Raw genomic sequence first — 55832 nt, forward strand, 5'->3', positions numbered from 1 at the left:
GCGTCCGGCCGTCTCTCCAGCCCGTCCCACCGTCTCTCCAGTGTGTCACAAGCGCCTCAGCAGCGCCGGTGAAGGGGGTTCTAAGCATTACAAACATACACCGCAAGCAGAAAATCACGCCCTGAGCAACTTTTTTGCACTTTCTTATTTTACTCAATAAATTCTGATAATTAAGGTGATAAATTCGACCGATGCACCCAGGAAAGCCCATTATCACGCCTAAGGTATCCACACTGCTTTCCGTACGAGCTATGCCCGATATCAACATATTGTTGAGCTCCCCACGTCTACTACAAGACTCGTATGAGTCGCCCGGTATGAAACACACCCGCACCGAGTCGGAATTTGCCTGCACGCGGTCTGAAACGGGGATGCACCGGCAAATACTTTGCACCCTCTCTTGCGAAACGCTCTGGATTGCGTTCAGGTCACCTGACTAGTTACATACTGGCACGCAGCGAGATGACACGAACACACGCCGCCATCTTCCCACGCATATGCACCGTCGGCTTTGACGGCCTGCTGGTCTCTTTCGCCGAAACCATGGCCGAGCCATCGAACCGGGCAGCATTGGCGTTTCGAGCTGCGGTGGATTCTGAACGGTGGGAAGGTGTCATTGAAACCTCTGCGACGCTGGCGTCGACTTATATCCGATTTGAACCATCCCAGTTTGCCCACGCAAACCTTCGCGACCGGGTCGAGCAGCTGTTGCGGCGGCAGGATTGGTACAAAGCGCCCCTCCCCCAGGGGCGCAGGTTATGGAGTGTCCCCACGGTTTATGGCGGCGCGCTTGCCCCTCAATTAGATGAGGCTGCGGCTGCGGCCAGGCTGTCCCCCGATGAAGCCGTTCATCGATTGAGCGCCACAACCGTCCGCGTCCTGACGATCGGATTTGCTCCCGGTCAGCCATATCTTGGCCCGCTCGGCCCTGAGTTCAACATACCGCGCCTCAAGAAGTTGACCCCGATGGTGCCCGAGGGCGCTTTGGTATTGGCGATTTCGCAATTTGTCCTTTTCTCGGGACCCACACCAACCGGGTGGCGACATATTGGCCAAACCGCTTTTCGCTGTTTTCGTCCTGAAGCACAGAACAGCTTTGCCCTGAAACCCGGCGACGAAATGCAGTTCGTGTCAGTCACGCGTGAGGAATTAGAGGCGATACGCGCCAATGACGTTGATGGATCAGGCGGCGCGACCTGTCAGGAGATCGCGGTTTGAGCCTGTCTGTCCTGCGCATAGGGCCTGCTTGTACAATACAGGACCAAGGCCGCCACGGATATCTGGATCAAGGGCTTTCCCGATCTGGCGCAGCAGATTTACTGGCCCTGCACGAAGGCGCCGCATTGTTGAGGCAAAGTCCTAAACTTGCCGCGCTTGAAATGGCCGGAATGGGCGGTGAGTTTGAGGCCACTCATCCCATACAGATTGCACTGACGGGCGCACCGATGCAGGCCAGTATTGATGGCGCTGCCATTTCGTGGAATGCCTCTTACCGCCTTGAGACCGGACAGCGGGTGATAGTCGGGGCCGCCACACGGGGAACCTATGGATATTTGCACCTGGGCGGCGGTATTGAGGTGCAGGAGTTTCTGGGATCCCGCTCAACTCACCTTACTGCCAAAATCGGGCGCGCCCTACAGGCCGGAGACAGCTTATCCGCCGGGGCAGCGTCACAGCAGGCAGGACAGAAGTTGCGCGCTGAAGATCGGTTCTCGGGCGGTTCGCTGCGGGTTGTGGCCAGTTTTCAGACCGAACTGTTCGACCGGCAAACGCTGGACCGCTTTTTGCGCACGACATTCACTCGCGGGTCCCGCGCAAATCGCATGGGAATGCAGCTGGAAGGCGACGGAGAGGGTTTCGCCGCAAAGGGGCAGCTGAACATATTGTCCGAGGTCATCGCCCCCGGCGACATTCAGATGACCGGCACTGGCAATCCCTTTATTCTGCTGCCCGAGTGTCAGACAACCGGCGGGTATCCCAGAATTGCGACCGTCCTTCCCTGTGACCTGCCGCGGGCTGCGCAAACCCCGGCGGGCGTACAGCTTCAGTTCAGGCTGGTCGAAATGGACGAGGCCATTTCCCTGCAGGCGGCTTTTCAAAAAGAACTGGCCAACTTGCCATCCAAGGTCGAACCGCTGATCCGTGATCCTCATGACATTGCTGACCTGCTATCTTATCAACTGGTCAGCGGAATGATCTCTGCCACAGACTAAGGAGTTTGCCGATGCCCAGCGTAGATCTTAATGCCGATATGGGGGAAAGCTTTGGCCCCTGGAGCATGGGCGATGACAAAAGCCTGTTGCGGATTATCACTTCGGCCAACATTGCCTGTGGCGTTCACGCGGGCGATCCGGACGTCATGGCGCAAACGATGACCCTGGCTGCGGAAAACGGTGTCGGCATTGGCGCGCATCCCGGCTTTCCTGACCTACAGGGATTTGGCCGCCGCAATATGAAAATACCCCACGATAGCCTGCGAAATCTTGTTCGGTATCAGTTGGGATCGGCGATCGGTATGGCAAACGCCGTTGGAACGCAGGTCCGGCATCTGAAGCTGCACGGTGCATTGTCCAACATGTGTTCGGTCGATATCGACATGGCGCGGGCCTGTTATCAGGGCGCGCTGGACGTGAACCCAGATATCATCATCATGGTGCTGGCCGTCACCAAGCAGGAAGAAGCCGTTCGGGAATTGGGCTGCAAGTGGGTCGGCGAGATCTTTGCCGACCGCGCCTATAACGACGATGGCACTCTGGTCGACCGAAGCTTGCCCGGCGCCGTCATCCACGACCCCGAAATTGCAGGGCCTCGAATTCTGGAAATGGTCAGCGAAGGGGCCATCATTACCGAAACCGGCAAAAGGCTTAATACCGCGATCGACACGATCTGCCTGCACGGGGATGGACCAACCGCCGTTCAGATTGCGCATTCGGTCCGCGAAAACCTGATCGCGGGCGGTGTCGAGGTGACAAAGTTCCTGCGGTAATCCCGCGGGTGCAATGCGTCCGCCCGTACTCAGACTGTTGCCGAGGCTGAATTCCCTCCCTAGCATGTCAGCAAGCATATGTTCTGAATACCACAATCCCGGCAACGAACCGCACCTGGTTTGCCTAGTCTGGGCAAGGAGTAACTTTATGTCTTTTGATTTAGCGTCTTACGAACCACGCGGCGACAAGAAGAATTCGGACTTCTTCAACGAGTATTTGCCAAAAATTTACGAACGCCGTGCCAGCTCTGGTGTCGCCCAGCAGGTTGGGCCCATGCGCGCTGTCGTGCTTCAGGTCGAAACTGACGTTCTTTTCGACACTCTGGTCGAGCTATATGTGATGTCGCCATACCGTCACACGGCCAGCTATCTTGGACGGACGCATAAATACTCGGTCCTGCATTCACACCTGAACTACCCGGCGCTCATCGTGATGGCTCCGCTTAGCCCGACATTCGAAGACTTCATCCCGCGCATCAACCGCATGTACCCGTTGGCACGAAACACGCCGCAAACGCGCTATGTTGGCGAAGTGTTTGGCGCCACTGACCTGAACACGCTGACCAAAACGCTGGAGGATCAGAATATCCGGTTCGAATATTCCGGCGACACCGAGAACCCGTTTTACACGCTAAAGGGCCTTCGGTTCACCACCCCTTCTGATTTCACCTGCAACCGGGTCGGTTATTCAACGCTGGATTTCAACGATACCGACAGTTTGGGTCTGGGCGACAGGGTATTGCTCAGCAGCGCAGAACAAGCGCGACTGGATGAGGCTGCTGCCTTTGGTGCCGATAGCAATATCTCTTCACTGATGTTGGGCATCGACCATCTGGCGACACGCGTTCTGGCTGGTGAGCGCGAGGATGCGATCCTCGAATTTCTGACGATGGTGCCCTACTATTTCTGGGGGGCGTATAACATTTTCGACATGAATTCGTCGACCAATGTGAACCGCAATGCCAGTGTGAATGATGACAAGAAATCCCCGGCTAAGGTATTTACAGCCAATAATACGCCTTCGTTTGTAAACTCTTTTGCCAAACGGCCCATGCCAACCGAGGATTTCGTCCGCAATTTCGGACGTCGGCTGCATCACATGGCGATCGAGATTCTGGACGGCGATCACGGTGCGGGCGAAAAGAATGTGGATTTCGTTGTGAACACTCTGAAAGACCAGGGGGTGCCATTCCTGGCCCATGTGGTTGGAGAGTGCAAAGACGATCCGAACCTCAAGCAGATTTTCTCAAAACATTCGAAGAACACTCTGCTGATCACCGAGTATATAGAGCGCTGTCATAAGTATGATGGGTTCTTTACCAAAGATAACGTCGCGGCCCTGACTGCGGCCGCCGGTCAGGATGAGCAATATCAGCACGGCCACGTATTCGACTGACCTGACCCCTGCCACCTACTACGGCACGCTCGCTCAGAAAAAAAGGGCCACGGAATTCCGTGGCCAGACCCATCCAGGAGAGTATATGTCGGGTCTTATGACGGCCCGATCATGAAACAGGTGACATTGCGGGCCTGAAGTCTGCGGCAGGCCAGATCGGCTTGCTCTCGGGTCATGCCCTGGAACGTCGCGTCGAACCCGCGTGAGTTTTGATTGACCTTGCGCAGCGTGCCTTCCAATGTAGTCATTTCCGACAGGGCCGTTTTCAGTAGAACCTTTTCAGCCTCGTACCGGGTCGTATAGCGCCCCACATTCACGCCCCACAAATGACCGCCAGAGGTCGACAAGCGTGTGACGATTTCCTGCTCTGGCTCGGGCTGTTCTGCCGAGGCCAGCACTAGATCATCCGTGCGGACCGTCGGGCGCGTCGTTCCTTCGGTCGGCGTCTCTACACCGGCCGAGGCGATGGCTGCGGCGATACCGTCCTGAATCCGCGCGTCGTTCTTGGCTGCGGTTGCGGCGACATTGTTCGCCACTAGAACGGTACTCCCCCGCTGGGGTCGAAGAACCGGTCGCAGGCTTCTGGTGGGCGCGCCGCTTACGCTGGCGACTTTCGCATTCAAACCTGCATTACCGGCATAGGCCGGCCGGGCTGGTTTGCGGATCGGCGCGCGCGACGGGGCGCGGCGGAAACCCATGTCCAACAGCTCGGCTACTTTGGCATTGCGCGATGCGCCGGATTTGCCACCAAAGACAGTCGCGATGATCCGTTCGTCCTTGCGCTTGGCCGAGGCAACCAGATTGAACCCAGCTGCACGGGTATAGCCCGTCTTGATCCCATCCGCACCGCGATAGGCCGCTAGCAGGCGACGGTTCGTATTGGGAACGGTTTTGATCCCCGCATTCGTGGATTGGCGCGAAAACAGGTTGTAATATTGCGGGTAATCATACAGCAGATGCCGTCCCAGCGTGGTCATGTCCCGTGCGGTCGACAGATGTCCGGCCTCGGTCAGACCATGTGCGTTCTTAAAGGTTGTACGGCTCATTCCCATCGCCTTGGCGGTACGTGTCATGCGGCGCGCAAAGGCAGCCTCGGACCCGCTGAGGGCGACACCAATGGCAGTGGCAGCGTCATTGGCCGACTTCACCGCCGCAGCACGGATCAAATAGCGGAAAGCAATTTTCTGCCCCGAACGTAAACCCAGCTTTGAAGGCGGTTCAGAGGAAGCCTTTTTGGTGATGGTCACCTGCGTATCGAGAGTGATTTCGCCGTTCCGAACCGCTTCAAATGCGATGTACAGTGTCATCATTTTGGTTAACGAGGCCGGATGGAGGCGTGTATCGGCGTTTCGGGAATGCAGCACTTCGCCCGTTCGCGCGTCGATCACCATCGCCGCATATGGGGCAGCAATGCCCTGCGCCGGAGCGAAGGAAAACAACAACAGGAATGCTGCAAGGAATACGCCCATAGGGGCCGGAACTGTCCGCCGTACCTGCACGATTTTTGCCTCTGTCTACCTCAGGCCGCCGGGTTTTCCCGGTCAGCTACTATTTATTTTATTACCCATCAGCGTAGCACAGCACCCCCGCGAAAGAAACCGAAAGCTCATAACTTTAGCGCTTTCAGCGTATGTCAAAGACCCACTAGATGTGGCGGTGCGAACGGCGGCGCACCGCTAAACCTGCCATTTCGTCAAGACTGTGTCGTCGGCCGGCCCCTATTTTCGGAAACTGCGACCAAATGGCAACATCAACTCAAAGAGCGAACAAGCGCCGTCAATCCACCAAGATCGGGCAATTCGTGGTATCTGGAACTGTCGGCCGGCACGTCGGCCTGCTCGATCTCCCAGACCAGCCCATGCGGCACGTATACGCCCCAGCATCCGGCCTGAATCGGAGCAACCACATCGGACCGCATCGAATTTCCGACCATCATAGCCGCAGCGGGCCCCTCGCCATGCTGCGCGAAGATTTGGCGATAGATTTCCGGGGTCTTTTCAGACACGATCTCGACCCCGTCGAACAGATCGCCCAAACCGGACTGCGCAAGTTTGCGTTCCTGGTCTATCAGATCGCCCTTGGTGATAAGAATTACGCGGTGGGTGTCGGCAGCGCTTTCGATGGCCTGCCGGGCATAGGGCAACAGCTCGATCGGATGGGCCAACATCTCTTGCCCCGCTTCGATCAGTTGGCGAATGACCCCTGCAGGAACACGGTCTTCGGTCACTTCGATCGCCGTTTCGATCATGGAGAGGGTGAAGCCTTTGATTCCATACCCATAATGCCGGATATTGCGTTTTTCGGCAGCCAGCAATCGGTCCTTCAGGTGATCCGATTCGGCATGATCTGATAGCAGGTCGACAAAATGTGCCTGCGTCAGCTGAAAGAACCGTTCGTTGTGCCACAGCGTGTCATCGGCATCGAACCCGATTGTGGTTAGTTTTTCGCCCATTTGGATAACGTCCTGCTGGCTCTTTTATCTGACGCATTGGACGTTATATAAGCGCACAGATAAACCGAAGCCTGAATCGGACGTTTGCGCCTAATGTTTGAGAACCAATGGATGATGTCTGACAAACCGGACGACGATGCAGATTCGTCGATCCTGGTACAGACGCGCCCCAAGACCAAACGCCCGCCGCTGTACAAAGTGCTGCTTTTGAATGACGACTACACCCCGATGGAGTTTGTCGTTCACGTATTGGAACGTTTTTTCGGCATGACCCACGCAGAGGCGTTCGAGATCATGCTAACCGTCCACAAGAAGGGCGTCGCCGTTGTTGGTGTCTTCAGTCATGAGATTGCCGAAACCAAGGTCGGGCAAGTCATGGATTTTGCTCGCCGCCATCAACACCCCCTGCAGTGCACTATGGAACGCGAAGAGTAAGGCGACGCCTGACCTCTTTTCGGAATTGCCAATGTCCCCTCGCCTAGACCTTGCCTTGCAAAGCGGCCTTGAAATCGCGCAACCCCTGTCCGTGATTGGGCCAACGCCCGAGGAAGACCTCTCTGGGCTGGCCTCAGAGACGCAAGTGGTTCAGCCCTTCAAGCCGTTTCACGACCATTTTGCAGACCATGGGTTCACGGCCACGCCCGAGGCTGATGACCCGTGCCAGGATGCAATCGTGTTCCTGCCCCGCGCCAAGGCCTTGGCCCGCAGCCTTGTGCATCAGGCCTGCCAGCGCGCGGACGGGTTGGTTGTGATTGATGGCGCCAAGACAAATGGCGTCGACAGCCTGTTGAAGGATATTCGCAAACGCGTAACCGTGCAGGGGCCCATCGCAAAAGCACATGGCAAGATCTTTTGGTTCCAGTCCGACGTAAACGCGTTCGAGGACTGGGCCGCACCCGCCACCCAATCCGCCGACGGATTTCAGACAGCGCCCGGAGTATTTTCTGCAGACGGGGTCGACCCGGCCTCAGTAATGCTGCTTGCCGCCCTGCCTGAAAAACTGGGCGGTCGGATCGCCGATCTGGGGGCTGGCTGGGGATACCTATCCACAGGGCTAATGGGTGCAAAGGGGCTGCAGGAATTGCATCTGGTCGAGGCCGATCACATCGCCCTGCAATGTGCTCGTGCAAATGTAAAAGACGACCGTGCACAGTTCCACTGGGCCGACGCGGTCACCTGGCGCGCGCCTGAGCCGCTGGATACGGTCATTATGAACCCGCCGTTTCACACATCGCGCAGTGCTGATCCCACGTTGGGTCAGGGATTCATCAAATCTGCTGCGCGCAGTCTGACACGGGGCGGTTCCCTTTGGATGGTCGCCAATCGACACCTACCCTATGAAATTACGCTGAACGAGGCCTTCGCGCAGATGAAGGAAGTGACCGGGGACAATCGTTTCAAAGTCTTCCACGCCTCTCGCCCTCGGCGGTGATACCCGCTAACCTGCACCGCACATCAGGAGAACACGCATGTCCTTTTCCATAGCCGGCAAGACCGCGATCGTCACAGGTGGTGCAAATGGTGTCGGATTGGCCATCGGACGTCACTTCGCGGATGCCGGGGCCAATGTCATGTTCGCCGACATGGATGAAAAACGACTGGCCAATGAACTGGGCGAGCAGGCAGATGACAGCAACATCCGTTTCTTCGCCGGGGATCTGCGTGAAAAGCTGACGATTGCGAACCTGCTTTCGGCCACGATTGACGCTTTCGAACAGGTCGACATCCTGATAAATGGCTCGCGCCAGGTTATTCCGTCTGATCCATTGGACATGGAAGACGACTCGGTCCGCACCTTGTTGAACCAGAACCTGATGCCGGCCTTGCGACTGAGCCAACTAGTTGCCAAACGGATGATCAAGCAATCCGGTGATGATGAAAACGAAAACCCTGCGGGATCCATCATCAACTTATCTTCGATTGCTGCCCGTCGCACCCATCCCGATCTGATGGCCTATTCGGTGTCTACAGCAGCGCTTGATCAGTTGACCCGATCCCTGGCCGTTGCCCTTGCCCCAAACCGCATCCGCGTGAACTCGATCGCGCTGGGATCGGTGATGAGCGCTTCGCTGCAATCCACGCTCAAGGAAAATCGCACATTTCGGGATGATATCGAAAAGCACACACCCCTTTCCCGGATTGCCGCGCCAAACGAACTGGCCGAAACCGCACAGTACCTTGCCTCGGACGCCGCAGGTTTCATCACTGGACAAATCCTAACCATTGACGGTGGACGCACTTTGCTGGACCCCGTCGCAGCCCCGGCCCATTAAACAGATGTTCGATACTGAAAAAGCCACCGCCGCAGCCTGGTTTCGTGACTTGCGCAATGAAATCGTAAACGCTTTTGAGCAGCTTGAGGATTCCCACGACACCGGACCTTTTTCCGATGCTCAACCCGGTCGCTTCGAAGTCAAAGAGACCAAACGGCATTCGGATGACGGGGCGGACGCCGGTGGCGGTTTGATGTCCGTGATGCGCGGCGGCCGCGTGTTCGAGAAAGTCGGCGTCAATGTCTCGACAGTATTCGGCCAGCTCGGGGAACGGGCGCAACAGGCAATGGCTGCCCGAAAAGGCATTCCCGGAATGACCGAGGACCCGCGGTTCTGGGCCTCGGGTATCAGCCTGGTTGCCCATATGCAGAACCCGCACGCTCCCGCTGTTCACATGAATACGCGCATGTTCTGGACACCTCACGCCTGGTGGTTCGGCGGCGGATCAGACCTGAACCCCTGTATCGAATATGACGAAGACACTGCCCATTTCCACGCAACCCAGAAGGCCCATCTGGATCCCCACGGACCGGGCCACTATCCGCGTTTGAAAGAGTGGGCCGACGAGTATTTCTTTATCCCGCACCGCAAGCGCGCCCGCGGTGTCGGCGGTATCTTTCTGGATGACTATTGCACCGGAGACTGGTCATCGGACTTTGCCCTGACACAGGATATCGGGCGGGCCTTCTTGCCAGCCTTTCTGCCTTTGGTTGAAAAGCGCAGGCAACAGAGCTTTGACGCCGCCGATAAGGATACCCAACTGATTCATCGCGGGCTCTATGCCGAATACAACCTTGTCTATGACCGCGGAACCAAATTCGGGCTAGAGACCGGGCACGACCCGGACGCAGTGCTTATGAGCCTGCCGCCCTTGGCCAAATGGGTCTAACGCCTGACCTGCCCCTGCGGTGCTTTTTACTTCCGGGGTTTCAGAACCCGAAATCCATGAAATTGTCAGAGCAATAGCGCTGCGCCGATGCCGCTGACATGTTCTCGCCAACGCGTTTGACAGTAACCGAATAGCCCGGCGTCGTATCAACCCCTTCGGGCGCAGTCAGCGAGAATTGCACCGTCCGTGTCTGTTTGTCATAGGCACGGGTTATGTAAATACGCTGGTTCGATTTGGTTCTAAGCGTGCGTATCGCAAAATCCCCGATCCCGCACCAATAGGCCACAGGCGCAGAGCTGCCGCTGGTTGCGACCTCGTAAACGCCATTGTCACGTGGTGTCACTGTCGTTCGGAATGCGGGGTTTATACCGACCCCGAACCCAACAGCCTGGGCCATGGCAGGCACCATCATCAGCGTTAGAGCACATGTTGATATTAAGTATTTCATGATGCTTGACCCCGGGCAAAAAAGATTTCCTTGGGAAATCATAGAACAGATACTCTTTCCGTAAAGCGCAGTTTCAATTCTCAAAGTGCAGCCGCCCACCGACATCCTGCGGCGCAAGCGCCACGGTTTTTATCACCGCAAAGCAAGGTTTACCCGCAGCAAGCCCAAGGGCTTCAACCGAACGTCGGGTGATCCGAGCCAGAATAGTCCCTGCAGGTGTAATGACAGAGACGATCGCACCGGGGCCTTCCCCGGCTCGGATCGTATCAACCCTGCCCTCCAGTACATTCAGCGCTGACAGGCCCTCGGGCCGCTTACTGGCAAGGATCACCTCTTGTGCGGGGATGCGAATACGCAGGCTTTCACCGACCCTATGGGGAATACGCGGCAGAAATAGGCGCGCCTCTTCGGCTGCCAACTCGGTCAACCCATCTGCATGGTGAGCTGATACCTGCACCTGAAGCACCGCACCAACGGCTCTGACACCGAGCGGGGCCACAGAAGGATCAGCCATCACTTCGGAAGCCGGGCCTTGCCGAACCACCTTGCCGTCCTGCAGGGCAACGACAGAAGTTGCCAGCCGGGCAACTTCGGCTGCCGAGTGGGTCACATAAAGGATCGGCACCGAAATCTCATCCCGAAGCCGTTCGAAATAGGGCAGTATCTCGGCCTTCCGTGCATCATCCAATGCGGCCAGAGGCTCATCCGCGAGGATCAGACGCGGGCTGGCCAATAAGGCGCGGCCTATGGCAACACGCTGCTTCTCGCCACCTGACAAGCTCAGTGGACGACGGTCCAGAAGATGCCCGATCCCCAACATCTCAATTACCTTATCGAGGTCTTCGCGCGGCACGCTTTTGGGCGCAAACCAGCGTCCATAGGACAGGTTCTGGCGCACTGTCAGATGCGGGAACAGCCGTCCTTCCTGAAAAATATACCCCAAGCGGCGTTTATGCGGAGGCAGCCAAAGGCGCTTTTCCGTATCGAACAACGTCCACCCGTCCACGGATACGCGACCAGCTTTGGGCTCCAGCAATCCCGCAACAGCGTTAACGATTGTCGTCTTACCGGCGCCGGACCTTCCATACAGAACCGTCACCCCGGCAGGCGCATCAAATTTGGCATCCAACTGAATACCTGGCAGATCATGTTGCAGATTGACGGAAAGGCTCATGTCCCCGACACCCTTGCCGCGGCGCGACGACCGACAAACTCTGACAACAGCAGCGCCCCCATCGCGATGATGACCGATATCACCACTAGCCGCATCGCCGCCGCCTCACCACCCGGAACCTGCAGAAACGCATAAACGGCCGATGGCAACGTCTGTGTCTGTCCAGGTATGTTCGAAACAAAGGTGATCGTCGCGCCGAACTCACCCATGGCTTTTGCAAAGGCAAGGATGGTCCCGGCGATCACCCCCGGCAGAATCATCGGCAAGGTTACGGTGACAAAAACCCACAGACGCGAGGCACCCAGCGTGGCTCCGGCCTGTTCGAGCTTAGGGTCGACGGCTTCGATCGAAAGGCGAATAGCACGGACCATCAGCGGAAACGCCATGATCCCGGCGGCCAGCGCCGCGCCGGTCCAGCGAAACGCAAAGACAATTCCAAGCCCCGCCAGAGGTCCACCAATCGGGCCCTGAATACCAAAGGTCAATAGCAGCAGATATCCCGTAACAACCGGCGGCAGGATCAATGGCAAATGCACCAACCCATTCAACACTTGTCGTCCGGGAAAGCGCCAGCGCGCCAGTGCATAGGCAACGAATATACCAAAGGGCAAAGTAACCAGCGTTGCCCAGAAAGAGACACGCAGCGACAATTTCAGCGCCTCAAGTTCTTCCGGTCCCAGCCAACCCATCGGCTAGTCGCCCGGCAGGGCAAATCCCTGCTCTGCAAAGACTGCCATCGCTGCATCGGTCTGTAGGTAGCTTAGGAAAGCATATGCCTCGGCTGAGGCTTGCGTTGTTACAGCGGCCGGGTAGACAATTTCCGGGTGAAGATTTGCAGGGAAAGAGGCCACAACCCGCACCCGATCCTCGGCCTGGGCATCCGATCGGTAGACAACACCCAAGGGGGCAGCCCCCGCGGCAACCAAAGCCAGAGCCGCGCGTACATTGTCGGTCTGTGCCACCTGCTGCTGAACACTATCCCAAAGACCTAGGTTTTGCAGCGCCGCTTTGCCGTAAATTCCCGCAGGCACGGCATCGACCAGGGCCATCGCAAGATGCCCACCTGACAAAGCGGCTGAGATGTCCGTCTGCGGGGAAAGCCCCTCAATTTCAACGGCCGTCGGCCCACCGATCAGGACAAGCCCATTTCCCAAAAGGTTAACCCGCGATCCAGCATCAATCAGCCGATTCTCCTGAAGGACATCCATCCAGTCACTGTTGGCTGAAATATACACATCCGCCGGGGCGCCCTGTTGAATTTGACGTGCCAGTATAGAAGACGCCGCATACGATATGACAACCTCCTGACCGCTTTGCCGTTCAAAACCCGGTACAAGTGAATCCAGAGCATTTTTCAGACTGGCAGCAGCAAAAACCAAAACATCGTCGGCCTCTGCACGCTGCGGAGTCGATATCAAACTACCCAAAACAATAGCAGCAGCCAGAAAACGGCTTGCGGATGACAGGGTCATATTGTTCCCGTCTCGTAGGTTAAGGTTCCATCAGGGGATATCTGAGGCGGCGGGGGGCGCGCAAGCATCGATAGGACGCATCGTGAATAAGAACCTTTGAAACGGGCAATTCATAGCCGCTACAACACCCAAGATATTTTGGAGGTGCCTGATCCGAAACGACCGGTTCAGATTTCGTGATCCCTCAAAAAGTCTGATAAATCAGAGCCCGGTTGGCGGAGATATCACCCCAGATGCCCGCCTTGTCTAAATTCAGTGAAAGAAATTGTGCCAGACCCTCTTGCGCCCGCGCGCCGGCTTGGCTAAATGCAGCCTCACGGGTGATTAGCTCAGTTGGTAGAGCGCTTCGTTTACACCGAAGATGTCGGGAGTTCGAGTCTCTCATCACCCACCATTCTTTCCCTACAATGTATCAAGGTCTTACGCGGCTAGCACCTTTTGCTGTGCTGCGCATGAAACTGTGTCCGCTGCGCCTCCGCTGCACTTAAACGGAGATGATGTCTCCAACACAGGAGATAAGCCACATGGGTTTCGCACGTATTCAGAAGAGGTCAAACTTGAGCCTGGGACTTATGGCATCGAAGTCCGATATGTCGAGAACCACGGCCATGTGGGGCTGAAGCTGGAATGGGACGGTCCGGATACCCATGGCCGTGAGGTGATGCAGGCCGATCCCGGTTTGTCGGTTCCCAAGGACGACGCGATCCAAGTTGGCATCCAGGTGTCGCATGCGTCTGATCAGGCGAGTGTTACACTGGAGGGGTTACCGGCAAATACCCTGATAATCAGTGGTGAGCATTCGGTGATCACCAATGGTGATCCGGTGGATTTGTCGGGTTGTAACCTGAACCACCTGGAGCTTTCCCCGCCAGTAGGTTTCGAGGGCGTAATTCATGGTCAGATCGTTGTGTCAGACATAGACAGCGCCGGCACTCTCATCACTTCGGAAAACCCATTTGCCCTGACCGTCGGTGACGACCCTGTCAGCCCAGGGATTTCTTTGGACGAAGAACTGGCTTACGAAGCGCTGCACTCGAGTACTCCTGGAACCCTGCCTTGGGATGCTATCCATTCGACCGACAATGCCCCAGAGGTGGATGTTCTGGACGAGCCGATCTCAACCCTCGGAGATGCAAATATTACTTGTATTGAAACAGATACTTATGAGAGATTTGATTGGTAGTGAATGCAATGCTCAGTTGAGCCGACCTGCATTCTGTTCTGGGATGCGATCTTTGCCACAGGCTTCTTGCCGAGACGCTAGAATCTTGATTTTGCAGACGGTCCAACACCTATATTTTCTTTGGTTGTGCCCAAGGCACAGTCTGGCCAGAATTTCAGCAAATTTATGACAGAAATCACACCTAGCTGCGGCGTTCGAAACGAATCTGCTCTAGGTGAGATCAAATGAAAAAGTTGGCCATTCTTCTTATATCTATGCCCTTCACGGCGCTTGCAGAAGAGCGGGTGTTTGAATGTCAGTCGCCAGACGAACAGCATCCCGAAATGGCTGCGAAACTGATCAAATATGAAGATCAAAATAAAGGTCGTATCAAGATCGGTGACATCGACAAAGAGGTCGATGTTTTCCCGGGGCTCGATACCTTGACCTACCTGTATATCGGCGAGGATCACACGCTGAGTTATAACGTCCACCCCCAGAAAGGCACGTTCGATTTCTCTGCCTCTGGTAGTAGAACCGGTTGGGGCAAAGGAACTTGCACGGAAATCACAGGGCAATAACCCGCATCTCCTCCTAACAATGCACCGGCCTGTTCCATGGGCGTGTGCTTGCGGCAAACAGTGGCTGCACCCGCAGTAGCGCCACATATCTATCGGCGGACCAACCAGCACAGTCCCTTTTTCAAATATACGCATCGCGCCGTTTCCGTCCCGAAACGGCGCGATGACATTTCAGTTAATGCGCGCCACTGCGCTTGGCGTTGACGACCGTCTGCTCCAGAGGGTTATAGCCTTCTGGAACAGGCACAAGATTTACCCTTTTTGCATAGTCCTCAAAATAGGCCTGCATCGCTGCGACACGCTCGGGCATCTGGTCCGCCAGATTGTGTAATTCCGACGGATCAGCTTCGATATCAAACAGTTCCCATTCGCCTGTGCCTTTAGGGGCCAGATTCTGCATCAGTTTATATTTGCCCTGGAATACTGCCGAGGACCCTGCAAGCTCATATCCGACCGGGTTGTTATCGTCGCGCACGGTTTCCGTCTCACCCTTCAGGACCGGCATCATACTGATACCGTCTGGCGTATAGATTTCGCGACCGTCATAGACCGGTCCGGGAACGTCTACGCCGGCAACTTCAAGAAGTGTTGGAACGATATCGCGAACAAAGGCAAATTTATCGACTTGCGATCCGGGCTCGACAACACCCGGGAATTTCACGATCAAAGGGACACGCAAACCACCCTCGGTCGAGAATGTCTTAAAGTAGCTGCCCGGAACCGCTGCGGCTGCCGCCCAGCCAGGGCCGTAATCAGCATAGACACCCTGCTGCCCCATATCCGAATAATCGCCGTCAAAATCCTCGATATAGACCTTGTCGTAATGGGCTTTGTACCAATCACGATAGGCTTCAGACAGCGGCAACTGGTTCGGATCCGGGCCGTTATCCGCAAGGAAAATGACGATGGTGTTGTCCGCAATACCTTTTTCATCCAGATAGCTCAGGATCCTGCCGATATTGACATCCATATTGTCCAGCATTCCGGCATAGGTCTGCATCCGTCGCGCGTTAAATGCTTTTTCTTCGTCGTTAAGCTTTTCCCAATCCGGCATCTGCCACGGTTCATAAGAGGTTTTCGCAAACTCCGGGTCCAATTCCACATTCGGAGAGATCAGCCCAAGTTCCTTCTGCTTTTCCAGACGCGAAACCCGCAGGGCCTCGAACCCTTCGTCATAAACGCCGTCATATTTGTCGATGAATTCTTTTGGCGCCTGATGAGGGTAATGGACGGCCTGATACCCGACCCAGGCCAAAAATGGTTTACCGTCATCCAGGTTGCTGTCGATGTAATCGATCATCGTTTGGGTATAAAAATCCGACGAGAAGTAGTCGTCCGTTGGCAGGCTGACAAGCTTGTCGTCCTCGTAATAGTGCACCCGCGTATAGAACGGGGCATAGGGCTGCTCGACCCAGTTATCCGCACCGCTTTCGCCCAGCATAAAGGATTTCTCAAATCCGCGGTCATAAGCGATCGTGCCAGGCTCATGACCTAGGTGCCATTTGCCGGTCATATAGGTGTGGTATCCTGCGTCGCGCAACAGACGCGGCAACGCAACAACCTTGTCGTTCAAATGACCTTCATAGCCAGGCTTGCCGAATTGGTTATCGGCCTGAATCTCTAACATATTGCCGAGGCCTGCGAGATGGTTGTCGACACCGCTGATCAGCATAGTCCGAGTGGGCGAGCAAGACGCTCCGACGTGGAAATTGGTGAACAGCATACCGTCATCTGCCAGTTGGTCGATCGAGGGCGTTTCGATTTCACTGCCAAATGCGCCAACATCGGAAAACCCCATGTCATCTGCGATTAGAATAAGAACGTTTGGGCGTGTATCCTCAGAATCGGCAAGTGCTGCAGTCGTTGATAACGCCGAAGCGCCAAGCACAGCTAATATATTCCTTAAAGGAACCATTGAATCCTCCGTTATGTGGGAAGTCCGGGGCGTCGTGCCACGGTCGACAATAATGTCGCAGGAAACGACATTTCCGGCTACAGAAAGAGACGGTCATTCCATCATTTGGTATGAGCGTTCTGAATATTGGAACGAGGGTGCAAATGATTGATTCCAAAGCCATAGATGCGGTGCGCTCATTGGCCAGACACGGCAACTTTCGCGTGGCAGCGGATGCAATCGGAACCTCTCCGGCAAGTTTCTCACGCTATATCGGCCAGGCAGAAACTTATGCCGGTCAGGCGCTATTCGAACGGACAGGCCGCGGCGCAACCATCAGACCGGCGGGGAAACGCTTTCTGCAACTTCTGGACGCGCTGCACAATGCGACCAGCCAGTTTGAAGCAGGAGTCAAACGGCTGCGTTCGGTCGGCCCGGAGGTGCTGAATATCGGCTGCGGCCCCCTGACGACCCGGACGATCATCACGCCGCTTCTGGCAGAGCTGCTTGATAACTGGCCAGATCTTCGCGTCCGCGTTGATGTGCGGGCCACCATGGAACCCCTCGAAGCATTGCGGATAGGGCGCCTGGACGTGGCGGTTTGCGATCTGACGCACACGCCCAACCTAAGCGATCTGGACATTCAGGTCGTTCGAAAGGAACCCGTTTTCTTCTGCGCTCGCCCCGACCATCCCATTCATCAGGCAACTCCGGTCTCAATCGCTGAGGTGTTTCGGCATCCGTTTATAACCGCGCATATGCATCGCCACTGGCGCTCTGCCATTGCCGCCACTCTGGGGAATGACGAGAAAGCCTGGCATATTGTTGACCGATTGCCCCAGATCGAAAGTGACGATTTCTCTTTAGTTGCCGATATGGCCTGCAGAGCAGACCTGATTGCCGGAGGAATGAAGGAAGATTTTGATCAGCACCTGAAATTGGGGATGTTGAAAGAGATACGAACCACGCAACCTCTGACCTGGAACATATGCGCTGCCCGTCGCAAGGGCGTTAAATTTGCCGCGCTTGATATGTTCTGGAATCGATTGTGCCACCGGTACGGGGCGGAATAAGCCCGCCGCATGACCGGAATGCCCGGCGGTTAGTCTACATCGCGGACAACGCGAAATCCGACATGATTGCTGCCCAACGACATCTCAACCGGCTGCCGCGCTGCAGGTCGGTAACGCAGACAGAAATTCGGCGCGCAAAGCCATGAGCCCCCTTTGACCAACCGCATTGCACCCATCGATGCGCTACCGAACTGGGCGGCAAAGGCCTTTTCCGGGCCGGTAGGATCAATTTGGTCGCCAGGAATGTGCCCCGGCACCCACCAGTCGGCCACGTGCTCCCAGACATTGCCCGCCATGTCATACAGGCCGTAGCCATTGGCCACATATGAAGCTACGGGTGCGGTTCCGACATGGCCATCGTCAGCCAGGTTTTCGCTTGGGAACTGTCCTTGCCAGGTGTTTGCCTTCCACCCATTGCTGGGATCATAGCTGTCACCCCAGGTGTAGTCGGCGCCTTCGATCCCGCCGCGAGCTGCAAATTCCCATTCGGCCTCGGTCGGCAGACGACCTCCGATCCACTCTGCAAATTCTGCGGCATCCTCGGGTGACACATGCACCACCGGATGGTCGCCCAGTTCCGCAATCGAACTGCCCGGTCCTGCCGGGTGTTGCCAGCATGCACCTTTGACATAGCGCCACCATGCGTTGGGATTATTCAGCGACACCGCTTCCTTAGGCTGGGCGAAGACCATCGACCCAGGCTCAAGCAAATCTGCAGGCAGACCCGGGAAATCCTCCGCCGACAAGCCACGCTCTGCCGTTGTCTGATACCCGGTTTCTTCGACAAATTTCGCAAATTGGTCGTTTGTAATTTCTGTCCGCGTAATGTCAAAGGACCTGACATTCACTGGATGGACCGGAGTCTCTTCCGCTTGAAAGTTTTGCGAACCCATCAGGAATTCTCCACCATCCAGCCGGACAAACTCAGGACCTGGTTTGGAACCGATACTGGTATACCAAACGGCAAAGCATACAATCGCAACCACGGGAACCGAGCCATAGGCTAGCAATCTTTTTGAAAGGGGCATGTAGAATTAACCTGTTGGATCTATCAGGGGTGAATGTAGTGATTTGGTACGGTTTTCAATCCCCTACTGTGAATGGGCAGCATTTCCACCCTTCGACCTGAGCTTCAACGAAAGGAGCGCGCCTGCCTGCTGCGAGGCAAATTCACCTACACTTGTAAATTCATGTCAAATTGGGACCGCTGTTCAATTCAAACGATCCACAGCCGCCAAAGCACCCGACAGAGCGACCTTGATCTCTAAGGGCATGCCTCTGCCCTGTTTATATTGATTGGCCGCGATCCAACCTGCCTTGTGCCCCCGCGCACCGATCGCCTTCATCCGTGCATCAGCCGCAGAATCCGGCATTTTTTCAATCAGGTTTCTCGAATACTCGATCTCATCGCGGGACAAAATCATACCAACCGCACTGTATACATCCATGCCTACTTGCATCGTCAAATGATCCAGCCGATGCGTTGCCCCAGACAACATGCGCGTGCAAAAGGCCGCTAGAAAATACCAGCGAAAGATCGCAAGTATGCGCTTCTGAGTATCAGTGACTGTATCCACCTCAAATAATGCCGTGGCGGATATCTTTTCAAATGCTGCACTGGCCGCCTGTGAGGCCTGAATAATCTGATCCTCGCGCACGTCTACGGGTATGACTGGCGGGACAGGTGTCACGACCGGCTGGTAAGTTTCGAAATTCATGCATGGCCTCCGGCTTTGGTTGCTGAAGGGAACATGGGGGTTCGAAAATGCATCCCGATGTGAATCTCTGCCATAGTTTGTAAGTATACCCGGTATTTTGGCTAAACTTAAAAGTCATTTTTCATATGTAACGCAAACTCAAGGACAAACTTGGCTAATTGAGTTATTAATTGTGTGGGATTTGGGCCGCATTTTTTGCTGAAATCTGGGCCTTTATGTCGCCCTAAACTCCCTTACATCTGACACGATCTTGCAGAATTTGTGCCCTTTTTACCAAATACAAACAGTCAATCCTGCTGATCAGTTTACGAGTTTGAATTTAACGAGGGGGTACAAGCGGGACTAGGGGGTGAGCGCCTGCCGGGCCGGGCTCGCCCTAGGGCAGAGCAGCTCCCCCCGCCGCCTTCCGTCAGTCGATTTTGCTTTTTTGCGAATGCGGTGTGACACCAAAACTGGATCGATAAACCCGCGAGAAATGACCGGGATTTTCAAAGCCACAAGCCAAGGCGACCTCGGTGACGGATGCTTCGGTCTGAAGCAAAAGCTTTTGCGCGCGTTCCAGGCGCAATTCCATAAAGTATTTTTTGGGCGAAGTGTTGAGATACTTACCAAATAACCGCTCTAACTGGCGCGTGGATATGCCAAGATCATCCGCGATCTTTGACGGAGAAACCGGTGCTTCAAGGCATTCGCGCATGGTATGGATAGCCCGAGCCAGATGTGCGTTACGCATCCCGTTGCGCGATTGCAATGATACCCTTTGTTTGGCCGTTGCGTTGCGGGCAGCATTATACACCATCTGGTCTGCAACCGCGATCGCCAGCTCCTCGCCGTGGTCGCGTCCGATCAGATGCAGCATAAGATCGGCAGTTGCCGTCCCACCCGATGCTGTGATGTGTTTCGCGTCTGCCACGAAGACACTGCGCACAAGGTTCACCTCTGGGAACGCTTCCATAAACGCATCGTGATATTCCCAGTGGATCGCAGCCTGAGAGCCATCCAGAAATCCGGCCTCTGCTAGAAGCCAAGCACCAGAACACAATGCCCCGATCGGCGTGCCCCGCGCACGTTCGCGTCGCAACGTCGCCAGAAGGTCACGTGAGACATGGTTGCGCATGTGGATGCCCGACAAGACAAACAGCTGATCAGTCTTTGGAATATCGCCCAACCCGCCATGCACAAGTGTCACCACCTTATTGGAACACACTGCACGATCTGCGTCCTCCGATATCAGCGTCCAATCATATAGCGTTTTCTCACTGACCAGATTGGCGATCCGCAGTGGTTCGACGGCACAGGAAAAGGCGAGATGCGAGAACTCCTCGATCAGAACAATGGTGATGTGCCGCATCTGAGTCATAGGGTTTTCCACTTTGTTCGGCCGGATTGGCTGAGTCTTTGTCGTTGGATTATGCTGCACGAAATTTCTATGTATACAATATGTATTTTATTCGGATACAAAAAGGAGGCAATCGAACCCAATCGATTCTTGCTGACTGGGCTGGAGGATCCGGATGAAGGACGTCGCAAAAACCCGCAAAACGCAGCTGGCCGAGCACTTGAAGGTCTCGATCCTGACTTTGCGCCTGCAACCTGGCACCGATCTGGACGAGGTGCATCTGTCCGATGCGTTTGGCCTGTCGAGAACGCCTTTACGCGAAGTCTTCCGACAACTCGCCGGAGAAGGATATCTGGACCTGCGAACAAACCGCAGCGCGCGCGTGTCCGAAATGTCGTATACCACCTTGCGCGATTTCTTTCTGGCCGCTCCGATGATCTATGGTGCAATCCTGCGACTGGCAGCGGCGAATGCAAAGCCTGTGCAGATTGAAGCCCTGAAAACCGCACAGCAGGCATTCAAGGCCGCGCTGCGGGATGGGGCAGCCGAAGAGCGCGCCCTGGCCAATAACCGCTTTCACGAAGTGACCGGCGAAATGTCGGGCAATGTCTATCTATTGCCCTCTTTCAACCGTTTGCTGATTGACCATGCCCGTATCGGCATGACCTTCTACCGGCCACAGTCGGGCAGGATGGTCGAAAACCTGTCCGAGGCAAGCCAGCAACACGACGCCATCATCGACGCCATAGAGACACGCGATGAAACGGCTGCTGCGCAGCTGGCCGAAGATCACTGGAACCTGTCACGCGATCAGATCGAACTGTTCGTGATGCCCGATGCGCTGGATGTCCCAATGGGCCTCCCACCGCTTTCGAAACCTGCATGAGGACGGAATGAATCCAATTTTCCAATTTGAGGGGGTCTATACCCCGGTGGTCACGCCCTATCAGGCCGATGACAGCGTCAACTGGGACGCGCTGGCGCAGGTGATCGAGCTTCTGATCAAGAATGGCGTGCATGGTCTGATCTCGGGCGGGTCGACCGGTGAGAATTATGCGCAGACCGTGGAGGAACGGCTGGAATTGGCGCGGTTCACCCATGTGCGTCTGAAAGGCCGTTTGCCTCTGGTTGTTGGCACGGGCGCGATGTTGACGTCGGACTCGGTTGCGCTGGCGTCGGGTGCAAAGGAAATCGGGGCAGATGCGATCCTGTTGGCCAGCCCGCCCTATTCGGTGCCCACCGACCGCGAAAATGCGCTGAATGCGCTGGCCATCGACAAGGCCGCCGACCTGCCGGTAATGCTGTACAATTATCCTCACCGCACAGGCACGATGATGGGCGAGGAATTCCTGGACCGCGTCGGACGCAGCAGGAATTTCTGCGGCATCAAGGAAAGTTCGGGCGATATCAACCGGGTTCATCTTCTGGCGCGGGACTATCCGCATATCCAACTGGGATGCGGTATGGACGATCAGGCGCTGGAGTTCTTTGCCTGGGGCGCGCCGTTCTGGGTCTGTGGCGGCTCGAACTTTCTGCCTGCCGAGCATGTGGCGCTATACCAGGCCTGTGTAATCGAGGGCAATTATGCCAAGGGCCGCCGGATCATGTCGGCGCTGATGCCCTTGATGCGGGTATTGGAACAGGGTGGAAAATTCATCCAGACCATCAAGCATGGTGTCACAATGAATGGGATTGACGCGGGCACCGTTCGACCGCCGCTGAAATCTTTGAACAAAGATGACAAACGCGCGCTAGAGCAAGTGACGCGCGTGCTGAAACAGAAAATCGCTGACATCATGGCAGAGGGGTAAGGTATGACATTGCTGACGCAGGACGAATACGACTCCATCGCCGCGGGTCTGACCTTGCCAACCGGCGCCTTTATTGATGGCGCGTACCGCCCGGCGATTTCAGGGCAGTCCTTCACAACGGTTAACCCGGCGACCAACAAGAAATTGGCCAACATTGCCGCCTGTGGTGTAGCGGACGTGGATTTTGCCGTCGAGAAGGCGCGCGAAGCGTTCGAAGATGGCCGCTGGTCGAGGCTGCACCCATCCGAGCGCAAAAATGTGCTGATCCGGTTGACCAAACTAATCACACGCAATGCACGTGAACTGGCGGTGATGGAAAGTATCGACAGTGGCAAGACCATCTTTGACTGCGAGACCGTCGACCTGCCCGAGACCATTCATTGCCTGAAATGGCACGCTGAGGCGATCGACAAGATCTATGATCAGGTCTCGCCCGCCAGTGACGACCACATCGCTTTGGTCGTGCGCGAGCCGATTGGCGTTGTCGGGTTAGTCCTGCCCTGGAATTTCCCATTGCTGATGCTGGCATGGAAAATCGGGCCCGCTCTGGCTGCGGGCTGCTCGGTGGTGGTGAAACCGGCCGAGGAAACTTCACTGACGGCATTGCGGCTGGCCGAACTGGCGATGGAGGCCGGTCTGCCACGCGGCGTCCTGAACATCGTCCCCGGCGCAGGTGCCGAGGTGGGCGAACCTATTGGACGGCACATGGATATAGATATGGTGTCCTTCACCGGCTCAACCGTGACTGGCAAACGGTTCCTGAGCTATTCGGCGGAAAGCAACGCCAAAGAGGTGGTGCTTGAAATGGGCGGCAAGAATCCGGCCATTGTGATGGAAGATGCAGAAAATCTGGACCGCGTGGCGGCACATATCGTCAACGGTGCGTTCTGGAATATGGGTGAGAACTGCTCGGCCACGTCCCGCCTGATTGTCCACAAGGACATAAAGGCCGAGTTGCTCGACCGCATCGCCCATCATGTAAAGCAATGGAATATCGGCGAGCCTCTGAACCCGGAAACACGATTGGGCGCAATGGTCAGCGAAGCTCATTTCGATAAGGTCTGCGGATATCTGGATCAGGCCGAAAACGTAGTGATCGGAGGCAAAGCGGACAATGGCTTTGTCGAGGCCACCGTAGTCGAACTCCCTGGCAATGACGCCATCCTGGCACGTGACGAGATCTTTGGTCCCATTCTTTCGGTGATCACGGTTTCCAGCTTTGATGAGGCCATCAAGATCGCCAACGATACCGAGTATGGTTTGTGTGCGTCGATCTTCACAGCCAATGCGAAACGCGCCATTCGCGGGGCGCGGATGATCCGGGCGGGAACGGTGACTGTAAACAGTTTTGGAGAGGGCGATATCACCACGCCCTTTGGCGGTTATAAACAGTCTGGCTTTGGTGGGCGCGACAACTCGATCCATGCGCATGACCAGTATACCCAGCTAAAAACCATCTGGGTCGACCTGTCCGACGATGCGGATGAGGCCGTGGATTGAGCAGCTATGCCGCCCGAACCCTGCCAGTCCATCGCGGACCTGCGGCCTGGAGCGTCATATTAGGCGATCCACCCCCAGCCCAAGAACTGGATGGTGATCTGACGGCGGATGTCGTGATTGTTGGTGCCGGTTTCGCAGGCCTGTCAGCGGCACAGCGTTTGAGGCAGCTGCAAAGCGACGCAAAGATCATCGTGCTTGAGGCTGGCCGCGTGGCCGAAGGGGCTGCTGGGCGCAATACGGGTTTTATGATCGATCTGCCACATGACCTGGCCTCGGACAATTATTCCGGGCCGGGGGATGATCGCACCATGATCACACTAAACCGACTTGCAATTGATTTTGCCCGATCGGCGGTCGAGCAATATCAGATCGACCCGAATTTCTTTGATCCGGCTGGCAAGGTTAACGGAGCGGTGAGCGCGGCGGGACATGCACATAATATCAGCTATGCGCATCATCTCAGCACTTTGGGTGAGACCAGTGAAATGCTCGACCAACAGCAGATGCACGCCCTGACAGGGTCGCGCCACTATCGGTCGGGGCTATACACGCCCGGCACGGTTATGTTGCAACCAGCAGGCTATATTCGTGGTCTGGCTGCGGGACTGATCAAGGATGGCATTGCATTGTACGAGAGCTCTGGCGTGACCGGGTTTGAGAAGCAAGGCGGTGCGTGGCTGGTAAAAACCGCGCGCGGTACCGTCAGCACTGGTACAGTCATCCTCACGGTGAACGGGCATCTGGAAAGCTTTGGGATCGAGCGTGACCGCCTGATGCAGCTGTTCCTGTTTGCGGCAATGACCCCGGAGCTGGACGCCGAAGTACTGTCGCGGCTGGGGGGGCAACCCCGCTGGAGTGTCACACCATCTGATCCGTTGGGTACAACGTTGCGGCGCATTGATACGGCACAGGGCGGCAATCGGATCATAACTCGTACCTGCGCGGCCTTGCGCCCGGGCATGACCTCGACTGCTGGTGATCTGGCGCGCGCCTCGCGGGTGATGCAGCGCAAATTCGACCAGCGATTTCCGCAGTTGGCGGGGCTGGACATGCAATATCGCTGGGCCGGTCATCTCTGCCTCAGCCTGAACGGCGTCGCCGTCGCACGAGAGGTCGAACAGGGCGTAATTTCTGGCTGTGTCCAGAACGGGCTGGGCACGGCGCGCGGCACCCTGACCGGTATCGCGGCGGCAGAACGCGCCTGCGGCCACAGCTCGAATATCACCCGGTATTTCGACGCCCAGGGTCAACCCAAACGCCTACCCCCAAAGCCATTCCGCGAGATCGGTGCCAATGCGGTGCTGCGCTGGAAAGAATGGCGCGCGCGGGACGAGTGATCAGGGCAGGCTCAGCTTGGCCATGCGGCCTCCGTCTACTGTGTAGACCTGCCCGGTGATAAAGCTGGCATCACCCGACGCCAGGAAGGCGACGAGCGCCGCAACCTCTTGTGGGCTTCCGGTTCGGGCAACGGGGTGTATGCGCTTGATATCCTCGTGAAATGTCTCCGGGTCCGGCATTGAGGCGATGAAATCCACGTTCAACTCGGTGTCGATCCAGCCAGGGGCCACGGCGTTGCAACGAATGCCCTCTGCCCCATGATCCACGGCCACCGCTCGTGTCAGACCATGCAACCCGGCTTTGGATGCGCAATAGGCGGCATGGCCGGGATTGCTGCCCAGCCCCTCAATCGAGCCGATATTGACAATCGCCCCGCCGGCCCGTCGTAAATGGGGCAGCGCCGCCTTGATCAGCAGGAACGGGGCCGTGAGGTTGACTGTCAGCGTGCGCTGCCAGTCCGCAATGCTCATCTGCTCGACGCCGGCTTCCTGCATCATGCCTGCATTATTGACCAGAATGTCCAATCGCCCGGCCTGATCAACGACCTGATTGACCACCGTTTGCGGGCTGAGGGGATCTCTGAAATCGGCCTCGAACCCTTCGAATTCCGGATCGCTCCCACGTTGCGCGGTAAAGACCCGTGCACCTTCGTGTTGCAAACGTTCCGCGATGGCGCGTCCGATACCGCTGCGCCCGCCCGTGACCAGCGCGGTTTTGCCGGTAAATCGCGTCATGAAACCGGTTTTCCTCCGTTCACTTCCAGCAATGCCCCGCACACATAGCGCGCGGCGTCCGAGGCAAGAAACATCACCACATCAGCAATATCCTCGGGCTCGGCGATACGCCCCAAGGGCACCGTCCGGCCCAGCTCGGCCACGGCAGTATCCGGATCAAAGCCGCGTTTTTCAAACCCCGACCGCAGCATCGGCGTGTTTACTTCATTCGGGCATACGGCGTTAATGCGGATGCCCTGATGCGCGTGGTCCATACCCATGCATTGTGTCAACGACGCAATGGCTGCCTTGGTCATGCAATAGACCGCGTGGTTCGGCCCAGGGCGCAGGCCCCAGCATGACGCGGTGTTCACGATGGCGCCACCACCACGCGCCGCCATGATCGGGATTGCGGCGCGACAGATGCGAAAGGGCGCCTCGACATTCACGCCCAGCGACAATGCCCAGTCGGTATCCGAGGTCTCGGTCACCGCTCCGCGGGTGATTACCCCCGCATTGTTGACAACGATATTCAGCCCGCCCAGCGCATCCGCCGCATGTTGCGGCAATGCATCTGCATAAGCGCTCTCGCGCAAATCGCCGGGCAAATGGGCGTCGGCTTCGATACCCTCAACCGAAACGTCCGCAACCGCAACTCGTGCCCCTGCCTGCCGCATCCGCTGTGCAATAGCAGATCCGATGCCGCCCGCAGCCCCTGTGATGAGCGCTGTTTTGCCCGTCAGCTCCATTTTCCCTCCGAGTGCTAAATAGAAACCCACCCGACAATGCAGTCGGGATAGGTCCAAGGCGAAATCTTTAATAGGTTTGGTTCAGCTCGTCAGCGGCGGGAATTTCCCGTTCTCGCCGGGCAATATAGTCCAGCAGGGCCTCGTTTTTGGCCACGTCCAGTGTCGGTTCCTGGTATTCGGCCAGCAGCTTGCGCGCGTGCTTCAACACGCGCTCAGTGATCTCAAACCCGCCTTCTGCCACCCATTGCTCAATCGAGTTATTGTCGAACATCTCGGGCATGAAAAACGCCGTTTGAAAATTGTCCTGCGTGTGCGGATGACCCAGATAGTGCCCGCCTGGACCGACCTCTGGAATGGCGGCAAGAGCTTGGTCGAAATCATCCCATTGCGGGCCTTCTGCCATGCGATAAGCCATCGCACATTGTTCAGCATCGACAATGAACTTGGCGGTGGAACAATGCATCCCAGCCTCATTCCAGCCAGCCGAATGCCAAATATAGTTCGCACCGGAATGAAGAACCGCCTGCAGCGTCGTGGCGGATTCGTACCCGGCCTGCGCATCAAATGTCTTGGCCCCACCCAGCGTGTTCGAGGTGCGCCATGGAACGTCGTAGAACCGGGCCATCTGCCCGATCATAAAGTTCATCAGGCTGATCTCGGGCGTGCCGGCCATCGGGGCACCTGATTTCATCGACACCGTCGACAGGTAGTGCCCGTAAATCGCCGGAGCACCTTTGCGAATGACTTGGGTATAGGCCAGCGCGCTCAGTGCTTCGGCGTTCAATTGCGCCACGGTGGCGGGAACCGATGCGGGCGTATTGGCCCCGCCCAAAACAAAGGGCGAGCACAACACAGGCTGATTGCGGCGAGAAAAGGCCCGCATCGCGCCCAGCATCGTTTCGTCCCAGACCAGCGGAGAGTTTCCGTTGCAGTTGCCCGTGGTGACCGGATGATCTTCAATGAAATCTTCCCCGAACAGGATCGCACACATCTCAATGACGTCTTCGGCGTTTCTGGGCGAGGTGGTCATACCCATGAACGTCTTGTCCGAATGTTTCATCGACGAATAGGTAATCCGCAGATGTCGCTGACTGATCGGGTGGTCGTAAGGTTCGACAATGTGATGCGCCGAGGAATGCATCGCCGGCAGCATGTGGCTTAGTTTGTGGAACATTGCCAGATCATCGAGCGTCGGATTGCGCCTCACGTCATCGAGATCGCGCAGAAAGGGCGCGCCGGTCATCGGCACAAAGATCGAGTGCCGTCCGCCCAGTCGCACGTTCTTGTTCGGATCGCGAGCATGATAAGTGAAGGTGCTGGGAATGGTGGCGATCAGCTCTCGGACCAGGCCCCGGTCCAGATAGACCAGTTCGCCCTCGACCTTTGCGCCAGCTTTTTTCCAATCCTCCAGTGCGATTGCATCGCGAAACTGAACACCGACATTCTCGAGAATATCCATTGAGGCGCTGTCGATCCTGTCGATCTGGCTGCCGTCCATCACCTCGCATAGGGGGATGCCTCGGGTCAGGCCGGGCAACATCTCGAAATTCGGAGCAGAGCGCAGCGCGCGCCGGGCCGCACGGCCACCGGTTCGGGTCATGGTACGCATATTCACAGGGCGATCCTCCAATCCTCCCCAAAAGATTGCGGTATTTGGTCAAAGCAAGCCTCACTAATTGCGATACATGTTTGCAAGAAGCGACCCGCACCCGAAACCGCCGAAATGATCTACAGACCCATGATGACGACCAGACCTGCTATCAGTTCTGCCATGCTTAGCGCGGGATCATCTCCGCCCATATCCATGATCCACTCCATGTCGGTGATGGCATAAGAATCGTCAATGAACTGGCTGACACCAAACCCGGTCGTCACAGAAACATTGCCTGATCTTTACCGCACGTATCGGAAACACGGCACTCAACATCATCGTTTTGGAAAATTTCTTCTGGCGCACAATCTTAAAAAGTCCAATATTTGAGTGAGAAGAATTAACCTGAAGACCACCAACGGCTACACCTGTCATGTCCAGACGCCACTATAATCTGCCGCCACTCACCACGCTGTCGGCCTTCGAAGCCGCTGCGCGCCATCTAAGCTTTAAGAATGCGGCTGAAGAACTGTCGGTAACGCCGGGCGCGGTCAGTCATCAGATCAAAGCGTTGGAAGGTGATCTTGGCACCGCCTTGTTCCAGCGCAAACACCGAGGGGTCGAACTGACGGAAGACGGCAAAGCGCTGTATGACGCGCTGGCTTCTTCGTTTACCCGCATCTCAAAAACACTGGCAACAATCCGCGACCGTGCCACCGTCGAAAAGGTAACCGTAGGATCAACCACTGCAGTGGCTGCTCTTTGGTTGTCGCCATCGGTAATCCGGTTCTGGCGCGAAATGCCTGAAGTAAATGTTGACCAGCTTTCACAGGATCGACCATTTCGGGATCGGCCGGATATCGATTTCTTTATTCGCTACGGCCGGGACGGCAACGGTGACCTTTCGCACACTCCTCTGTTTCGGGATTGTCTGGTCCCCGTCGCCTGCCCAGAGGTGGCGGATCGGTTGGCCGGTGCAAGCCTTGAAGATCTCGCCGCTGAACGACTGATACATCTGGACTCTGAAGACCGCAGCTGGACCACTTGGCCCGAATGGTTTCAACAACTCGGGTACACGGGAACCATTCCGATCGATTCTCGTGTGAACAGCTATTCGGTAGCCCTCCAGCGGGCGCGTAAGGGGGCCGGGCTGGTTCTTGGATGGCAACGCTTGATCCAACCCATGCTGCAATCGGGAAAGCTGGTGGCAATCGGGCCCCACCTCCAGATCGCTCCAAACCAGTTTTATCTGGTTGGCCGCTTGGATGAAGACTTGTCCGAAAGTGCCCGGGCGCTGAAAGATTGGATCATTCAAGAGGTTCAGGACGGTTCGGTTTAGGTGAAATCACCCTGTGATGAGGTTTTCTGATATTGAGTGGATGCCAGCGTATCCGCCAATAGAGACCAAACAACACCTGCAGGAGAGCCCGATGAACAAGCATACTGCGTTGTCTTCCGTTCTGGTCGATGTGAATGTCGCAAACGGCCTGCCAAACGAACACTATATCGACCCGGCACTTTTCGCCGAAGAGCGTAGATCGGTTTTGTACGCCAACTGGTCCGGGATCGGCTTTGGCAAAGACGTGCCCGAGGAAGGCGATGCCATGCCGGTCGATTTCCTAGGCATGCCTTTACTAATCGTGCGGGATCGGGATGGTGAGGTTGGCGTATTTCAAAATACCTGCCGTCACCGCGGGATGATCCTTGTCGATACCCCTCGCAAGATAAGTGGCGCGATCCGTTGCCCCTATCACAGCTGGTGCTACAGCCTGAAGGGAGAGCTGCGTGCGACGCCACATGTTGGCGGCGCCGGTCACAACACCCATGAGGACGTGGATCGCAAATCTCTGGGCCTGATCCGTATTCGCTCTTATGTCTGGCGGGACGTGGTCTTTGTGAATGTGGACGGCAATGCACCCGAATTCGAAGAGGCGCACGCCGCCCTATTGGAACGCTGGAAAGAGTTTGATCAACCAGTACATCACGGCGGTGAGGCCTCTTCGTTCAAGTTGGAGGTCAAGACCAACTGGAAGCTGGCGGTTGAGAACTATTGCGAAAGCTATCACCTGCCCTGGGTGCATCCCGGCCTGAACAGCTATTCGCGACTTGAGGATCACTATAACATCGAAGTGCGCGGGCACTATTCCGGTCAAGGCACGCTTGTCTATCGACAACTCACTGACCATGACGGCACCACATTCGCCGATTTCGACGGGCTCAGCGATCGATGGAATGAGGGTGCAGAGTATGTGGCCGTGTATCCGAATGTTCTTTTGGGTGTGCAGCGTGACCATGCCTTTGCCATTGTCCTGGAACCGGTTGATCACGAAAATACCGTTGAGCATATCGAGCTTTATTATGCCAAAAGCATCGAAGACACACCTGAACATGATGGCCTGAGGGCGGCAAACGCCCAGCAATGGAAAACTGTGTTTGAAGAGGATGTGTTCGTTGTTGAAGGGATGCAAAAGGGTCGGCACGGAATGTTGTTCGACGGCGGTCGGTTCTCTCCGGTGATGGATGGTCCGACCCATAATTTCCATCACTGGGTTGCGACACAGATTGAAAGCGGTCGCGCCGACTGAACCAGCTGTCTGGCCACGCACGACTGGCCAGACGCGACGGAGACCCGATGGACAGAACAGAACTGGATCGCTTGCTACTTGAGGCGCATGATCATGATGATCCTGCCGCGTTGGTCCGCTATTACACTATTGCAGCAGATGAATGCGAAGCGGTGCAAGATATCGACGCGGCCTGTTTTTACCTGACCCACGCCTTTATATTCGCCCTGGAAGCCGGGGCCTCTGAAACAGATGAATTGAACCACAGACTGGTCGAGTATGGACGTGCATAGTGGTGGGCATCGGAGACTAACCTTGGTTTATATCTGTTCAATCCCACGTGAAATTTAAACCCGTTGTCTTGGGTTCAGTACTGGTAACACATGACGACAAGACCAAAATTTTGGATGACAGACTCATGAAGACAAATGCACAGGCAGTGGTAATCGGCGGTGGTGTGATTGGGTGCTCGATCCTGTATCACCTGACCAAATCGGGGTGGTCAGACGTGGTGCTGTTGGAACGGGATGAACTGACATCCGGCTCGACCTGGCACGCGGCGGCGAACATCCACGGACTGCATGACAGCACCAATATCAGCCGCATCCAACACTATACGATGACGCTGTACAAAGAGCTTGAGGCTGAAACCGGCCAAAGCTGCGGCGTGTTCCAGCCCGGCTCGTTATATCTGGCCCAAACCGAAGAGCGCGAGCACCAGCTGAGGCTGCAGGCCGCCAAGGCCAAGCTGTACGGGATGAATTTCTATGAGATCAGCATCGAAGAGGCGCAGCGTCTGAACCCGCTGGTCAATTACGATGGCATCCGATGTGTCATGTACGAACCTGATGGCGGTAATGTTGATCCCTCGGGGGTCACCAACGCCTACGCTGTCGGCGCGCGCCAGCGTGGGGCCGAAATCCACCGCTTTACGCCGGTCACTGCGACAGATCAGCAAGAAGACGGCACCTGGATCGTACGCACCCCTAAGGGGGACATCCAAACGCCGTGGGTTGTGAATGCCGCCGGTCTTTGGGGCCGCGAAGTTGCCATGTTGGCCGGGATCGAGCTACCCCTGCAACCGACCGAGCATCAGTATTTCGTCACCGAAACCATGGCTGACGTCGCGGCGCATGATACCCGCCTGCCCTCGGTCAGTGACCGCGATGGAGAGTACTATTTGCGGCAGGAAGGTCAGGGCCTTTTGGTGGGGGCTTATGAAAAGGATATGAAATTCTGGGCCGAAGACGGCACACCCTTGGATTTTGCCCATGATCTGTTTCCCGACGATCTGGAGCGGATCGAAGAGAATATGATGAACGCCATCGAACGCGTACCTGCCGTGGGCGACGCCGGGATCAAACGGGTCATCAACGGACCGATGATCTGGTCACCGGATGCCAACGTTCTGATGGGACCAGTGCCCGAGGTCGACGGCTATTTCTGCTGCAACGGCATCATCCCGGGATTCTCGCAATCGGGTGGCATGGGCCTGATGGCGGCGCAGTGGATCATCGAAGGCGAAACCCAATACGACATGTTCGCCTGGGACGTGGCGCGGTTCGACACATGGGCTACGAAAGATTTCACCAAGGCCCGCGTGCAGGATCAGTACTCACACCGCTTTGCCATCCACTTCCCAAATGAAGAACGCAGCGCAGGACGCCCTGCCCGGACCCGCCCGATTTATGACAGGCAAAAGGACATGGGTGCCGTCTTTGGCCTGAATGTCGGATGGGAACACCCGCTGTGGTTCGCAGAGGCGCCCGGCGCCACGGACACCAACGGATTCATACGCCAGAACTGGTGGGAACCGGTGGGCGCGGAATGCCGGATGCTGCGCGATCGGGCCGGGATCATCGACATCTCAAACTTTGCCAAATATGTTTGCAAAGGTCCGGGAGCCGAGGGTTGGCTTAATGCCGTATTCGCAAATTCCATGCCGAGATCGGTTGGTCGATCCTGCCTGACCCCGCTGATCTCAAAACGGGGAGGTATTGCCGGCGATTTCACCGTGACCCGCGTGGCCGACGACGAATTCTGGATCATCGGCTCGGGCATGGCCGAGCGCTATCACAAACGGTTCTTCAAACAGGTTCCTCTGCCCGATGGCACCCGTTTCGAAAGCCGCACCGAAGAGACTTGCGGCTTTAACGTGGCTGGCCCGAAATCGCGGGAAATCCTGCAACGGCTTACGAATACCTCGCTCAGCCCCGAGGATTTCCCCTTCATGCGCTCGCAACAGATCGAAATCGCCGGAATTGCGGTCCTGGCGCTGCGTGTCTCCTTCACCGGCGATCTGGGCTGGGAGGTGCATTGCGCCGCGAAAGATCAGCTCCGCCTGTATGAGGCGCTGATCGAGACCGGAAAAGAGTTCGGCGCAGGCCCAGTTGGCAGCCGCGCACTGATGTCGCTGAGGATCGAAAAGGGCTATGGGTCTTGGGGGCGCGAATACAGCCCCGAATACTGGCCACACGAGGTCGGTTTGGACCGGTTGTGCAAATTCGACAAATCGTTCCTAAACAAAGATGCCGCCAATTCTGCCATGACCTCTCCGGCCAGAGAGCAGCTTGTCCTGCTGCATCTGGACGAAGCCGACACCGCAGCTTCGAACGCTGACGCGACCGGAGGCGAACCCATTTTCATGGACGGGCGCGGAATCGGTCGGGTGACATCGGGCGCTTATGGCTATTCCGTGGGTATGTCGCTGGCCTTGGGCTATGTTTCGGGTGCCGAGGCCGGCGATAGGGTCGAGGTCATGGTATTAGGGCGCCCGCATAGGGCAACGATCCTGAAAGAACCGCCCTTTGATCCAACTGGGACGATCTTGCGCGGCTAACCCAGTCCGCATTAGATCCTTTAAGCGAGCTGTGGACATTGCCTTCGGGTTGTGGCGCTATCCGGTCAGTAATCTGATCTGCTCCATCCAGAGGATAGGCTGATGACAATCTTCCTGACTATTGCGCTGTTCATTGCGCTGTTTCTTGTTGCGATGAATCTTTGGACACGCAAGCTGACCCGTGACGGCCGGATGCGTGTCCCACAACCGGGGGTTATCATTCCCGTGCGCGGCGGCAATATCCACTATGTGGAAAAGGGCGACCCTTCCAATCAGACGGTTGTGCTCATTCATGGGCTGGCCGGGCAGTTGCAACATTTCACCTACGCCTTGATGGATAAACTGGCCGAGGATTTTCACGTCATTGCCGTGGATCGCCCCGGTTGCGGATACTCAACTCGTGAGACGGCAGAGCTTGGGCGGTTGCCCGAACAGGGCCGCATGATACATGAATTTCTAGAGGCAAAGGGGGTCAGCAACCCAATTCTGGTCGGCCATTCGCTGGGTGGCGCGGTTTCTCTGGCGATGGCGCTGGATTACCCGGACAAGATCAAAGCGCTGGCCCTGCTAGCTCCGCTTACTCAGGCGATGCCCGGGCCGCCCGCCGTGTTCAAACCGCTTGAAATCCGGACAGAATGGCTGCGCAGTCTGATCGGCAACACGATTGCCGTCCCGCTGGCCGCAAAAACCGCACCGCACACCCTTAGCGCGGCTTTTGCGCCAGAACCCGCGCCCCAAGACTTTCTGGACCGCGCCGGCGGCGCTTTGGGGATGCGTCCATCCGCGTTTATCAGCGCCTCACAGGATGTGATCGGGATTGAACAGAGCATGCCGGCGCAGGTCGCCCGTTATGGCGACCTGAAAGTGCCTGGCTCCATATTGTTTGGAGCACAGGATGCGCTCTTGTCAGCCACGCAACACGGTGAATCAATGCAAGCGTTTGGTCTGAGTTTTGAACAGATCGAAGGGCTGGGCCATATGATCCCCCTGACAGTCCCGGACATCTGCAACAACTTCATTCGCGGCGTGGTACAAAATACAGAACCCAGGGCGACGGTTGTGCCGAATTCGGATTAGTCCCAGCTAAAATATTCCCAACAAAGGCGCCATTTCCCTCTTGACCCTCCCCAACCCCTCCCTTAAATCGCCATTCACTCATGGCGGAGTAGCTCAGTTGGTTAGAGCAGCGGAATCATAATCCGCGTGTCGGGGGTTCAAGTCCCTCCTCCGCTACCAAAACCCCATAACATATCAGTTAAAAACGTGAACTCAGCGTTGCTCTCACGTACCGCAAACATGGTTTGGGTGGCATTTTGGGTAACAGCAGACGAATTTTGTGTTCAAAAAGAACTGGGAATCGTCACGAAAAAGCGGGAAACGCCACACGCCGCAACCAGTCCCAGTTCGCTCCAAGAGTTGAGATGCAGGCTCTCAGGGGCACCGGTGTAATCGCTAACTTACCCGCCGGTACCGAAGAAGTTGAGTAGACTTCTTAGTGATCAAGACGAAAGCAGCTTTGCACACACAGCCTTTCTTTCTCCATTTACAAATAATAACATTCATTTTATTGATTGTGTATGGATGGAAATGCATTTTCTCGCCGCACTTTCTTGTACAGCGCCGCTTGCCTTGGGATGCTTGGCACTCAATCCAGGATCGTGAGGGCCGAGTTGCAACTCGGCTCTTCAGCTCGGATTTCAACCGTATCAGACGGGTACCTGTCATTGCCACCGGAAATGGTCTTTGGGTACATGCCGAAAGAAGAACTCGAGCAGCTTCTGAATCGCAATCGAGTGGACGCGACCAAGTACGAGCCAGAGTGCAACGTGGCGCTCTATCGTGATGGTAAAAACACGGTGCTATTCGATGTCGGAGCTGGGCCGGATTTCATGCCCACGTCTGGCAAACTTTTGGAAACTGTTGAAACAATCGGCCTGTCGCCCGAAGACGTTTCACACGTGGTTTTCACCCATGCGCACCCGGATCACATCTGGGGCATTTTGGATGACTTCGACGACCTGCTTTTCCCCAACGCGACGCATCACTTTGGCCGTAAAGAGTGGGATTATTGGTGGAACCCTTCAACGGTAGATTCAATAGGAGAAGATCGCGCTGCGTTCGCTGTAGGCGCGAAGCGCCGGATGGCAGAAATTGAGGATCAGGTGGCGTTCTTTGACGACGGACAAGAGATCTTTCCAGGCATTGCCGCCCGTGCAAGCTTTGGGCACACACCCGGCCACATGGCGTTTGAAATCCGCAGCGGCAGTGAATCCGTGATGATTGTCGGCGATGCGTTGGGAAATCCACACGTAGCTTTTGAACGGCCTGATTGGCACAGTGGTACGGATCAGGATCCACAGACAGCTGCAGCAACTCGTAGTTTGCTGCTAGATGAGATTTCTCGCGAGCAAATGAAGATAATTGGCTTCCACCTGCCGAATGGTGGAATCGGCCGGGTCGAAAAAACTGGCTCTGCGTATAAGTTCATTGGAGAACCAACATGATACGAACGCTTGCGATTGCCTTGGCCTTGGCCGCACCAGCTTGGGCAAGCGAGGAAATTGCAGACCAATATCCGCAAAGCGTGCTGTATTCCAAACCGGTCGAGTATTTCCCTGGCGTCTATTCCGCCATTGGCGCAACCGCACCACCAACCTACGAAAACTCTGGTCACAACAACAATCTCAGCTTCATTGTAACCGGTGAAGGTGTAGTCGTCATAAACGGCGGTGCAGCCTATGTCCTTGCCGAAGCGCTTCACAAGGAAATTCAGGCCATCACGGATCAGCCTGTCAGACTTGTCTTCAACGAGAATGGCCAGGGGCACGCGATGCTTGGCAACGCTTACTGGTCAGAACTCGGCATTCCGATCATCGCACATTCAGAAGCAGCGGCTGAATTCGAGGAATATGGCCTGCAAATTCTGCAAGGAATGCAGCGATACAATCAGGACAAGGCAGACGGAACATTCCTGGCCGGCCCAACCGAGACATTCGATGATGAATACGTGGTTGAGATGGGTGAATTCCGGATTGAGGCAAAGTACCTCGGCCCTGCCCATAGTCCCGGCGATATCTCGATCTGGTTGCCGAACCAAAGCCTTGTCATTGCGGGAGACATGGCGTTTCACGAACGCATGCTGCCAATCTTTCAAGACACCTATACAGCGGATTGGCTTGAAACTTGGGACACCGAATTCGAAGCTTTAGATGCCACTTATGTGATACCGGGACACGGCCATCCTACGAACATGGATCAGGTGCGCCGCTATACACGCGACTACCTGATATATCTGCGCGGCAAGATTCAAGAGCATATGGATGCAGGAGGTGATCTGGCTGAGGCTTACTACGTCGATCAGTCACCTTACGCCAACCTGGACACGTTTGAAGAACTGGCCACGAAAAATGCAGGGCGCGTTTTCGAACAGATGGAATTCGAGTAGCTCAGGAATGTTGCGGAACAGGGATTAGCATCAATAATCTATGCGTGCTGATCGCCCCGACCCACATGAAAAATACGGCAACCCATGCGGTCAATGACAGGGCGGACCCTCCTGAAAGCCCGGCACCCACCGCGCAACCTCCCGCCAGCATGGCCCCAAACCCCATGAGAACAGCCCCTACGAGGTAGCGTTCCATCGGAGTTTCCGAGCCAAATCGTTCGATCCTCCACTCCCCTGCAGTCAAGGCTGAGCCTGCCGCACCAATTACTACGCCTGGGACAAGGCCGATACCGAAGGACAACACAACGTTTCGACTTGCAACCAACGCCATTAGTGTGTCCGTGGCCGGTCCGGTAAACGTGACTGAAGACACAGGCACGACTTCAAAAGATGCTTGCGCGATGGCAAATGTTATCAACCAGCCGAGCGCCACAGCCAGGCCAACTCCTGCGGCCGCTATGATCCTTATAGGCGCGACTTTCCGGTGGGACGCAAAGACAATGGCCGACACCAATCCCAACGCTGCAACGGCTGTATAAACCGTTGGCGAGAACCCAAGTATTTCTGAAAGATCACGCGGCGCGCCTCCTGGGACAGCCCAGATACCAGACAGCAACTCGCGGGCGGGACTAAGAACACCTGTGTAGGCGGCTTGAGCCACTAAGGTCAAAACCAACCCCGTAACCAGGGCGCGCAGATTACCGCAGGAGGCTAATACCAAAAGGCGAGATGCACATCCACGCGCCAGAACCATGCCTGCGCCGAACATCGCTCCACCAATTACCGCGCCGCTCAGGCTACCTGTCGACGCGATTGCACGTGTCTCGGAAAGGTCTAGCCACTCAAACGCGATAAGCACCTGCACCAAGGCTAGCGCAGTGGTGAAGGCGATCAGCCAAACGGCCAAGCGGGGACCTAACTCGCCTTCGGCGACTTCGACTGCCGACGCTCTTAAACAAAAGTGAGACTTCTGAGCCGTCACGCCAAACAAGATACCGACGAGCACTCCGGCAAATGCCAAGGCGCCAGAGTCTCCCAACAGATCGATGAGTCTCTCCATCAACAGAAACTCTCACTTCGTAGCGTGTGCATCCTTGTCTTCGGTCAAGTTGTCATTGCGCGACCATTGGCCTGCGCGCCAACTGGCATTGCGTCCACAACTCACCCAATGCAGATACCAGTCGATCCACGTCTTCAGTAGAATGCATCGGCGACGGTGTAATCCGTAGACGCTCCGTTCCCTTGGGAACGGTTGGATAGTTGATCGGCTGGATGTAAATTCCATAGTCACGCATCAGTACATCAGAGATGAAGCGACACTTAACCGGATCGCCGACCATGACCGGAATGATGTGACTTGGGTTCGGAGTATGGGGAATACTCAGTTCGTCCAGCCTGTCTCGAACTTCGCGCACTCGCTGCTGGTGCAGATATCGTTCCGCATTGCTTTGCTTCAGGTGCCGAACCGAGGCTGCCGCACCTGCGGCTACGGCCGGAGGCAATGCAGTGGTAAAGATAAACCCGCTGGCAAAGGACCGGACGAAGTCCACAAGCTCTTTCGACGCCGCGATGTATCCACCGACGACACCGAAGGCTTTGCCTAATGTCCCCTCGATAACGGTTAGGCGATCCATCAGGCCTTCACGTTCGGCGATGCCACCGCCGCGCGGTCCATAAAGCCCTACGGCGTGAACCTCATCCAAATAGGTCATCGCGCCATAGCGATCCGCCAGATCACAGATCTCGGCAACTGGCGCGATATCACCATCCATGGAATAGACGCTTTCGAACGCAATGAGCTTTGGTGCGTTGGCTGGTATGTCAGCAAGCTGCCTTTCAAGGTCTGCAATATCATTGTGCTTCCAGATCCGCTTTTGACAACGGCTGTGGCGAATTCCCTCAATCATCGAGGCATGGTTCAACTCGTCTGACAGTACGGTGATACCAGGAATGCGGGAGGCCAAAGTTCCCAAAGCCGCCCAGTTTGAAACGTAGCCGGACGTAAATAGCAATGCCGCCTCTTTGCAGTGCAAGTCGGCTAGTTCCTGTTCCAGCAAAACGTGCTCATGAGTGGTTCCAGAGATATTCCGCGTACCACCCGCCCCGGCACCACACTCATCAATCGCTTGGTGCATTGCTGCAAGAATGCAGGGGTGTTGACCCATGCCAAGATAATCATTTGAGCACCAGACAGTGACTTTTTCGGGACCGTCTTCTGCGTAATTGCGCGCGGTCGGGAATGCACCGCATTGCCTTCCGAGATCCGCAAAGACCCTATAGTTCCCTTCATCTTGAAGCTGGTCCAGTTGATCACGAAAAAACTGCTGATAGTTCATTTCAATTCCCTACGGCCTCTTCGACGATCTCGGATAACAGAGTCTGAACCTTTTGCATTGGCCCGTCAGGGTAGCCTCGATATCCCACCATCACGCCACTGTCGTCCTCGGCTACAAAAATCCCGTAGGGGCAGAATCCGATATTCATAGGGTCGGCTTCCATCACCTCGCGCGAGGTTTTTGCCGAGCAGAAAATGAAGATGTCTGCGGCCGCAAATATCTGCTTGTCACTGCCGACATCAGCGCCCGTACGATTTAACATGTCGCCTACGTGGCTTACATGGTCGATGACCAGCCCCTGTCCGACAATCGCGGACTCGACGGCGAAGGTTGCATCATCAAAACTGCCGTCAAATGGGGCGGTGATGATCTCCTCTGCAAACGCATGGCTCGCCAGAACAGTGGAAAAAGCGGCTACAGCGATAAAGTGTTTCATGATTTTAATCCTCCTCTTGAGCCGCATCTTCTCAGATTGCTCATCAAGGTCTTTGACACCAGTCAAAGCTCCTGAATACCTTAACCGAACATGTCTGAAGTGATACCAGCGTACCAACCCAGCGACTCTTCATAAGTTGCTTTTCTCAAGTCCGCATCTTCGCCGGTCTGGCTGATAAAGCCGTCCACTTTGGCAATCTTTTCGGGAGTCGCTTCGTAAGTTGCGCCAACCTTGACGCCATTATCGGTGTCGATGAGCGACCAGCAGGTGTTGGAGAACTTGGCCGGAAACACTTTGGACCCGGTCAACGCACCTCGCACGGCATTCGCACAGACTTTCGCCTGACTGTTGGCCGAGAAGCCGGATTTGGGCATGTCACCCTGTTGGCTGGCGTCACCAAGAACGTAGATATCCAGGTCGGCTTTGGAGGACATATCCGCGGCGTTCACGGGTGCCCAGTTGCCATCGGTCACCCCTGCCATTTCCGCAATGCGTCCGGCTTTCATCGCTGGGATCACGTTGCAGACATCGACCTTGGTTTCTTCGCCGTCGATAGTAACGGTCATTGCATCCGGGTTTACGGCGACATTGCCGCCGCCGAAATCTTCGCCGATCCAGTCAACCATTCCTTCGTAGTGGTTGGCCCAACCCTCTTGGAACAATGACATCTTGGAAAACTTCGGTTTCGGGTCGGCAACGATGATCTTTGCTGTCGGGTTGTTCGCCTTCAGAACATGCGCAACCATTGAAACCCGCTCATACGGTCCGGGTGGGCAACGGTACGGGTTCGGTGGCGCGACCATTGCAAATGTACCGCCTTCGGGCATTGCCATGATCTGCGCCTTGAGAAGCTCGGTCTGAGATCCAGCCTTGTACGCATGCGGCATTTTATTTTGCGCCGAGACGTCCCAGCCCTCGACCGCACCATCAACAAAGTCGATACCCGGGCTCAGGATCAGCTTGTCATATGGAACGGACCCGCCACCTGCCAAGGACACAGTCTTGGCATCGCGATCCACCCCTGTGGCCCAATCATGCACCACGTTGATGCCGTAGTTCGCGGCAAGCGTGCCATAGCTGTGGGCAATGTCCGAAAGCTCCTGAAACCCTCCCAGATACAGGTTTGAGAAGAAACAGGTGTAATAGGTCCGCGACGGCTCGATCAACGTTACGTCGATCTCACCCCTGCTGTCTTTTGCGATGTAGCGCGCAGCAGTTGCACCGCCCGCACCGCCGCCGACAATTACCACGCGTGGTTTGCCTTGCGCCAACACCATCGGTGCCGATAACCCGGCTGCTACCACCCCGGCGGCTCCAAGAAATACTCGTCTATTTAGCGTCATCGCGATTCCTCCTCTTGGACACCGTCACTATGGATTATTGAAGTAGGCAGCCAATGCCGCGATCTCGTCATTGCTCAGCCGTCCGGCAATCATTCGCATGACCGGATGTGGCCGCTGTTTGTCTTTATATGCGTGCATGGCGACCACGAAGTCTTCGTCAGGCCAGTACACGATCGAGGGAATGCCCTCATCGCCTCCGTCGATCTGATGGCACGTTGTACATTCGCTGCTGAGATATGCGCCGTACTCCGGATCTCCTTGAATCGCCAAGATCGCGGGGTCGATAGAATGATCCGTGCCCTTCGCCGTCGGGTCCGCTTCTGGGATGTCCTGAGGATTGTCGGAAAAATCCCGCAAATAGGCGATCACGTTGGCGCGGTCTTCCGGGTCTTTCAGGCCACCAAAACTCATCCTGGTGCCTGACGCGAATGCACGTGGGTTTTCGATGTACGCAGACAGTGTGTCAGCGTGCCACTCCAGACCCGAGCTACCCGCGCGCGCAAGGCTTTTGGAATAGCTAAAGCCATCCAGACCAGCTGCCCTGCGCCCAAAAATCCCATTCAGATGCGGACCGATTTTGTTTTCGGCCCCCTTTCCAACCTGATGACAGCCTTTGCATTTGGCGAACACGGCTTTCCCTGCCTCAGCATCGCCAAGGTCTTCTGCAGCGTAGGTCGATGAAGCAGTAGCCCCAAAGAACGCGGCACAGACAAGCGCGTTCGACCAACGCATCGTCAACTTCCAAACGTCTTAAGATAGATGATCAAAGCTTCGATATCGTCCTGTTTTCTAAGACCTGCAAAAGACATCCTTGTGCCTTTCATGTATTCCTTGGGCTTCGTAAGAAAGGCAGTCATTTCTTCATCGGTCCAGACTAGTCCTGCCTCCGCAGACGCCTGCATCGCTTTGGAGTATTTGAAGCCCTCGACCGATCCAGCATTAGCTCCGATTACCCCGTTCAGAGCAGGCCCAGTGCTGTGCTTTGCACCTTCACCAATTTGATGGCAGGATTTACACTTCTTAAAGACTTTCTCTCCGGCAGCAGCCAGTTCTGTAACCTCGTCTGTCACTTCGGTTTCTTGAGCGGCCGGTATGGCTGCGGCCTCTTCATCAGGCTTTGGCGCTGCAGTTGGAATGAACGAGGGGCCTTTAGCCGAAAACGTCGGCAACTCATCCGGGCTGGCATTATTCATGACCGAGTTCGAACCACCCTCCGCGGGTGTTTCAACCAGAAAAACAGAACGCATCGTGACGGCGGCCTCTGCCTTGCAGTTCTCCATGCAAGGCTCTTTGCGCCATTCAGTGTATTCGGTCTCGGGTCGTACATCGACAACGAAACCGTCCATATTGTACATTTTGAACTCGGCGAAGTTTTCGTTGTTCAGCTCGAAATCGTCATCCACCAAATCATTGGAGTAGAGGATGTATGCGACAATTGCGTAGGTCTCATCCGCTGTCAGCGTGCCCGCTTCACCAAAGGGCATTGAGCGGGAAATGTAATCCCAGGCAGTCGACAAATGTGGCCAATATGACCCAACGGTTTTTACAGGATCTTCGTCTGCAAGCGTGTCAAACCCACCGGCCAGAACAGGCCAGTTATCGGCACCTTCGGCAAATTCACCGTGGCACGACGCACAGCGGGCCACAAACACCTCTTCTCCGGTCCAGACGTCGCCTGAACCTACGGGTAGGCCACGCCCATCAGGCAAGACGTCAACGTCCCAGGCCGCGATCTCTTCCTTCAGTGCCGACCGCCCAAGCCCAAGGCTACTCTCGCGGATGGGCGCGGATGCGGTCAAGTTCGCACCATTGGCGACCCGTTCTGCCGCCGCTGCCCGGATTTCTTCGACTTTGATCTCCAGTTCGGCTGCTCGTTTGGATTCTGCTTCCGCATTCTCCTGGGCAACTGCTGCATGCGCCTCAACCTGCCCTATCCGGGTCTCCAATGTCTCAATCTTCGAGTGGCCGTAGTTCCGGTTCGCGAAAGACACAGCTACCGCAAGCACCAACGCCGTACCGCCAAATACGGGCAGGAAAACATGACTAAGAGACTTCAACATTCTCGGCGATCCCTTCTGCGCTCACGTACCAAGTCTGGATACAGTTGTTGTGGTAGACCGAGTTTTCTCCGCGTTTTTCACGCAACTGGTCTTTGGTTGGTTGCACATAACCGGTCTCGTCTATTGCCCGGGCCTGCAAGAGCATTGGCACCCCGTCCCAGTTCGTATCGAGATAGAAACGTGTAAGAGCCTTGGTGTCGCCCTGCTTACCAAGACGCGCTGTCTCCCATGTGATCCCACCGTCCTTTGACACATCGACCCGTGTAATTTGTCCGTGGCCTGACCAGGCAAGCCCGGAAATGACCAGCGGACCCGGTCCGTGTTTGATCGGCATTTGCGGGCTGGGTGAGGTGATGACAGACTTAGCATCCATCACCCAAGTCCATTTCTGGGCCGTGCCATCGACGTAAACATCGGTGTATTTTGATGTTTCTTCGCGGCTTTCGACCGCCATATCGACAACCTCGATCCGGCGCAGCCACTTGACCCACATGTTGCCTTCCCAACCCGGCACCACGAGACGCACAGGGTACCCATGCTCCATCCGCAGCGCTTCGCCATTCGCCTTGAATGCAACCAACACGTCATCCAGCGCTTTTTCCATCGGGATAGAGCGGCCATTGGACGACGCATCTGCGCCCTCAACATAGACCCATTTGTCAGGTGTGATGTCGGCACCTGCTTCCTGCAACAGCGTGCGCAGCGGAACACCGGTGTATTCCATGTTGTGAATCATGCCATGAGTAAATTGGACGCCGTTGAGTTGCGCACCAGCCCACTCCATACCCGTGTTCGCCGCACATTCGCAGAAATACACGTGGTTTTCGCGCGGGAACCGCTCAATGTCTTCGTATGTAAAGACAAGCGGGCGATCAACCAGCCCGTTGATCATCAGGCGGTAGTCCTCCTTGCGCAGCTCGATCGCGCCTGAATGGTGACGCTCAAAGGCGCATCCCTGCGGAGTGATCGTACCATCGAGCGCGTGGATCGGCGTGAAGTTGATCGACGAAATCGGAGAGGCGGTCAACCATTCCACATTGCGGCGCACGACATGGGATTCAAAGCTGATCGGCCTGCCATAAGGCGTCTCATCAACACCTGCCCCCGTATAAGATGCCCAATCCTGAAGCTCTGTTATCAGTGGGTCGGGTGTTTCTGCCGCTGCCGCACCTGCAACGGATCCTGCGGCGACCGCGGCACTGCCTTTCAGGAAGGCCCGGCGGGACGGTTTGAACGCGTCATCCATATCTCTTAGGTCTCCATCGGTTTCTCAAGCGCCGATTACTTCGACACTGGTGTTCTCTTGCACCGTTACGGTGCCAAGGTTGCGAACATGGTTTTCGACGACATCCCAAATCGGCGGGCCCTCGGTGCCTTCGTTGACGCTGGCCCAACCGGCCACGACATAGGACTTGGCCGGGTCGATCGCCTCACCGGTTTTCAACAGCGTCATGTCGCTGATCCTCTGCCCCTGCGGCTTGGTTACGTCGATCCGATAACCCAGCCCGCCAACGCGGACCATGTCGCCACCCTGCTGGTAATAGGGGTCGGGATTGAACAGGTTGTCGCCGACATCTTCCAGGATGACATGGATGAACTCCCCGGTCATTTCTGTGCGATAGGCGTTCGGATAGGACATCGAGGTGACGTTCCAAATATCCTCGCGCGTTATTTCCTGCCCCGGCAGGATTGACGGCCCCCAACGGACGCCGGGCGACATTGCGATATCTGCCTCACGCTCATTGATCAGAGCATCGCAGATCAGGTCATCCCAAGTGCCGTTGAAGTTGCCGCGGCGGTACAGCAACGAGTCCGTTTTGCCGATCACCTCACTCAGCGCCGCCTCATAAGGCGCGCGCTGATCATTTATCAGAGCAGTGATCGCAGGATCTGGTGCAATAACATCAGAGAAAATCGGGATAAGCTTGTGCTTTAGCCCCATCATCTGCCCATCGCGCACGTCGAGATCCACACGGCTGACGAATTTGCCGTTCGATCCAGAGGCGATGATATGCGTTTTACCCACCAGAACCGGCTCGGGCAGCGCGTCATGGGTGTGGCCACTGAGGATAACGTCTATCCCCTGAACACGACCCGCCATCTTCTTATCCACATCAAAGCCGTTATGGCTTAGGACAACAACGACATCGGCGCCGGCATCGCGAACTTCGTCCACCATTGCCTGCATGTTCTCATCCCGGATCCCAAACGAGTATTCGGGGAACATCCATCCCGGATTTGCAATCGGCATGTAAGGGAAGGCCTGTCCGATCACCGCAATCTTGGAACCGCCCCGATCAAAGAATTTGTAGGGTTTGAACATCTCTGCGGGCTCATCCCATTCCGCGTCAAAAATGTTCTGCCCCAAGGCGGCAAAAGGCAAACCTTCGACAATCTCATTGACACGATCACTGCCCAACGTGAACTCCCAATGGAAAGTCATCGCATCGGGTTTCAGCGCATTCATGACGTTGACCATGTCCTGACCGGCCGTCTGATAGCAGGTGTAAGAACCGTGCCAAGTATCACCCCCGTCAAGAAGCAACGCATCAGGACGGTCCGCTCGAATGGCGTTGATGACAGTTGAGACCCGATCCAAGCCACCCACCCGACCGTAGGTCTTGGCCAGTGACTCAAAATCGGTGTAGGTCAGCGCATAGGCCGACGGGCTTCCATCTTCTATCCCGTATGCCTTGCGGAACGCGGCGCCAGTAACATGCGGCATCTGTCCTCTTGCATCGCCAATACCAAGATTGACTTCGGGTTCACGGAAATAAATTGGTTTGAGTTGCGCGTGAATGTCGGTGACATGAATCAGGCTGATATTGCCAAAGGTCTCGAACTCTAGCAGTTGATCCTGCGTTAGACTTTGCTGCGCAGCAAGCTTGGCCCAGTTGCCAAACCCGGACGCTCCGAACAGAGCCGAGGCCGCCATTGAAACCTGCAAGAAGTCACGTCGAGAAATCATCTATCAGCTTTCCTTTTACACATATATATGTGTGAATGTTATATAAGTGAAAAACCCGCTCCGGGCATTGCCCAGGCGGGTCATTCGTTATTGACGTACAGCTGGGGTTTCGACTGAAAGCCCGTTGCCACGCGAAGCGACATAGAGCTCCAGTGCCCGGAACTCGTCCGACCCTTCGGCAAAGGTTTCCGCACGCGTATCGCGAATACAACCGCGGAACCGATTGTGGCGCGAGATCAGTTTGGCCTGCTTCAAACGATAGGTAGGGAATCCATTTATCATCCCCTGGCTCAGGTGATCCGCTCGGATCATATTGCCCCAGTTTTCTTCATGACAGTTGGCGCAGCTCAGTTCCAACTGACCGTAGCGGGTATAATAGATTTCCTTTCCCTGTTCCCAGAATGGCGCGGCATCACCATCAATAGCAACGTTCATGGGCATCCCGCGTGACTGCAGACCGATCAATGCGACCATACCCTGCATGTCACCACCAGACCATTTCCAGGCATCGGCCTCCATGCGATCGGTACGGCACTTGTTGATCAGATCTTCCATAACCACCAGCTCGCCGCTTTCAGCATCGACCTTGGGCATGGACGCCTGCAATCCTTTGAAGCTTACCACTCCATCATGGCACGAGGCACAACTTTCACCTGCAGCACCATCAACTGCCTCATAGAGGTCGGCTGCCTGATCGACGAAGATCATTGCTGGATTGTCAAAATCATCAATCTGCAGTGCCTGAGTTTCATCTGTGCGGAAATGCCAACCCGAATAGACCGTGTCCAAATTCTCCAGATGCGCCGAGGCCTCGGTGACCGAGGTCATATTCAGCTCGTCATTGATCACAAGATTATCTTCGTCCGGTCCAGCCATTGCTGCCATTGGGAAAGCCAGAACAGCCGCGATCGCCGTAAGTGCCTTGGTATTCATTACGTTCCTCCCTTGGTGGGCCAGCGCCAGAAATCACAACCAGCGCTTACCTTCCTTAGTGGTCGAGCCGTCAGGCGATCTCGATCGTTTTCTTCTCGTCGTAAACTGAGCCATCATCATCGTACCAGGTGAAGACAAACTCACCGGCCTCGGGCACGGTTGCTTCGAACTGGAAGTACGGATTTGTCGAAATCGCAGGCTCCATAGTCACATCAATCACCATTTCACCGTTAAACTCGCAGGTGAAACGGTTGATGATCGAACGCGGGATGACGTTGCCTTCTTTATCCTTGCGCTGGCCGCTTTCCATCTTGTGGCTGATCAGTGTCTTGATCGTAACAGCTTCGCCAGCAGCGGCTGTCTTTGGAACCTTGACGCGGGGCTTTACACCGGATGCCATTGGTTAATCTCCTGTTCTTCAGGGCGCGTGGCGATTAACCGCCGCACCCTCCGATTGTCACTTTTACGGTCGCGGACGCTTTGGCAAAACTGCCATCTGCCATCTTCGCCACGGCAATGACATCCTGCGTTCCGGCAAGACGGATGCGGGTTGAAGCGGCTTGTTCAGCAGCCAGCGGGCCGAAATTGAACGTTGCCACGCCCGGTTCGGGGTTGCCTGCGGCCACGATCAGAATTGCAGCTGCGCCCGGAGCACTGACTTCGATTGGTACGGTGTTTCCGTTTTCCGCGATTTCCGGTGCCGTCAGTGTAACACCGCCATCAGCCACATCTGCCCCGCCTGAAAATGCGGAGATCGCATCTTCAGCAGCTGCATTCGCTCGTAGCGGCATAATTGTCAGGAACGCGGCGCCCAGCCCAAGGGCCAGAGTCTCGCGGCGAGAGAGTTCCATTTTCAATCTCCTTTGAATCTTCGAAAAGCCACGCCAGAAGGCGAGATTATTCCTCTTTCAGTGTCGCTAGAAACGCGACCACGTCCTCAATTTCCTGTGCAGTCAGGATCGTCGTTAGAGGCGCCGTTGGCGCTTTGCCCGTATAGGCATCGCCTGGCCGGATATAACCGTCATCCTTGTAGAACGCCGGCATTACCGTGCCTTCGAACGTCATTTTTGCGTTTGCGACTAAACCGCGAAGCTCTGCTTCGGTCCAACGATCACCGGCGCCATCCAGCATCGGGCCAACCTCACCATGGAACGGAATGTCCGCCAAAGCTGAGACCGCGTGGCATGCCACGCAATTACCTTTGGACTTGTCGCCAACGATGAGTGCACCGTTTGCCGCGTCCCCATTAACATCGGTCAGAGAGACCTCGATTGCACCATAGTCGTCATAGGGTACGTCTTTCGGACTTGTCTCTTCGGCAAATGCGGCAACGCCCATCATAGCGGATGCCAGTGTTAAGAGTCTCAGCTTCATGATCCCTCCCATTTGCTACCGCGCCTGTGGCGCTTTGCGACCCAAAGACTTTGTGCACCGTAGTCGACGAACATGGTTTATCGCAACATCAAATTCATCATAATGAATTTTTTTATCTGTAACGCCCAATCTCACTCCTGCGAAATATTGTTTCGCTCCTGAATGCGCCGCGCGTGATACCTTTGGAAATCTTCGCCATTATCAAGTTCATATCGCTTCTGATCGACCCAGGTGAAAAGGTCTAAGGTTGTTCCCTTGGAGAATGCTCCCGGCATTACAGCAACGGCAGCATCGATGGCTGAGGCAGCCTCGGGCACCTCTTCCGGCAGAAAAACAAGCGTTGGGGTAAACAGAATCCCCCATTTGCGCATCAGCGCTCTCTGCTCACTCTCTTCTCCGTCAAAATCTGTGGCCGTGGTGCTTCCATGCAAATCCAGCTGGACGACAAAAAAGTTCTCTTCGATAAACGCCGCCAGGTCGGGCTGTGGGAAAACCTCTTCGTGCATCTTTTTACAGTAGATGCAGCCCCGTTGTTCAATGAACAAAACCAACCGCTTACCTTCACCTGACGCCTCTTCAAGATCCTCGCGAAGATCTTTGAACGTGTCACGCATCCACGGTGTTTTATGCAATCCATCGTCGCCCAGATCAGCAGCAGAGACTGCAGCCCCTATCATGCATGCGATCAAAACTGACAAAGTGCGTTTCATGTCTTCCTCCCGGATTAACCTATGGCCGCAAGCCAGGGCATATAGTCCAGCATCCATTGTGCGATGTGATTGATCGAGTTGGTTGCGATCAGGACCCCGAACAGGATCAACAGCCCCCCCATTGCCATTTCGATCTGCGGCAAGTGCTTCCTGAACCGCGCCATCCATTGCATGAAGGGGCGAACCAAAAAGGCCGCCAGAACAAACGGTGCAGTCATTCCAACCCCGTAAACGAACAGAAGCCCCGCGCCCCGCCAAGCCGTTTCGGTTCCGGCCGCTGTAAACAGGATTGCAGCGAGCACCGGCCCAACACAGGGCGTCCAGCCAAAAGCAAATGCCAATCCAAGTACATATGCCCCAGTGAGGCTCACGTTTGATGTCTCGCCAATATCTGCACGTAACTGTCGATACAGGAACCCGATGCGAATTAACCCCAGGAAATGCAGGCCCATCGCTATGATGATGGCTGCAGCAATCCAACGCAGAATATCGAAGTATTCTCGTACCAGCTGACCAAATATCGAAGCCGTGGCCCCGAGAGCCATAAAGATGGTTATGATTCCAGCCGCAAATGCGATTGCAGCAAGCGTTGCCCGGCGGCGAACTTCGCCGGAAATGGCGGATGTCGCTGTAATCTGCTCCATACCGACCCCCGCCAGATAACTGAGGTAAAACGGCACAATTGGCAGGATGCAAGGCGACAGAAAGGACAAAAGTCCGGCGACCAAAGCTCCTGCAAAAGTAATGTCGAGCATGGTCAAACCTGTCCTGGCGCGCTATCATTCACACATTCAAAATTATAAAGATATGTCACTGCGGTCAATCGGAGCTTTGGATGCGCCAACTAATCCTACGTTTGCTTGCGATCACGTTGCTTGTTTTTCCCGTGGCTTTACGGGCCGAAATGACGCTTCTGATGGCAGAAGAAGATGGGTGCATGTGGTGCGCCCGCTGGGACTCCGAAATTTCAGAAATCTACCCTAAGACACCTGAAGGAAATGCCGCACCGCTTCGGCGTGTCGATATCCACGCAGCCATGCCTGACGACATCACATTGGAACGGCCTCTCTACTACACACCAACCTTTGTTCTGTTGGACAATGGCCGAGAGGTCGGACGAATCGAAGGCTATCCCGGTGAAGATTTTTTCTGGGGTGTGTTGGGCGTTTTACTGCGTGACGCTGGGATACTAATTGAGACCTCTGGATAAACTGCGGTATATTACATAAACTGTTTTGAATGCGTGAAGCCATGAAAGCGAGGCGATCTTGTTGGACAAATCTTCGAACCTGCCTGTGTTCTCCAAGGACATGTGCGCCGAAGACATGGACAGAATGATGGAGAATGCTCAGACCGCGTCAAATTTCCTCAAGGCAATCAGCCATGAGGGGCGCCTGATGATTTTATGTTATCTGTCGTCAGGGGAAAAATCGGTCACGCAGATGGAGGAAATGCTCTCAGCGCGTCAAGCCGCGGTATCTCAACAACTCTCCCGCTTGCGCTTCGAGGGCTTGGTGAAGACACGACGCGAGGGGAAAACGATCTACTACAGATTGGCTGATGATCGTTCGACCCAAATCCTGGAAGTCGTTTACGACCTTTTCTGCAGGGAGAAGTAGAAGCCGGTCAGAAAGCCGCCAGCTTTGGGAGGAGACTGGCAATGCTCGAAGCATTGGGAGACACAAATACCGTTGCTCTGATCGGTTTGATTGGTGGCATCGTATTGGGATTGGCCGCACGCATCGGCCGTTTTTGCACGTTGGGTGCAATCGAAGACTACCTTTACGCAGATGATGACCGGCGGCTGCGCATGTGGGCAATGGCAATCGGTGTTGCGATTGTCGGCAGCCACACCGCTATGGCGTTGGGGGGACTTGACCCTGTCGGAACAAGGTATCTTGCGCAGACCTGGAACCCCCTCGGTTCGATCGTGGGGGGCCTCATGTTCGGGTACGGAATGGCCATCTGCGGTAACTGCGGCTATGGTGCGCTGGCAAGGCTGGGAGGTGGTGACCTTCGATCATTCGTTATTGTTTTGATCATGGGTCTTTCCGCTTATGTCGTAATGTCCGGACCCCTCGCCTATCTGCGGGTATGGATATTTCCAGAGGAAATGGATCTCAATGGCCCCCAGAGCATTAGCTTTCTTGCCGAACGGTTGACCTCTATTCCAGCTTGGCTCATTGGCTCTGTTATCGGTGTGGCTTTGGTGTTTTTTGCTTTGGCAAGCCATCGCTTCCGCCGCGCTCCGGCACAGGTGTTTTGGGGGTCTGTAGTTGGACTGGCAATCGTTTCGGGCTGGCTTGGCACGAATTGGGTTGCAACACATGGTTTCGATGGTGAGCCGGTGCAAACCCATACCTTCGCGGCACCCCTGGGTGACACAATATTCTACCTTATGACTGCGTCCGGAAACACTTTGTCCTTTGCGGTCGGATCAGTCTCCGGCGTTCTCATTGGCGCGTTTCTGGGGTCGTGGTCTAAGGGCCATTTCCGATGGGAAGCATGCGAAGATCCACGTGAACTCAAGCGGCAAATGCTGGGCGCTGCGATTATGGGTCCAGGTGCGATCATCGCGGTTGGTTGCAGCGTCGGTCAAGGCATATCTGCATTCTCACTTCTGGCCTACAGCGCGCCCGTAACATTCGCTGCAATCTTTGCAGGCGCAGCACTTGGATTGAGACAGCTTGTGTCTGGATTGTCCTTCATAACTGAGCGTTGAGTTCACAGTTCAAATCAGCGGGAATCCGGGTTTGCACCGGTGCAGCTGATGCCCTGCACCAAGACCTAAAGAAACCCGGTTAATTTGTGATGGTGCTGGCGACTCTGCCATCACAAAAGCAAGCCAAAACGCTCTCTTTCCGACTTTGTCCTCGATCTCGCTTCTAAGGACATACCAAGGCTTATCGAGCCCTTGCTTCAGCCTGTTCTCTGCGCCCTCAGAAGGTCGGGACAAACGCGCAAACGAAAAATGTGTTATGATGGCCCCTTAGAAAAGGGGGCTACTATGTACAATCCCGTATCATCTATCTCAAAATTTCGGATCGGCTTGTCGGCATTGAACATCGCCGAACAGAAGTCAATTTTTGACTGCCTTCCCGCCGCTGTTCAGGCGGCAGTGTGGCAAGACCGGCTTAGTGAAGGCATTGCGGCACTGTCTGACAAGTCTCAGTGCCGGTTACTTTCCGAGCTACAGGATTTACTCAATCCTGACTGCTACTCCGAAGACAAAGCGAACCATACGGCCACTTCTCGTCTTGAGGAGTTGTCGCCTGTGATCGAGAAGGTTTTTCCAGATCACTCGGTGTTTCATAAATATACGCAGCAACTCGGCGACAATGCTTGCGAAAGCCCGATTATCGAAATTGCCAAAGGCGCGCCGCCTACGTGCACATGTTCGTCTTCGAGATCCTGTATGTGGTGGCACAATGATTGTGGGGCAATGCAGGAATGTCTTGCCGGTGGGTGCAAGAAGACTAACGTTGGATGTGGGGTCCTGTGGCTTCAGACATGCGATGGCCTTTGCACTGGGAACTGGTGCTGAAGAACGCAGGAAAGCTCTACCTATTCCGGCAGCAAAGCCTTTGCTTTCTTTGCCGAATTACAGGCCTGTGTTGAGGTCTAAATCAGGCGCGTCGCGCGTCACGGTGTGACGATCAACCTTCCCGGATTTGTCGATCTGAACAATCAGAGACTCAGCACGTTGAAAGCGGTCAAAATAAGGAAAGTTGACGTGGTCCAGATGCGTCATGTCCTGGCACTGCATCTGATAGTCTGCCCTGAATTCGGTATGCACATTTGATCCGTTGTCTACGACCGGTCCCAACCCTTCACCAGACAGCGTGACATTGGCCGAGACAGTGAAACACCCCGCCTCTTCAGGCAAACTGAACAGATCAAGGGGGTTGGACAATTCAGAAATGGCTCCGGCGACCGAGGCCTGATCGCCTTCGGTTTCCGCTGGGCCTTCGAACCCCAGGACGTCAAGACCAGGAACCACAAGGGAAATTGAAATCCCGGCTTCCGAAAAGGAAACCGCCAATCGTCCCTGCCCATGCTCGTGCTGATTTGCAACCTGGGACTGAGGCAACGCGTTTACCGGGAAAAGCGTTAATACAAACACTAAGAACTTCATGACCATGGAACCATCTGAAAAGAATCAACTAAGCGACTCTAAACTGAAAAAACATTCGCGCAATCGCGTCACGATACACCAAAGCCCACTAGAATTGGGTAGGAATGAGCTATTTTCGCTCACAATTTACCTGACTATAAAACTCAGGTTGACTTAGTTGACTATTTCTATCAGTTATTTGGTCGAGCGTCGCATCGCGCGAACCCATTGTTATCTGACAAGAAAGACTACCCCCCAATGAATACCCCCCTGATCCTGACAAGCGCCGTGGCTCTGATGACCGCCACATCTGCTTTTGCAACCGAGACCCCCTCGAAAGTAGATGTTCTGAATACCTACGCCAATATCGCCGAGGCGAAGTACGATGACAGCCTGATTGCAGCCAAATCGCTGCAGCGCGCCGTGACCGCGCTGATTTCCGAACCAAACGACGCAACACTGAATGCCGCCCGTTCCGCTTGGATTGCGGCCCGCGTCCCTTATCAGCAGACCGAGGTTTATCGGTTCGGAAATGCGATCGTTGATGATTGGGAAGGTAAAGTGAACGCATGGCCCTTGGATGAGGGCTTGATCGACTATGTAGACACCACCTACGGCGGCCCGAGCGACGAGAATGAGTTCGCCGCATTGAACGTCATCGCCAACCCAAGCTTTGAACTTTCAGGCGAACCAATCGATGCCAACGACATCACTCCGGAACTGCTGTCTGGCACCTTGCACGAAGCAGACGGGATCGAGGCCAACGTCGCCACTGGTTACCACGCGATTGAGTTCCTGTTGTGGGGCCAGGACCTGAACGGCCACGGTGAAGGCGCGGGTAGCCGTCCATGGACGGACTATGCCCAAGGTGATGCCTGCACCGGCGGCAACTGTGACCGCCGCGCCCAGTACCTTGAGGCCGTGACTGAACTGCTGGTCACCGATTTGGAATGGATGGCGACCCAGTGGCAGGACGGAGGCGCGGCCCGAACCTCCCTGACCGAAAATGAAAGCGCAGGAATAAGCGCGATCCTCACCGGAATGGGCTCGCTGTCCTATGGTGAGCAGGCCGGTGAGCGGATGCGTCTTGGCTTGATGTTGAACGATCCCGAGGAAGAGCATGACTGCTTCTCGGACAACACGCATAACAGCCACTACTATGATGGTCTTGGCATTCAGAACGTCTATTTGGGCAGCTATACCCGCATCGACGGAACTCCTGTCAGCGGCGCATCGCTTTCGGACTTGGTGATTGCCTCCGACCCATCTCTTGACGCCGAGATGAAGCTGAAGCTGGCCAACACAATGCAGGCGCTGGGTCGGATCAAATCCACAGCCGAGGCCGGGTTCGCCTATGACCAGATGCTGGAACGCGGCAACGAAGGTGGCGAAGTTTTGATCATGGGCGGTGTGAACGGGCTGGTGGACCAGACCAAGACAATCGAGCGGATCGTCACCATTCTGGACGTCGATCAGATTGAGTTCGAAGGATCTGAAAGCCTGGATAATCCGACAGCTGTTTTCCAGTAAACCTAGCGGTTCGGGGGCGGAGGATTATCCCGCCCCCAACTCATTTTCGGCTAACTGACAGTATGCCGCAGGACACGCACTTAATAACTGACTAATATAGTCGGAATACAAACCAGAGCGCCACCTCCATGATCGTCTGCCATTGCACCAAGATCACAGACACCGAGATTCATGCCGCCATTGACTGGATGCGCGTTTCCGACCCTAGGGCAGTCATAACCCCTGGCAAGATCTATCATGCCCTTGGAAAATCAGCGGATTGTGGCGGATGCATGCCGCTTTTCCTAGACACCATGCGCGCCAGCGATAATCTGGAAGTCCCCATGCAGCTTTGTGCATTACGCACCAAGGCATCACAGGAGAGTGTAGATGAAGGGCGATCCCAAAGTCATAGAATACCTCAACAAATCTCTGCGGCATGAATTGACGGCAGTCAGCCAGTATTGGCTGCATTACCGTCTGCAAGAGGATTGGGGCCTGACCCACATGGCAAAGAAAAGCCGTGAGGAAAGCATCGAAGAGATGGGTCATGCCGACAAGCTGATCGAGCGCATAATCTTTCTGGAAGGTCACCCCAACCTGCAGAAACTGGACCCGCTTCGGATTGGACAGACCCCGAAG

Annotated in this window: 58 protein-coding genes and 2 tRNA genes (1 of these 60 running past the window's edge); 31 read left to right on the forward strand and 29 right to left on the reverse strand. The window is 55.6% G+C overall.

Annotation, left to right across the window (positions count from 1 at the left end):
* Positions 1-462: 462 nt before the first annotated feature.
* From AC2FJV_RS00005 to AC2FJV_RS00020, 4 genes are all read left to right on the forward strand, one after another.
* A complete protein-coding gene (locus tag AC2FJV_RS00005) occupies positions 463-1218 on the forward strand; it encodes a 5-oxoprolinase subunit B family protein (protein WP_281995294.1) in 756 nt (251 codons plus the stop codon).
* Positions 1215-2213, forward strand: coding sequence for a 5-oxoprolinase subunit C family protein (locus AC2FJV_RS00010; RefSeq protein WP_496688677.1), 999 nt, complete (start codon positions 1215-1217; stop codon positions 2211-2213). Before AC2FJV_RS00005 ends, AC2FJV_RS00010 begins: the two co-directional genes overlap by 4 nt.
* A gap of 11 nt (positions 2214-2224) precedes the next feature.
* Positions 2225-2986, forward strand: coding sequence for a LamB/YcsF family protein (locus tag AC2FJV_RS00015; RefSeq protein WP_271948108.1), 762 nt, complete (start codon positions 2225-2227; stop codon positions 2984-2986).
* A gap of 148 nt (positions 2987-3134) precedes the next feature.
* On the forward strand, positions 3135-4382 hold the full coding sequence (locus tag AC2FJV_RS00020) for a hypothetical protein (protein ID WP_496688679.1): 1248 nt from the start codon (positions 3135-3137) through the stop codon (positions 4380-4382).
* A 95-nt stretch (positions 4383-4477) separates the two neighbouring features.
* Here the strand turns inward: AC2FJV_RS00020 and AC2FJV_RS00025 are convergent, their stop codons facing one another.
* Both AC2FJV_RS00025 and AC2FJV_RS00030 read right to left on the reverse strand, forming a co-directional pair.
* A complete protein-coding gene (locus tag AC2FJV_RS00025; protein WP_142635921.1) occupies positions 4478-5851 on the reverse strand; it encodes a D-alanyl-D-alanine carboxypeptidase family protein in 1374 nt (457 codons plus the stop codon).
* 281 nt (positions 5852-6132) lie between these two features.
* Entirely contained in the window at positions 6133-6834 is a 702-nt protein-coding gene (locus tag AC2FJV_RS00030; protein WP_281995298.1) for an HAD family hydrolase, read from the reverse strand.
* Between the two features lie 93 nt (positions 6835-6927).
* Between AC2FJV_RS00030 and clpS the strand changes: the two genes are divergently transcribed.
* The 4 genes from clpS to hemF are packed head-to-tail and all read left to right on the forward strand — an operon-like array spanning position 6928 to position 9996.
* Positions 6928-7269 (forward strand): ATP-dependent Clp protease adapter ClpS, encoded by a 342-nt coding sequence (clpS, locus tag AC2FJV_RS00035; RefSeq protein ID WP_142635917.1) that lies wholly within the window; start codon positions 6928-6930, stop codon positions 7267-7269.
* Between the two features lie 31 nt (positions 7270-7300).
* Positions 7301-8266 (forward strand): class I SAM-dependent methyltransferase, encoded by a 966-nt coding sequence (locus AC2FJV_RS00040; RefSeq protein WP_496711978.1) that lies wholly within the window; start codon positions 7301-7303, stop codon positions 8264-8266.
* A gap of 37 nt (positions 8267-8303) precedes the next feature.
* Positions 8304-9107: an SDR family NAD(P)-dependent oxidoreductase gene (locus tag AC2FJV_RS00045; RefSeq protein WP_142635913.1), complete on the forward strand. Its 804-nt coding sequence runs from the start codon at positions 8304-8306 to the stop codon at positions 9105-9107.
* Between the two features lie 4 nt (positions 9108-9111).
* Entirely contained in the window at positions 9112-9996 is an 885-nt protein-coding gene (gene hemF, locus AC2FJV_RS00050; RefSeq protein ID WP_281995301.1) for an oxygen-dependent coproporphyrinogen oxidase, read from the forward strand.
* Between the two features lie 40 nt (positions 9997-10036).
* Here hemF and AC2FJV_RS00055 read toward each other — a convergent pair whose 3' ends face one another.
* The 4 genes from AC2FJV_RS00055 to modA form a co-directional block, all read right to left on the reverse strand.
* The gene (locus tag AC2FJV_RS00055; protein WP_246097195.1) at positions 10037-10408 is read right to left on the reverse strand and encodes a hypothetical protein; all 372 of its coding nucleotides are present in this window, start codon (positions 10406-10408) and stop codon (positions 10037-10039) included.
* Between the two features lie 109 nt (positions 10409-10517).
* Entirely contained in the window at positions 10518-11618 is a 1101-nt protein-coding gene (modC, locus tag AC2FJV_RS00060) for a molybdenum ABC transporter ATP-binding protein (RefSeq protein WP_281995302.1), read from the reverse strand.
* Positions 11615-12307: a molybdate ABC transporter permease subunit gene (gene modB / locus AC2FJV_RS00065; protein ID WP_271948121.1), complete on the reverse strand. Its 693-nt coding sequence runs from the start codon at positions 12305-12307 to the stop codon at positions 11615-11617. Before modB ends, modC begins: the two co-directional genes overlap by 4 nt.
* Before the next feature lie 3 nt (positions 12308-12310).
* A complete protein-coding gene (gene modA / locus AC2FJV_RS00070) occupies positions 12311-13090 on the reverse strand; it encodes a molybdate ABC transporter substrate-binding protein (RefSeq protein ID WP_281995303.1) in 780 nt (259 codons plus the stop codon).
* 318 nt (positions 13091-13408) lie between these two features.
* On the opposite strand from modA, the gene AC2FJV_RS00075 reads away from it, so the two are divergent.
* From AC2FJV_RS00075 to AC2FJV_RS00085, 3 genes are all read left to right on the forward strand, one after another.
* Positions 13409-13484 (forward strand) — tRNA-Val (locus AC2FJV_RS00075).
* 66 nt (positions 13485-13550) lie between these two features.
* On the forward strand, positions 13551-14273 hold the full coding sequence (locus AC2FJV_RS00080; protein ID WP_496711980.1) for a hypothetical protein: 723 nt from the start codon (positions 13551-13553) through the stop codon (positions 14271-14273).
* 224 nt (positions 14274-14497) lie between these two features.
* On the forward strand, positions 14498-14833 hold the full coding sequence (locus tag AC2FJV_RS00085) for a hypothetical protein (RefSeq protein ID WP_281995305.1): 336 nt from the start codon (positions 14498-14500) through the stop codon (positions 14831-14833).
* 175 nt (positions 14834-15008) lie between these two features.
* On the opposite strand, the gene AC2FJV_RS00090 is transcribed toward AC2FJV_RS00085, so the two are convergent.
* Positions 15009-16748, reverse strand: a complete 1740-nt coding sequence (locus AC2FJV_RS00090) for an arylsulfatase (RefSeq protein ID WP_496693670.1) — start codon at positions 16746-16748, stop codon at positions 15009-15011.
* A gap of 143 nt (positions 16749-16891) precedes the next feature.
* On the opposite strand from AC2FJV_RS00090, the gene AC2FJV_RS00095 reads away from it, so the two are divergent.
* Entirely contained in the window at positions 16892-17800 is a 909-nt protein-coding gene (locus AC2FJV_RS00095) for a LysR family transcriptional regulator (protein WP_496693669.1), read from the forward strand.
* 29 nt (positions 17801-17829) lie between these two features.
* Here AC2FJV_RS00095 and AC2FJV_RS00100 read toward each other — a convergent pair whose 3' ends face one another.
* The 3 genes from AC2FJV_RS00100 to AC2FJV_RS00110 form a co-directional block, all read right to left on the reverse strand.
* A complete protein-coding gene (locus AC2FJV_RS00100) occupies positions 17830-18828 on the reverse strand; it encodes a formylglycine-generating enzyme family protein (protein ID WP_496711982.1) in 999 nt (332 codons plus the stop codon).
* Positions 18829-19011: 183 nt separating this feature from the next.
* Positions 19012-19518 carry a hypothetical protein gene (locus AC2FJV_RS00105; RefSeq protein WP_496711984.1) on the reverse strand — a complete coding sequence of 169 codons (507 nt, stop codon included), beginning with the start codon at positions 19516-19518 and terminating at the stop codon, positions 19012-19014.
* Positions 19519-19927: 409 nt separating this feature from the next.
* Positions 19928-20878: a GlxA family transcriptional regulator gene (locus AC2FJV_RS00110; RefSeq protein WP_496688702.1), complete on the reverse strand. Its 951-nt coding sequence runs from the start codon at positions 20876-20878 to the stop codon at positions 19928-19930.
* A 154-nt stretch (positions 20879-21032) separates the two neighbouring features.
* Between AC2FJV_RS00110 and AC2FJV_RS00115 the strand changes: the two genes are divergently transcribed.
* The 4 genes from AC2FJV_RS00115 to AC2FJV_RS00130 are packed head-to-tail and all read left to right on the forward strand — an operon-like array spanning position 21033 to position 25505.
* Complete coding sequence (locus tag AC2FJV_RS00115; RefSeq protein WP_142635889.1) at positions 21033-21743, forward strand: GntR family transcriptional regulator; 711 nt, start codon at positions 21033-21035, stop codon at positions 21741-21743.
* 7 nt (positions 21744-21750) lie between these two features.
* Complete coding sequence (locus AC2FJV_RS00120) at positions 21751-22668, forward strand: dihydrodipicolinate synthase family protein (RefSeq protein ID WP_496711986.1); 918 nt, start codon at positions 21751-21753, stop codon at positions 22666-22668.
* Positions 22669-22671: 3 nt separating this feature from the next.
* Positions 22672-24168, forward strand: coding sequence for an aldehyde dehydrogenase (locus AC2FJV_RS00125; RefSeq protein ID WP_282021559.1), 1497 nt, complete (start codon positions 22672-22674; stop codon positions 24166-24168).
* Positions 24165-25505 carry an NAD(P)/FAD-dependent oxidoreductase gene (locus tag AC2FJV_RS00130; RefSeq protein ID WP_496711988.1) on the forward strand — a complete coding sequence of 447 codons (1341 nt, stop codon included), beginning with the start codon at positions 24165-24167 and terminating at the stop codon, positions 25503-25505. The genes AC2FJV_RS00125 and AC2FJV_RS00130 overlap by 4 nt, the downstream gene beginning before the upstream one ends.
* On the opposite strand, the gene AC2FJV_RS00135 is transcribed toward AC2FJV_RS00130, so the two are convergent.
* The 4 genes from AC2FJV_RS00135 to AC2FJV_RS00150 form a co-directional block, all read right to left on the reverse strand.
* The gene (locus tag AC2FJV_RS00135) at positions 25506-26240 is read right to left on the reverse strand and encodes an SDR family NAD(P)-dependent oxidoreductase (RefSeq protein WP_496711990.1); all 735 of its coding nucleotides are present in this window, start codon (positions 26238-26240) and stop codon (positions 25506-25508) included. It lies immediately after the preceding gene.
* Positions 26237-26968 (reverse strand): SDR family NAD(P)-dependent oxidoreductase, encoded by a 732-nt coding sequence (locus AC2FJV_RS00140; protein ID WP_142635880.1) that lies wholly within the window; start codon positions 26966-26968, stop codon positions 26237-26239. The genes AC2FJV_RS00135 and AC2FJV_RS00140 overlap by 4 nt, the downstream gene beginning before the upstream one ends.
* A 67-nt stretch (positions 26969-27035) precedes the next feature.
* On the reverse strand, positions 27036-28577 hold the full coding sequence (locus AC2FJV_RS00145) for a trimethylamine methyltransferase family protein (RefSeq protein WP_496712373.1): 1542 nt from the start codon (positions 28575-28577) through the stop codon (positions 27036-27038).
* Positions 28578-28696: 119 nt separating this feature from the next.
* Positions 28697-28843 (reverse strand): hypothetical protein, encoded by a 147-nt coding sequence (locus AC2FJV_RS00150; RefSeq protein ID WP_496711995.1) that lies wholly within the window; start codon positions 28841-28843, stop codon positions 28697-28699.
* A gap of 149 nt (positions 28844-28992) precedes the next feature.
* On the opposite strand from AC2FJV_RS00150, the gene AC2FJV_RS00155 reads away from it, so the two are divergent.
* From AC2FJV_RS00155 to AC2FJV_RS00190, 8 genes are all read left to right on the forward strand, one after another.
* Positions 28993-29898 (forward strand): LysR substrate-binding domain-containing protein, encoded by a 906-nt coding sequence (locus AC2FJV_RS00155; RefSeq protein WP_496711997.1) that lies wholly within the window; start codon positions 28993-28995, stop codon positions 29896-29898.
* A 91-nt stretch (positions 29899-29989) separates the two neighbouring features.
* Positions 29990-31144: an aromatic ring-hydroxylating oxygenase subunit alpha gene (locus AC2FJV_RS00160; protein WP_142635876.1), complete on the forward strand. Its 1155-nt coding sequence runs from the start codon at positions 29990-29992 to the stop codon at positions 31142-31144.
* Positions 31145-31191: 47 nt separating this feature from the next.
* Positions 31192-31416, forward strand: coding sequence for a hypothetical protein (locus AC2FJV_RS00165; RefSeq protein WP_142635874.1), 225 nt, complete (start codon positions 31192-31194; stop codon positions 31414-31416).
* Between the two features lie 125 nt (positions 31417-31541).
* Positions 31542-33962: a GcvT family protein gene (locus AC2FJV_RS00170; protein ID WP_496711999.1), complete on the forward strand. Its 2421-nt coding sequence runs from the start codon at positions 31542-31544 to the stop codon at positions 33960-33962.
* Between the two features lie 102 nt (positions 33963-34064).
* The gene (locus AC2FJV_RS00175) at positions 34065-35039 is read left to right on the forward strand and encodes an alpha/beta fold hydrolase (protein ID WP_142635870.1); all 975 of its coding nucleotides are present in this window, start codon (positions 34065-34067) and stop codon (positions 35037-35039) included.
* An 82-nt stretch (positions 35040-35121) separates the two neighbouring features.
* Positions 35122-35198, forward strand: a tRNA-Met gene (locus AC2FJV_RS00180).
* 515 nt (positions 35199-35713) lie between these two features.
* Positions 35714-36466, forward strand: coding sequence for an MBL fold metallo-hydrolase (locus AC2FJV_RS00185; RefSeq protein WP_496712003.1), 753 nt, complete (start codon positions 35714-35716; stop codon positions 36464-36466).
* Positions 36463-37407 carry an MBL fold metallo-hydrolase gene (locus tag AC2FJV_RS00190; RefSeq protein WP_281995313.1) on the forward strand — a complete coding sequence of 315 codons (945 nt, stop codon included), beginning with the start codon at positions 36463-36465 and terminating at the stop codon, positions 37405-37407. The genes AC2FJV_RS00185 and AC2FJV_RS00190 overlap by 4 nt, the downstream gene beginning before the upstream one ends.
* 1 nt (position 37408) lies before the next feature.
* On the opposite strand, the gene AC2FJV_RS00195 is transcribed toward AC2FJV_RS00190, so the two are convergent.
* The 14 genes from AC2FJV_RS00195 to AC2FJV_RS00260 form a co-directional block, all read right to left on the reverse strand.
* Positions 37409-38467 (reverse strand): YeeE/YedE family protein, encoded by a 1059-nt coding sequence (locus AC2FJV_RS00195; protein ID WP_496712005.1) that lies wholly within the window; start codon positions 38465-38467, stop codon positions 37409-37411.
* A gap of 52 nt (positions 38468-38519) precedes the next feature.
* On the reverse strand, positions 38520-39743 hold the full coding sequence (gene hemA, locus AC2FJV_RS00200; protein ID WP_496688781.1) for a 5-aminolevulinate synthase: 1224 nt from the start codon (positions 39741-39743) through the stop codon (positions 38520-38522).
* 1 nt (position 39744) lies between these two features.
* Positions 39745-40179, reverse strand: a complete 435-nt coding sequence (locus tag AC2FJV_RS00205; protein WP_496688783.1) for a DUF302 domain-containing protein — start codon at positions 40177-40179, stop codon at positions 39745-39747.
* Between the two features lie 80 nt (positions 40180-40259).
* Positions 40260-41522, reverse strand: a complete 1263-nt coding sequence (locus tag AC2FJV_RS00210) for an FCSD flavin-binding domain-containing protein (RefSeq protein ID WP_496688785.1) — start codon at positions 41520-41522, stop codon at positions 40260-40262.
* Positions 41523-41549: 27 nt separating this feature from the next.
* On the reverse strand, positions 41550-42254 hold the full coding sequence (locus AC2FJV_RS00215) for a c-type cytochrome (RefSeq protein WP_142635858.1): 705 nt from the start codon (positions 42252-42254) through the stop codon (positions 41550-41552).
* A gap of 2 nt (positions 42255-42256) precedes the next feature.
* Positions 42257-43582, reverse strand: a complete 1326-nt coding sequence (locus AC2FJV_RS00220; RefSeq protein WP_496693657.1) for a c-type cytochrome — start codon at positions 43580-43582, stop codon at positions 42257-42259.
* Positions 43566-44828, reverse strand: a complete 1263-nt coding sequence (soxC, locus tag AC2FJV_RS00225) for a sulfite dehydrogenase (RefSeq protein ID WP_496712006.1) — start codon at positions 44826-44828, stop codon at positions 43566-43568. Before soxC ends, AC2FJV_RS00220 begins: the two co-directional genes overlap by 17 nt.
* A gap of 24 nt (positions 44829-44852) precedes the next feature.
* A complete protein-coding gene (soxB, locus tag AC2FJV_RS00230) occupies positions 44853-46550 on the reverse strand; it encodes a thiosulfohydrolase SoxB (RefSeq protein WP_496712008.1) in 1698 nt (565 codons plus the stop codon).
* Between the two features lie 87 nt (positions 46551-46637).
* On the reverse strand, positions 46638-47483 hold the full coding sequence (soxA, locus tag AC2FJV_RS00235) for a sulfur oxidation c-type cytochrome SoxA (protein ID WP_496712012.1): 846 nt from the start codon (positions 47481-47483) through the stop codon (positions 46638-46640).
* Between the two features lie 70 nt (positions 47484-47553).
* Positions 47554-47883 carry a thiosulfate oxidation carrier complex protein SoxZ gene (gene soxZ, locus AC2FJV_RS00240; protein WP_142635848.1) on the reverse strand — a complete coding sequence of 110 codons (330 nt, stop codon included), beginning with the start codon at positions 47881-47883 and terminating at the stop codon, positions 47554-47556.
* Positions 47884-47917: 34 nt separating this feature from the next.
* Positions 47918-48334 carry a thiosulfate oxidation carrier protein SoxY gene (gene soxY, locus AC2FJV_RS00245; RefSeq protein WP_142635846.1) on the reverse strand — a complete coding sequence of 139 codons (417 nt, stop codon included), beginning with the start codon at positions 48332-48334 and terminating at the stop codon, positions 47918-47920.
* Positions 48335-48380: 46 nt separating this feature from the next.
* Complete coding sequence (gene soxX, locus AC2FJV_RS00250) at positions 48381-48857, reverse strand: sulfur oxidation c-type cytochrome SoxX (RefSeq protein WP_142635844.1); 477 nt, start codon at positions 48855-48857, stop codon at positions 48381-48383.
* Between the two features lie 131 nt (positions 48858-48988).
* On the reverse strand, positions 48989-49567 hold the full coding sequence (locus tag AC2FJV_RS00255) for a thioredoxin family protein (protein ID WP_496688793.1): 579 nt from the start codon (positions 49565-49567) through the stop codon (positions 48989-48991).
* A 14-nt stretch (positions 49568-49581) separates the two neighbouring features.
* Positions 49582-50322, reverse strand: a complete 741-nt coding sequence (locus tag AC2FJV_RS00260; protein ID WP_496688795.1) for a cytochrome c biogenesis CcdA family protein — start codon at positions 50320-50322, stop codon at positions 49582-49584.
* 80 nt (positions 50323-50402) lie between these two features.
* On the opposite strand from AC2FJV_RS00260, the gene AC2FJV_RS00265 reads away from it, so the two are divergent.
* The 4 genes from AC2FJV_RS00265 (at position 50403) to AC2FJV_RS00280 (ending at position 53111) form a co-directional block, all read left to right on the forward strand.
* Positions 50403-50777, forward strand: coding sequence for a hypothetical protein (locus AC2FJV_RS00265; protein WP_496712015.1), 375 nt, complete (start codon positions 50403-50405; stop codon positions 50775-50777).
* 100 nt (positions 50778-50877) lie between these two features.
* Positions 50878-51186, forward strand: a complete 309-nt coding sequence (locus AC2FJV_RS00270; RefSeq protein WP_142635976.1) for an ArsR/SmtB family transcription factor — start codon at positions 50878-50880, stop codon at positions 51184-51186.
* 41 nt (positions 51187-51227) lie between these two features.
* Entirely contained in the window at positions 51228-52289 is a 1062-nt protein-coding gene (locus tag AC2FJV_RS00275) for a YeeE/YedE family protein (RefSeq protein WP_496688797.1), read from the forward strand.
* 285 nt (positions 52290-52574) lie between these two features.
* Positions 52575-53111 (forward strand): bacteriocin fulvocin C-related protein, encoded by a 537-nt coding sequence (locus tag AC2FJV_RS00280; protein ID WP_496688799.1) that lies wholly within the window; start codon positions 52575-52577, stop codon positions 53109-53111.
* A gap of 57 nt (positions 53112-53168) precedes the next feature.
* Here the strand turns inward: AC2FJV_RS00280 and AC2FJV_RS00285 are convergent, their stop codons facing one another.
* Positions 53169-53690: a ZrgA family zinc uptake protein gene (locus AC2FJV_RS00285; RefSeq protein WP_496688801.1), complete on the reverse strand. Its 522-nt coding sequence runs from the start codon at positions 53688-53690 to the stop codon at positions 53169-53171.
* A 249-nt stretch (positions 53691-53939) separates the two neighbouring features.
* Between AC2FJV_RS00285 and AC2FJV_RS00290 the strand changes: the two genes are divergently transcribed.
* The 3 genes from AC2FJV_RS00290 to bfr all read left to right on the forward strand — a co-directional run.
* A complete protein-coding gene (locus AC2FJV_RS00290) occupies positions 53940-55211 on the forward strand; it encodes an imelysin family protein (protein WP_496688803.1) in 1272 nt (423 codons plus the stop codon).
* 128 nt (positions 55212-55339) lie between these two features.
* Positions 55340-55633, forward strand: a complete 294-nt coding sequence (locus AC2FJV_RS00295) for a (2Fe-2S)-binding protein (protein WP_142635828.1) — start codon at positions 55340-55342, stop codon at positions 55631-55633.
* Positions 55581-55832 carry the 5' portion of a bacterioferritin gene (gene bfr, locus AC2FJV_RS00300; protein ID WP_142635826.1) on the forward strand. 234 nt of this gene lie beyond the right edge of the window, so 252 of the gene's 486 nt are visible here — the first part of the coding sequence; its start codon is at positions 55581-55583; its stop codon lies off the right edge, out of view. Before AC2FJV_RS00295 ends, bfr begins: the two co-directional genes overlap by 53 nt.

This window comes from Ruegeria sp. CDSA241 (genome assembly GCF_059611265.1).

What these genes read in the sequence shown, in the direction of transcription:
- AC2FJV_RS00165 (WP_142635874.1), top strand. Translation starts at nt 31,192, where the DNA reads ATGGACAGAACAGAACTGGATCGCTTGCTACTTGAGGCGCATGATCAT.
- AC2FJV_RS00105 (WP_496711984.1), bottom strand. Translation starts at nt 19,518, where the DNA reads ATGAATTTCGAAACTTACCAGCCGGTCGTGACACCTGTCCCGCCAGTC.
- AC2FJV_RS00210 (WP_496688785.1), bottom strand. Translation starts at nt 41,522, where the DNA reads ATGACGCTAAATAGACGAGTATTTCTTGGAGCCGCCGGGGTGGTAGCA.
- AC2FJV_RS00090 (WP_496693670.1), bottom strand. Translation starts at nt 16,748, where the DNA reads ATGGTTCCTTTAAGGAATATATTAGCTGTGCTTGGCGCTTCGGCGTTA.
- AC2FJV_RS00255 (WP_496688793.1), bottom strand. Translation starts at nt 49,567, where the DNA reads ATGAAACGCACTTTGTCAGTTTTGATCGCATGCATGATAGGGGCTGCA.
- AC2FJV_RS00095 (WP_496693669.1), top strand. Translation starts at nt 16,892, where the DNA reads ATGATTGATTCCAAAGCCATAGATGCGGTGCGCTCATTGGCCAGACAC.
- AC2FJV_RS00005 (WP_281995294.1), top strand. Translation starts at nt 463, where the DNA reads ATGACACGAACACACGCCGCCATCTTCCCACGCATATGCACCGTCGGC.
- hemA (WP_496688781.1), bottom strand. Translation starts at nt 39,743, where the DNA reads ATGAACTATCAGCAGTTTTTTCGTGATCAACTGGACCAGCTTCAAGAT.
- AC2FJV_RS00290 (WP_496688803.1), top strand. Translation starts at nt 53,940, where the DNA reads ATGAATACCCCCCTGATCCTGACAAGCGCCGTGGCTCTGATGACCGCC.
- soxX (WP_142635844.1), bottom strand. Translation starts at nt 48,857, where the DNA reads ATGAAGCTGAGACTCTTAACACTGGCATCCGCTATGATGGGCGTTGCC.
- soxY (WP_142635846.1), bottom strand. Translation starts at nt 48,334, where the DNA reads ATGGAACTCTCTCGCCGCGAGACTCTGGCCCTTGGGCTGGGCGCCGCG.
- AC2FJV_RS00195 (WP_496712005.1), bottom strand. Translation starts at nt 38,467, where the DNA reads ATGGAGAGACTCATCGATCTGTTGGGAGACTCTGGCGCCTTGGCATTT.
- AC2FJV_RS00160 (WP_142635876.1), top strand. Translation starts at nt 29,990, where the DNA reads ATGAACAAGCATACTGCGTTGTCTTCCGTTCTGGTCGATGTGAATGTC.
- AC2FJV_RS00205 (WP_496688783.1), bottom strand. Translation starts at nt 40,179, where the DNA reads ATGAAACACTTTATCGCTGTAGCCGCTTTTTCCACTGTTCTGGCGAGC.
- soxZ (WP_142635848.1), bottom strand. Translation starts at nt 47,883, where the DNA reads ATGGCATCCGGTGTAAAGCCCCGCGTCAAGGTTCCAAAGACAGCCGCT.
- AC2FJV_RS00260 (WP_496688795.1), bottom strand. Translation starts at nt 50,322, where the DNA reads ATGCTCGACATTACTTTTGCAGGAGCTTTGGTCGCCGGACTTTTGTCC.
- AC2FJV_RS00265 (WP_496712015.1), top strand. Translation starts at nt 50,403, where the DNA reads ATGCGCCAACTAATCCTACGTTTGCTTGCGATCACGTTGCTTGTTTTT.
- AC2FJV_RS00020 (WP_496688679.1), top strand. Translation starts at nt 3,135, where the DNA reads ATGTCTTTTGATTTAGCGTCTTACGAACCACGCGGCGACAAGAAGAAT.
- clpS (WP_142635917.1), top strand. Translation starts at nt 6,928, where the DNA reads ATGTTTGAGAACCAATGGATGATGTCTGACAAACCGGACGACGATGCA.
- AC2FJV_RS00185 (WP_496712003.1), top strand. Translation starts at nt 35,714, where the DNA reads ATGCCGAAAGAAGAACTCGAGCAGCTTCTGAATCGCAATCGAGTGGAC.
- soxB (WP_496712008.1), bottom strand. Translation starts at nt 46,550, where the DNA reads ATGATTTCTCGACGTGACTTCTTGCAGGTTTCAATGGCGGCCTCGGCT.
- AC2FJV_RS00030 (WP_281995298.1), bottom strand. Translation starts at nt 6,834, where the DNA reads ATGGGCGAAAAACTAACCACAATCGGGTTCGATGCCGATGACACGCTG.
- soxA (WP_496712012.1), bottom strand. Translation starts at nt 47,483, where the DNA reads ATGAATACCAAGGCACTTACGGCGATCGCGGCTGTTCTGGCTTTCCCA.
- AC2FJV_RS00145 (WP_496712373.1), bottom strand. Translation starts at nt 28,577, where the DNA reads ATGCGTACCATGACCCGAACCGGTGGCCGTGCGGCCCGGCGCGCGCTG.
- AC2FJV_RS00155 (WP_496711997.1), top strand. Translation starts at nt 28,993, where the DNA reads ATGTCCAGACGCCACTATAATCTGCCGCCACTCACCACGCTGTCGGCC.
- AC2FJV_RS00140 (WP_142635880.1), bottom strand. Translation starts at nt 26,968, where the DNA reads ATGGAGCTGACGGGCAAAACAGCGCTCATCACAGGGGCTGCGGGCGGC.
- AC2FJV_RS00055 (WP_246097195.1), bottom strand. Translation starts at nt 10,408, where the DNA reads ATGATGGTGCCTGCCATGGCCCAGGCTGTTGGGTTCGGGGTCGGTATA.
- soxC (WP_496712006.1), bottom strand. Translation starts at nt 44,828, where the DNA reads ATGGATGACGCGTTCAAACCGTCCCGCCGGGCCTTCCTGAAAGGCAGT.
- AC2FJV_RS00280 (WP_496688799.1), top strand. Translation starts at nt 52,575, where the DNA reads ATGTACAATCCCGTATCATCTATCTCAAAATTTCGGATCGGCTTGTCG.
- AC2FJV_RS00170 (WP_496711999.1), top strand. Translation starts at nt 31,542, where the DNA reads ATGAAGACAAATGCACAGGCAGTGGTAATCGGCGGTGGTGTGATTGGG.
- AC2FJV_RS00220 (WP_496693657.1), bottom strand. Translation starts at nt 43,582, where the DNA reads ATGTTGAAGTCTCTTAGTCATGTTTTCCTGCCCGTATTTGGCGGTACG.
- AC2FJV_RS00295 (WP_142635828.1), top strand. Translation starts at nt 55,340, where the DNA reads ATGATCGTCTGCCATTGCACCAAGATCACAGACACCGAGATTCATGCC.
- AC2FJV_RS00270 (WP_142635976.1), top strand. Translation starts at nt 50,878, where the DNA reads ATGTGCGCCGAAGACATGGACAGAATGATGGAGAATGCTCAGACCGCG.
- AC2FJV_RS00135 (WP_496711990.1), bottom strand. Translation starts at nt 26,240, where the DNA reads ATGACGCGATTTACCGGCAAAACCGCGCTGGTCACGGGCGGGCGCAGC.
- AC2FJV_RS00125 (WP_282021559.1), top strand. Translation starts at nt 22,672, where the DNA reads ATGACATTGCTGACGCAGGACGAATACGACTCCATCGCCGCGGGTCTG.
- AC2FJV_RS00015 (WP_271948108.1), top strand. Translation starts at nt 2,225, where the DNA reads ATGCCCAGCGTAGATCTTAATGCCGATATGGGGGAAAGCTTTGGCCCC.
- AC2FJV_RS00175 (WP_142635870.1), top strand. Translation starts at nt 34,065, where the DNA reads ATGACAATCTTCCTGACTATTGCGCTGTTCATTGCGCTGTTTCTTGTT.
- hemF (WP_281995301.1), top strand. Translation starts at nt 9,112, where the DNA reads ATGTTCGATACTGAAAAAGCCACCGCCGCAGCCTGGTTTCGTGACTTG.
- modB (WP_271948121.1), bottom strand. Translation starts at nt 12,307, where the DNA reads ATGGGTTGGCTGGGACCGGAAGAACTTGAGGCGCTGAAATTGTCGCTG.
- AC2FJV_RS00045 (WP_142635913.1), top strand. Translation starts at nt 8,304, where the DNA reads ATGTCCTTTTCCATAGCCGGCAAGACCGCGATCGTCACAGGTGGTGCA.
- modC (WP_281995302.1), bottom strand. Translation starts at nt 11,618, where the DNA reads ATGAGCCTTTCCGTCAATCTGCAACATGATCTGCCAGGTATTCAGTTG.
- modA (WP_281995303.1), bottom strand. Translation starts at nt 13,090, where the DNA reads ATGACCCTGTCATCCGCAAGCCGTTTTCTGGCTGCTGCTATTGTTTTG.
- AC2FJV_RS00215 (WP_142635858.1), bottom strand. Translation starts at nt 42,254, where the DNA reads ATGCGTTGGTCGAACGCGCTTGTCTGTGCCGCGTTCTTTGGGGCTACT.
- AC2FJV_RS00085 (WP_281995305.1), top strand. Translation starts at nt 14,498, where the DNA reads ATGAAAAAGTTGGCCATTCTTCTTATATCTATGCCCTTCACGGCGCTT.
- AC2FJV_RS00190 (WP_281995313.1), top strand. Translation starts at nt 36,463, where the DNA reads ATGATACGAACGCTTGCGATTGCCTTGGCCTTGGCCGCACCAGCTTGG.
- AC2FJV_RS00025 (WP_142635921.1), bottom strand. Translation starts at nt 5,851, where the DNA reads ATGGGCGTATTCCTTGCAGCATTCCTGTTGTTGTTTTCCTTCGCTCCG.
- AC2FJV_RS00100 (WP_496711982.1), bottom strand. Translation starts at nt 18,828, where the DNA reads ATGCCCCTTTCAAAAAGATTGCTAGCCTATGGCTCGGTTCCCGTGGTT.
- AC2FJV_RS00120 (WP_496711986.1), top strand. Translation starts at nt 21,751, where the DNA reads ATGAATCCAATTTTCCAATTTGAGGGGGTCTATACCCCGGTGGTCACG.
- AC2FJV_RS00040 (WP_496711978.1), top strand. Translation starts at nt 7,301, where the DNA reads ATGTCCCCTCGCCTAGACCTTGCCTTGCAAAGCGGCCTTGAAATCGCG.
- AC2FJV_RS00115 (WP_142635889.1), top strand. Translation starts at nt 21,033, where the DNA reads ATGAAGGACGTCGCAAAAACCCGCAAAACGCAGCTGGCCGAGCACTTG.
- AC2FJV_RS00275 (WP_496688797.1), top strand. Translation starts at nt 51,228, where the DNA reads ATGCTCGAAGCATTGGGAGACACAAATACCGTTGCTCTGATCGGTTTG.
- AC2FJV_RS00110 (WP_496688702.1), bottom strand. Translation starts at nt 20,878, where the DNA reads ATGACTCAGATGCGGCACATCACCATTGTTCTGATCGAGGAGTTCTCG.